Below are 55,730 nucleotides of genomic sequence, written 5' to 3'. Positions count from 1 at the left end.
ATGGTCGCCGTGGTCGGATTCTGCCAGGTGGGCGTGACCACCACCAGGCGCGCGCCGCTGGCGGCCAGTTGCTCGGCCAGGGCCTCGGGAACGATCCCCTCCCCGTCCATCGGACAGGCTATGGCGCGGACGCCGCGCGCGGCCAGGGCCGCCAGCAGGCCCGGATAGGTCAGGGCCTCGACCACCACCGCGTCGCCGGGCGCGGTCTCGACCGCCAGGATCGCCGACAGGGCCGCCTGCGCGCCGGCGCAGACCACGACGCGCTCGGGATCCGCCGCCCCCAGGCCGGGCGCCATCCAGGCCGCGCCCGCCCCGCGCTGGGCCAGGGAGCCGGCCCCCGCGTGATAGGCCATCAGGGTCGCCGGATCGGTGCGGGCCAGCACGTCCGCCGTCGTCTCGCGCAGCAGCGCGCCCAGCGACAGCCCCTGCGGCGGCGGCGGCAGGTTCATGGAGAGGTCGACGAGACCCGCCTCCTCCTCGCCCGCCCGCAGGCGCACGAAGGTTCCGCGCCCCGCCGTTCCCTCGACCAGCCCCTGCTCGCGCGCCAGCGCGTAGGCCCGGGTCACCGTGGTGAAGTCGACGCCCAGCAGGCCCGCCACCGTCCGCTGCGGCGGCAGCTGTTCGCCGGCAGACAGCTCGCCGTCGGCGATCGCGCCGCGCAGGGCCTCGAACAGCCGCCGATAGATCGGCCCCTCGCCCGCGGCGACCCGCCGCAGCCATGTAGCGCCCGCCGGCAGAACAGCGTCTCTTGCGTCGCTCATGATTGATCCATACATTTATACCGTAATGTATGGATCAATTTTCGGATTGTAGGTAGGGGTCATGACGCCCGGACACGAGTTCTTCGATCCGCCCTCGCCCATCGTCAGCGGCTTTCGCCAGCGCTGCCCGCGCTGCGGGGAGGGCAAGCTGTTCAAGGGCTTCCTGGCGCTGGCGCCGTCCTGCGACCAATGCGGCCTGGACTACGGCTTCGCCGAGCCCGCCGACGGGCCGGCCTTCTTCGTGATGAGCGGCGTCGGCATCCTGGTGACCTTCGCCTTCGCCTGGGTCGAGGTGGTCTATCGCCCGCCGATCTGGGTGCATTTCGTGACCGTGTTCCCGGCCCTGATCCTTGGATGCCTGGCCACCCTGCGCCCGGTGAAGGCCTGGCTGGTGGCCTCGCAGTTCGTCAACAAGGCCGAGGAAGGCAAGTTCGAGAGCCTGGGCCGCCACGACCACGATCCGCGACGGCTGTGAGCGACGGGGCCTAGCCGCCGCGCCGTGCAGCCAGGCTGAACAGCACCGCCGCCCCGGCGAACAGGGCGGCGAACACGCCGTTGGCGACCAGGATCTCGGCCAGGGCGCCCGGCGATCCGCCCGGCCCCGTCGACAGGGCGAAGACAGCGATGGCCGCAAGGGTCGCGGCCGCGACCAGCATGGCCTTGGCGAGCCCGGCCGCCCTGAACCGCCATGCGGCGGCCGTCGCCAGGGCCAGCGCCACGACGCCGGGATAGGCCAGATTGATCTGATCGCCTTCGTTTCCGACGATCCCGACCGCCAGACTGGCCCAGATCATCAGGAAAGCCGCGCCGACGGCGAGCACCGCTCCAGCGCGATAAGCCATGTGCCGGCTGCGCATCACCGCCAGTTCCAGCATCAGGCCCGCCCCGCCCAGCATGGCCGCGAACAGGGCGAAGTCCCAAGGGCTCCACGCCACCTCGTCGGTGACCTGCATCGCCAGCCACGGCGCGGCCAGCAGCAGCGCCGCCAGACCCCAGCCGGCGGCCCTCAGGGTTCTTGGTTTCACAGGCAGGTCCATCACCGCGCTCCCGGTATCCAGGACGGGAAGCATGCCTCATCCTGCCACGAAGACCGATGAAGGCGGCGTGGATATTCGGTGCAGGCCGGCGCTTACTTCTTCTCGAGCAGCAGCGTGCCCTGCTTCTTGACCTGGCCGGTGATCTTGCCGGCGATCATGCCCAGCAGGCCCGGCAGCACGACCTCGACGATCACCACGTTGGCGGCGACGTTCAGCTTGCCGGTGATGTTCTGGCCCATGACCAGGGCCGAGAAATCCAGCACGTCGTCGCGCCAGGCCTTGGTGACATTGGCCAGCCCGCCCGGGATCTGGGCGCCCAGCTGTTCGAAGCCGTTCTCGATCCGGCGCTTGGCCTCGGCCACGCCGAGTTCGTGCGGGATGTTGATGGTGACGGGCTTCGACATGGGAACTCCAAAGGCGTGTTGCGCCCCTGACATAAGGATGCGCGAGGCGTTCGGCTATACGTCCCGTTCTGACGCACCCGAGGCGCAGGGTCGAAAGCGTCCACGGAGGAAGCCATGACCGACATCGCCATGACCCAGTTCTTCGACGCTCCAGCTCGTAGCGCCTCCGTCCGCCGGACCCGCCCGGGCCGTCCCGCAGGGCTCTGGGGCTCGATCAGCTACGCCGGCGTGCTGCTGATCTGGGCCGGCCTCTTCGTCATCCGCCCGCGCCTGGCCCTGCGGGTCATGGCCGAGCGCCGCGCCGACTCGCCGATCCCGCGCTTCTCCAGGCGCTGATCCCCTCGCCAAAGCCCTCGAATGGCGCCAAGCCAGGGGACATGAGCCGCCTCGTCGCCGTCCGCCCCGTCAGCCATCCGCTCGCCGCCCCGTTCCGCATCTCGCGCGGGGTCAAGACCGCCGCCGACGTGGTGGTGGTCGAGATCGCGCAGGACGGTCACGTCGGTCGCGGCGAGAGCGTGCCCTACGCCCGCTACGGCGAGACCGTGCAGGGCGTCGAGGCGCAACTGGCGCCCGCCGCGCGCCTGATCGCCATGGGCGGCGACCTTTCCGAAGCCCTGGCCCTGTTGCCGGCCGGCGCGGCGCGCAACGCCCTGGACTGCGCGATCTGGGACCTGCGGGCCAAGACCTCGGGCGTCTCGGTCGCCGCCGCCACGGGTCTCGCCATCCCGAGCGCCCTCGTCACCGCCGTCACCGTCAGCCTCGATACGCCGGACGCCATGGCGCAGGCCGCGGCCAAGGTCGCCGGAGCGCCGCTGATCAAGGTCAAGCTCTCGGCCGAAGACCCCGCCGCCCGCCTGGCCGCCGTCGCGGCCGCCGCGCCGGACGCCGCCCTGATCGTCGACCCCAACGAAGGCTGGACCTTCGACATCCTGCGCAGCCTGGAAAACCAGCTGTCGCGCCTCAACATCGCCCTGGTCGAACAGCCCCTGCCGGCCGGCGAAGACGCCGCCCTGGAGGGCTATGCGCCCCCCTTCCCGATCTGCGCCGACGAGTCCGTGCATACCGCCGCCGACCTGCCGGCCCTGCGGGCGCGCTACCAGGCGGTGAACCTCAAGCTCGACAAGTCCGGCGGCCTGACCGAGGCGCTGGCCATGCTGCGCGCCGCCAAGGACCTGGGCTTCACCCTGATGACCGGCTGCATGGTCGCCTCGTCCCTGGCCATCGCGCCGGCCCTGCACCTGGCCGCCGAATGCGCCTTCGCCGACCTCGACGGACCGTGGTGGCTGAAGGAAGACCACCCCGGCGGCCTGCGCGTGGTCGGCGGCCGGATCACGCCGCCGACGGCGGGGTTCTGGGGCGACGGCGTCGACGCGGAAGGGCTGTGGCTGTGAGCAGCCCTCCCTCTCCCATAGGGAGAGGGCCGGGGTGAGGGGTTACGGCGCTCGACGGAGCGCCGGCACATCGTCCAACCTCGTAACCCCTCACCCTCCCTCTCCCTCTGGGAGAGGGTTCGATAGGCGCAGCCGCCGAGCACCGATCAGCGGAACCTGGCGCAAGACGCTTGACCCACCTCGCATAACGCCGTGCTCTGGCGACATGACCGACGCCCTCGCCCCAAGAACAGCCGACGCGCCGCCCCCGCCCCGCCCCAAGAACCCGCTTCAGCTGTGGTTCGGGATCTCGCTGTGGAAACGGATCCTGGCCGCCCTCGTGGTCGGGGCCGTGGTCGGCTACTTCTGGGGCGAAGGCGCGACCAGCCTGAAGTGGATGGGCGACATCTTCGTGCGGCTGATCCGCATGATGGTGGCCCCGCTGGTCTTCGTGATCATCGCCTCGGGAGTTGCCCAGCTGGGCGACGCCCGGCGGCTGGGCGGCATCGGCGTCAAGACCATCGCCATGTACGTGCTGACCACCCTGATCGCGGTCAGTATCGGCCTGACCATCGCCACCCTGCTGGGTCCCGGCGTCGGCGCCGACCTGCACAACGCCGCCCCCCAGGCCGTGGCCCCGCCCAAGTCGCCGGCCGAGCTGTTCATCGGCATCGTGCCGCTGAACCCAATCAAGGCGCTTGCCGAGGGCGAGACCCTGGCGATCATCTTCTTCGCCGTGCTGGTCGGGGCCGGGGTGATCGTCGCGGGCAAGGACGGCGAGCCGGTCGCCAAACTGCTGGCCAGCGCCAGCGAGGTGATGCTGCGCATCGTCGGCTTCGTGATGGAGGCCGCGCCGTTCGGCGTCTTCGCCCTGATCGCCGTGGTCATGGGCACCAATGGGCCCGAGACCTTCCTGCACGTGGCCAAGCTGGGGGTCTGCGTGATCATCGGCGCGGCGATCCAGACCTTCGTCACCCATGCCGCCGTGGTGCGGCTGGGGGCGTGGCTGCCGCTCTTGCCATTCTATCGCGGCTGCATGGACGCCATCCTGGTGGGCTTCTCCACCTCGTCCAGCTCGGCCACCCTGCCGGTGGCGATCCGGGTGGCGGAAGAGAACCTGGGCGTGAAGCCGTCGATCTCGTCGACCGTCCTGCCGCTGGGGGCCACCATCGGCATGGACGGCACGGCGATGTACGTGGCCATGCTGACCATGTTCGCCGCCCAGGCCTTCGGCGTGCCGCTGACCCTGGCCGACTACGCCCTGGTGGCCATCACCACCACCATCGTCGCCATGGGCGTGGCGCCGGTGCCGTCGGGGTCGCTGTTCGTGCTGGCCGCCGTGCTGGCCACCATCGGCGTCGGCCCCACCCAGACGGCGATCATCGTCGGCTTCATCCTGCCTTTCGACCGCATCCTCGACATGATCCGCACCGTGCCGAACGTCACGTGCGACCTGTCGATCGCCACCGCGGTGGCGCGGTGGGAGAAGGAGATCGACGTCGAGGAATATCTGTCGAAGAAGGATGTGTGACCCTTCTCCCCTTGCGGGAGAAGGTGTCAGCGAAGCTGACGGATGATGAGGGGGCGCACGAACGAAAAACGCCGCGACGGCTGATCGGCTGTCGCGGCGTCTGATTTCTGAGAGACCCCTCACCCGGCCCTTCGGGCCACCCTCTCCCACAAGGGGAGAGGGATCAGGATCTGCCGATCCGCTTGATCTCCCAGTCCAGCTGGACGCCGGTCTTGGCCAGAACGTCGGCGCGGACAGTGTCGCCCAGGCCTTCCAGGTCGGCCGCGGTGGCCTCGCCGGTGTTGATCAGGAAGTTGCTGTGCAGGGGCGAGAACATCGCACCGCCGAACAGCTTGCCGCGCCAGCCGGCCTCGTCGACCAGCTTCCACGACGAGTGGCCCGGCGGGTTCTTGAAGGTCGAGCCGCCAGTCTTTTCGCGGATGGGCTGGGTGGTCTCGCGACGGCTGGTGATCTCGGCCATGCGGGCCTTGATCGCGGCCGGTTCGTCGACGGTTCCCTCGAACACGGCGCTCAGAACAATCAGGTCCGTGCCCTGGATCGCGCTATGCCGGTAGGTGTGCTTCAGGTCGTTGTCTCCCATCAGGAAGACCTTGCCCTTGCGGTCCATCACCGTCGCGGTGGCGATGATGTTGGTGGTCTCCGAACCGTAGCAGCCGGCGTTCATGACCACCGCGCCGCCGACAGTGCCAGGAATGCCGGCGAAGAACTCCAGCCCGGCGATCCCGAACTCGGCCGCTTTACGCGCTACGACCGCGTCGGGCACGGCGGCTCCCGCATGAATGCTGACGTCGTCCAGCTTGCGGACGTCGTTGAAGCCCTTGCCCAGGCGGATGATCACCCCCTCGACGCCGCCGTCGCGGACCAGCAGGTTGGAGCCGACGCCGATGGCCATCACCGGCACGGCCGGATCCAGGGCCTTCAGGAAGTCGGCCAGGTCCTGCTCGTCGGCCGGCAGGAACACCACGTCGGCCGGCCCGCCGACGCGGAACCAGGTGAACGGGGCCAGGGCCTCGTCGATCAGCAGCTTGCCACGAACGGTCGGGAGTTGGGTCTTCCAGGTCATCAGATTTACTTCGCCAGCGCTTCCAGCTGGCCCGGCAGGGCGTAGGCCCAGGACGTGATGTCCCCGGCCCCCAGCAGCACGACGAGGTCGCCGCTCGTGGCTTCGGCCGCGATCAGGGCCGGCAGGGCCGCCGGGCTTTCCAGCGGCAGGGCGCGGCGGTGGCCGAATTTCTTGAGGCCCTCGACCAGGTGGTCGCGGTCGACGCCCTCGATCGGTTGCTCGCCCGCCGTATAGACGTCGGCGACGACCACCGTGTCGGCGTCGTTGAAACAGCTGCTGAACTCGGTCATCAGGTCACGCAGGCGGGTGTAGCGGTGCGGCTGCACCACCGCGATCACCTTGCCGGTGCTGACGGCGCGGGCGGCCTTGAGCACGGCGGCGATCTCGACCGGGTGGTGGCCATAGTCGTCGACCACGCGGACGCCATTGGCCACGCCCGTCGTGGTGAAGCGGCGCTTGACCCCGCCGAAAGCCGCCAGGCCGGCGCGGATCGCTTCGGCGTCGAGGCCCAGCTCGCGGGCCACCGCGACGGCGGCGGTGGCGTTGAGCACGTTGTGGTGCCCGGCCATCGGCATCTTCAGGCCTTCATAGCGGATAACCTCGCCCTCCAGCGGCGAGATGGCGATGTCGAACTTGGCGCCTTCGGGGCCCATCTCGATGTTGGAGACACGGACCTCGGCCTGCGGATTGGTCCCGTAGGTCACCAGACGACGGTTCTCGATCCGCGAAGTCAGGGCCTGCACTTCGGGGTGGTCGGTGCAGACAGCCGCGAAGCCGTAGAACGGAATGTTCTGGATGAAGTCCTGGAAGCCCTTCTTCACCGCGTCGAAGTCGCCCCAGTGGTCCAGGTGTTCGGCGTCGATGTTGGTGACGATGGCCACGGTCGACTTCAGCTTCAGGAACGAGCCGTCGCTCTCGTCGGCCTCGACGACGATCCAGTCGCCCTCGCCGACCTTGGCGTTGGTGCCGTAGGCGTTGATGATGCCGCCATTGACGACCGTGGGGTCCAAGCCGCCGGCGTCGAGCAGGGCCGCGACCATCGAGGTCGTGGTGGTCTTGCCGTGGGTGCCGCCCACGGCGACCGAGAACTGAAGGCGCATCAGCTCGGCCAGCATCTCGGCGCGGCGAACCAACGGCAGGCGCTTGTCGCGGCCGGCGACCATCTCGGGGTTATCGGCCTTCACCGCCGTCGAATAGACGATGGCCGAGGCGCCTTCGACATTGGCCGCGTCGTGGCCCACGAAGATGCGCGCGCCCAGCTTCTCGAGCCGTTCGGTGTTGGCGCTGGCCTTGGCATCGCTGCCCTGCACGGTGTAGCCGATGCGGATCATGATCTCGGCGATGCCGGACATGCCGATGCCGCCGATGCCGATGAAGTGCACGGGGCCGAGTTCGAAGGGGACGGGTCGTCGACGCTGGATCATCGCGTCGGATTAGACGATTTGAGGCCCGCCGTGAACGGGGTCGATGACGCAAACCCGTCACGCCCCCTCGCGAACCGGTGCAAATGTGATAGACGCACGCGCATGAGCTCTACGCCCCTCGACAAGATCCGCAATTTCTCGATCGTGGCCCACATCGACCACGGCAAGTCGACCCTGTCCGACCGCCTGATCCAGACCACCGGCGGCCTGACAGCGCGCGAGATGAGCGCCCAGGTCCTCGACAACATGGACATCGAGAAGGAGCGCGGCATCACCATCAAGGCGCAGACCGTGCGCCTGAACTACAAGGCCGCCGACGGCGAGACCTATGTCCTGAACCTGATGGACACCCCCGGGCACGTCGACTTCGCCTATGAAGTGTCGCGCTCGCTGGCCGCCTGCGAAGGCTCGATTCTGGTCGTCGACGCCTCGCAGGGCGTGGAAGCCCAGACCCTGGCCAATGTCTACCAGGCCATCGACAACAACCACGAGATCGTTCCAGTCCTCAACAAGGTCGACCTGCCGGCCGCCGACGTCGATCGGGTCAAGGCCCAGATCGAGGACGTCATCGGCCTGGACGCGTCGGACGCCGTCGAGTGCTCGGCCAAGACCGGCATCGGCATCCCCGACGTGCTGGAAGCCATCGTCACCCGCCTGCCCGCCCCCAAGGGCGACGTCAATGCGCCGCTGAAGGCCCTGCTGGTCGACGCCTGGTACGACGCCTATCTCGGCGTGGTCGTGCTGGTGCGCATCTTCGACGGCACGCTGAAGGCCGGCCAGCAGGTCCGCATGATGCAGACCGGCGCCACCCACCGCATCGACAAGGTCGGCGTGTTCACGCCCAAGGCCACCGACGTGGCGCTGCTGGGCCCGGGCGAGGTCGGCTTCTTCACCGCCTCGATCAAGGAAGTGGCCGACGCCGCCGTCGGCGACACCATCACCGACGAGAAGAAGCAGACCGCCGAACCGCTGAAAGGCTTCAAGGAAGTCGTGCCGGTGGTGTTCTGCGGCCTGTTCCCGGTCGACGCCGCCGACTTCGAGGACCTGCGCGCCGCCGTCGGCAAGCTGCGCCTGAACGACGCCAGCTTCACCTTCGAAATGGAAAGCTCGGCCGCGCTGGGCTTCGGCTTCCGCTGCGGGTTCCTGGGCCTGCTGCACCTGGAGATCATCCAGGAGCGCCTGAGCCGCGAGTTCGACCTCGACCTGATCGCGACCGCCCCGTCGGTGGTCTACAAGATCAAGATGCGCAACGGCGAAGAGATCGAGCTGCACAACCCGGCCGACCTGCCGGACGTCATGCAGATCGAGGAGATCGCCGAGCCCTGGATCAAGGCGACGATCTTCACCCCGGACGAGTTCCTGGGCGGCGTCATCAAGCTCTGCCAGGACCGTCGCGGCATGCAGCGCGAACTGTCCTACGTCGGCAACCGCGCCATGGTGATCTACGACCTGCCGCTGAACGAGGTGGTGTTCGACTTCTACGATCGTCTCAAGTCGATCTCGAAGGGCTATGCCAGCTTCGACTATCAGCTCGAGGACTATCGCGCCGGCGACCTGGTGAAGATGTCGATCCTGGTCAACAGCGAGCCCGTCGACGCCCTGTCGATGCTGGTCCACCGCAGCCGCGCCGAAAGCCGCGGCCGCGGCATGTGCGAGAAGATGAAGGAGCTCATCCCGCAGCACATGTTCGTCATCCCGATCCAGGCGGCCATCGGCGGCCGGATCATCGCCCGCGAAACCGTACGCGCCCTGCGCAAGGACGTGACCGCCAAGTGCTACGGCGGCGACGCCAGCCGTAAGCGCAAGCTTCTGGACAAGCAGAAGGAAGGCAAGAAGCGGATGCGCCAGTTCGGCAAGGTCGAGATCCCGCAGGAAGCCTTCATCGCCGCCCTCAAGATGGACGAGGATTGATCGGCGGAGGGCTCCGCCCTCCCCCGCCTTGTGCGAAATTTCCTATTCTGAAAGCCGCGGCCATCCATAGGGATGAGCCGCGGTTTTCATTTCGAAGGCCGCCTGATCCAGCACGGAGACGACCATGGCCTTCCCGACCAACGTCAACGACCAGATCACCGACTCCGTCAGCCAGGTGAACACCAAGGTTTTGGGCGACGCGCCCGCCATCGCCATGGGCAACCTGTTCGAGGCCGTAAGCCAGGCACTGTCGAACGCCGCCCACAACGCAACGAACAACCAGCAGCAGTCCAACGTGACGGCACAGGCCTCGACGACGCAGGGCGTCTCGACGCTGCTCTCGGTCGACACCGCCAGCGCTGGCGAAGCGACCCAGACTATCTTCGCCGCCGCCCCGCCTGCACCGCCGAGCGAACCTTCCGAGGCGGCGACGGAACAGGCCATCCAAGCCGCCATGGCGGCGCAGGAAGCGGCGATGCAGGCGGCGCAGGACAATGCCGACCAAGCCATCCAAGCCGCCTTGGCGGCGCAGGAAGCCGCCATTGCGCAAGCCGAAGCCGAGGCCGACGCCGCGATAGCCGCTGCGACGGGGACCGTTCCGAAAGACTAGGATCCGCACCCAGGCTTAGGCAGCGAGAACCGCGGATCCGTGACGAAGGTCTCGTCGGTCAGCGTACCCAGGAACTCGACGAGCTCCGCGATCTGTCGTTCCCCAAGCCGCACCGCCCCTCCCCGTCGCGTCAGGGCTTGCGGGCGACCATGATCGGCAGCTCGGCCTGGGCGTTGGCCGAGATCTGGATCAGGTAGTCGCCGGGCGTCAGGTCGAAGGTCACCATCTTGCGCACGGTCGAGCAGGCCGGACCCCGGCCGTGGGCGGTCGAGCGCTGGACCGCGCCGTCCTTCAGCACGTCGATCCAGGCGCCGGCTCCCAGCGCGATCACATAGGCCCCGGCCGTCTCGACCTTCAGCGAGAACAGGCCGCCCTTGCTGACCGTGCCGCCGGGCTTTTCCGGCTGGACGGCGTAGGTCACGTCCGGCGTAGGCGACAAGGCGGCGACGTAGGCCTGGCCTGGAGCCAGCACGGCCTTGGGCAGGTCTGTGACCGAAGTCGCCGCCGGCAGCGGCGACTTTGCCGCCCAAGCCGCCAGCTCCGGCGGCAAGCCGGCTTCGGCGCCAGGCCCGCAGGCCACGTCCGGCATCGTCTGGGCGAAAACGGCCGGCGCGGCCAGGGCGAGGCCGGCGGCCAGGATCAGGGCAAGACCCATGGCGGGGCTCCTCAGAACTTGACCCGAAGGTCGGCGCGGAAGTTGCGGCCTTCCTCGGGGAAGCCGTCGACCAGCTGGTACTTCTGGTCCAGCAGGTTGCGGGCCCCGACGATGACGTCGATCTTCGGCGTCACCTTCACCTGCGCCGTCAGGTTGGCCAGCACGTAACCGCCGGTCCGGTAGTAGCGGACGGGGCTGACAAGCGAACTGGAGGTCACCGTCCAGCGCTTGGACGCGGCTTCGATGCTGGGCGTCAGCGACAGGCGATCATTCAGCGTCCAGTCGGCGTAGACGAACAGCTTGTGGTCGGGCGTGCCGGTCGGACGGAAGGCGGCGTTGGTCGGGTCGGTCAGCTTGCGATGCAGGTAGGTGTAGTTGCCGCCCAGGGTCAGGTGGTCGCCGGCCTTGAAAGTCGCCGCGCCTTCCAGACCGTAGTACTCGCCGTCGCCGGCGTTCTTGGTCTGGTTGACCGTGCCGTAGGGCGGGCCCAGCGCCACCGGGATCAGGATCAGGGCGTCGCGCACGTCGCTGTAGAACACCGCCCCCTCGATCTTCAGCAGCGGGGTGAAGTCGACCGAACCGCCCAGCTCGTAGTTGATCGCCCGCTCGGCCTTGACGTCCGGATTGGGCACGGCCTGGCCCATGCGGGCGCTGTAGCGCTCGAACAGGGTCGGGAAGCGGGCGCGCGACGAGACGCTGCCGTGCAGCTGCACGTCGGGCAGCGGCCGCCAGACCAGGGCCGCCTGGCCGTTCCAGGCCACGTCGTCGGTCAGCGGATAGAAGACGAAGGCGTTCGAGTTGTAGTCCTGGGCGGTGACCAGGTCGCGGCGATCGCGCGACACGCCGACCACCAGGTCGACCTTGTCGCCAAAGCGCTGGGTGTCCTCCAGGGCGACCGAGGTGGTGTCCTCGATCACCGTCTGGCGCGGCTCGGTCCCCGCCGGGGCGAAGCTCTGCTGCCACTCGACGTGCTCGTCGCGACGATAGAAGGCGGCGGCCTTCAGGGTGTTGCTGGCGGTGACGTCGACGTCCAGCTCCAGGTTCCCGCCATAGGCCACGTCGTCATAGTAGGAGCGGAACGCGCGCCCCAGCGTCTGGCTGTTCTGGCGGGCGTTGTCGAACGAATAGAGGGCGTTCTCGAAGGTGTTGCGATAGACGCGGGCCTTCAGCACCGCGTTGTCGGCGATCTGTGTCCGCGTCAGCAGGGCCAGGCTGTCGATGTTCCAATAGGGCCAGGACCAGTAGCGGGTGCTGGCCGTATCGGTGACGTGATAGGGCGCGTTCTTCTCGCCCTCCTGGCGGGTGTAGGTGATCGAGTATTCGTCGGTGGCGTTGGGCGTGAAGCCGGCCTTGAGGTTGACCCTCCAGTCCTCGCTCTCGGAGTGGTCACGATTGCCGCCCTTCTCGAGCGCGGTAGCCTTGTAGTCGTCGGGCAGCCGCCAGTGGGTGCGCTCGCTGCGCGCGCCGCTGGCCTGGACGTAGAAGCGGTCGGTCTTGCCGCCGATCCGGCCCGACACGGTGTTGCCATTGAGCGAGCCGTCGCCGTCGAGGCCCGCGCCCAGGCGGATCTCGCCTTCGAAGGGTTGCGAGGGCTTGCGGGTGACCAGGTTGATCGCCCCGCCCAGGCCGCCCGGGCCGTCCAGCACCGAGACATAGCCCTTGGAGACCTGCACTTCCGACAGATCCGCCGTCAGGAACCGCGCGAAGTCGATGCGGTTGTCGGCCGGGAGGAACACCCGCACGCCGTCGATCGACAGCGTGGTCTGGAAGCGGTCGAAGCCGCGGATGAACACCAGCCGCTCGTTGCGCGAGCCGCCGCTGTTTCCGGCCGCCGCGCCGGGGATCAGGTCCAGCGCCTGGTCGACGCTGGCCTTGTCGAACTTGCGTAGAGCCTCGCCCTTGACCGTGCTGCCGCCCACGGTTTCGCCGGCGGCGTTGCGGGCGGTCACCTGCACCTCGCCCAGCGCATAGACGTCGCCCTGGGCGTGGGCGGCGCCGGCCAGCAGCGAACCGGCGAGCAGTACGGAGCGAAACAGCATGAAATCCCCTCGTTATGCAATTCGACTACATAACGAGTCGCGGGACGCCTCGCCTTGAAGAATTTCTCCACCGGCGCGTGAAACCGACAATGCTAGAGATCGCAGCATCACTGGAGACCCTCATGCTCAGGATATTGGGCCGCACCTCGTCGCTGAACGTCCGCAAGGTGCTGTGGACCTGTGGCGAGCTCGATCTCGCCTACGAGCGCGAGGACTGGGGAACCGGCTACGCCTCGACCAGCGACCCGGCCTTCCTGGCGCTCAATCCCAACGCCCTGGTGCCGGTGCTGATCGACGAGCACGGACCGCTTTGGGAATCGAACACCATCTGCCGCTACCTCGCCTCGCGCCATGTCGGCGGCGAGTCCCTGCTGCCCACCGAGCCGCGCGGCCGGGCCGCCGTCGAACAGTGGATGGACTGGCAGGCCACCGAGCTGAACACCGCCTGGCGCTACGCCTTCGCCGGCCTGGTGCGGCGGATGCCTGGCTTCGACGACCCGGCCCAGATCGCCGCCAGCATCCGCGCCTGGAACGTCGCCATGACCCTGCTCGACCGCCAGCTCGACCGCACCGGCGCCTTCGCGGCCGGCGAGACCTTCACCCTGGCCGACGTGGTGCTGGGCGTCTCCGTCCACCGCTGGGCCGCCTCCCCCATCGACCGCGACGTCCTGCCGGCGGTCGATGCCTACTACGCCAGGCTCAAGACCCGGCAGGCGTTCCAGCCGTGGGCCCTCGACTCGGTTCCCTAAGCCCGCGCGCCCCTCGCCCACCTCCCCTGCCCGTTTCCTGCGCAGCCCCATCATCCGAACGCTGCGGAACGGTGATCCGCGAACCCATCCGCTCGCCACGCGAACAAAGTGGGCGGCGGGGGCGCCAGGCGCCCTGCTTAGCTCGGTCCAGCACGCCGTCCGGTCGCGGGCGGCGGCGAAGGGGATAGGGCCGAGCACATGCCAGACGGAGTTCGCGTACCAACCAGAAGACAGCTCTTGACCGCCATCGCCCAGGTGGGCGGGACGGCGGCGCTGTACCAGGCCATGACCACCCTCGGCCACGCCGCCGAGACCCAGTTCCACGGCCCGCCGAACCTCGCGGGCGCAAGGCCCGGCGCATCGGTGCTGGTGCTGGGGGCGGGCCTCGCCGGCCTGCTGGCGGCCTATGAGCTGACCCGCGCCGGCTACAAGGTGCGGATCCTGGAATACCAGGGCCGCGCGGGCGGCCGGAACTGGTCCCTCCGCGGCGGCGACACCTATACCGAGCTGGGCGGCGCGACGCAGAAGGTGGGCTTCGCCCCAGGCAACTACTTCAACCCCGGCCCTTGGCGCATCCCGCACCATCACCGCACCCTGCTGCACTACTGCAAGCAGTTCGGCGTGGCGCTGGAGCCGTTCATCCAGTTCAACCACAACACCTGGGTCCACTCGTCGACCGCGTTCGGCGGCAAGCCGGTGCGCTTCAAGGCCGCAGCGGCCGACTTCGAGGGCAATGTCGCCGAGTTGCTGGCGAAATCGATCAACACCAAGGCGCTGGACGACGCGGTCACGCCCGAGGACCGCGAGAAGCTGCTGGAGGCCCTGAAGGGCTGGGGCATGCTCGACGGCGACTATCGCTACGCCAAGGGCCTGCGCAGCTCGGCTCACCGGGGCTATGACCGGCCGCCCGGCGGCGGGATCGACGGCGCGCCGATCCCCTCAGACCTCTACGCCCTGCACGACGTGCTCGATCCGCAGGTCTGGACCTCGATGGCCTTCTTCATGGGCCACGAGATGCAGACCACCATGTTCCAGCCGGTCGGCGGCATGGACATGATCGGCAAGGCCTTCGCCAGGCAGGTCGAGGGCCTGACCACCTTCAACGCCAAGGTCACCAAGATCGCCCAGGACGACAAGGGCGTGGCCGTCACCTTCTCCGACACCGCCACGGGCAAGGTCGAGACCGCCAAGGCGGACTGGTGCGTCTGCACAATTCCGCTTTCCATCCTCGGCCAGATCGACAGCGAGATCAGCGACGACCTGGCCGCGGCCATCAAGGCCGTGCCCTATTCGGGCCAGGTGAAGATCGGCCTGGAGATGAAGCGACGGTTCTGGGAGGAGGAAGACTCCATCTACGGCGGCCACAGCTTCACCGACCAGGAGATCGCCCTGATCTCCTACCCCAACAACAACCTGTTCGGGAACGGACCGGCCGTGCTGCTGGGCGCCTTCGCCCGCGAGATGGGGGCCTATCGCCTGGCCGGCATGACGCCGCAGCAGCGCATCGAGGTCGCCCTGCAACAGGGCTCGGTCCTGCACCCGCAGAGCTATCGCAAGGAGTTCGCCAGCGGCGCCTCGGTGGCCTGGAGCCGCGTGCCCTGGGCGCTGGGCTGCTGCGCCCGCTGGACCGAGGAAACCCGCAAGCAGCACTACCAGACCCTGGTCGCCATGGACCGGCGCATCGTGCTGGCGGGCGAGCACGCCTCATACGTCGGCTGCTGGATGGAGGGCGCCCTTCTCTCGTCCCTCGACGCCATCACCCGCCTGCACAAGCGCGCCCTGGAGGCCTGAGCATGACCCGTCCCGTTCTCGCCGCGGCGTCGGCGCTCACTGCCGCCCTCGCCTGCGCCATCCCCGCCGTCGCCCAGGCCCCGCCCGGCGGCGACACCGGCGGCGGCGTGGTGCGCGTGCAAAAGCCGATCACCGGCCAGCAGGTCTACGAGGCCGTCTGCCAGGCCTGCCACATGGCCGACGCCAAGGGCGGAACCGGCGCAGGCACGATTCCCGCCCTGGCCGGCAATCCGAAACTGGCCGCCGCTCCTTACGTCTCCATGGTGGTCGTGCGCGGCCAGGGCGGCATGCCGCCCTTCGCCGGCACGCTGGACGACGATCAGATCGCGCAGGTCGTCACCTATGTCCGCACCCACTTCGGCAACGCCTACGCCAAGCCGGTGACGGCCGCCGACGTGGCGAAGGTTCCCCATCCGGAAAGGTCCGGCGGGCACTAGGAGCATGGCAGCCGAAAGTGTGCGCGGTTTCGGCGTCCGCCACGCTCCGAGCAGATGATTTAGCGACCGCCCCCGGACCGGTCGCTAAACGGGACGTGGGGCGTCGGGCGTGCTACAGCGCGCCGATGAGCAACGAGACCAACGACGCCCCGCCGAACGAAACCCCGATGCAGCGCGCCCTGCGCCTGAAGAAGGCCGCCCAGGGTCGCCACGGCCACGGGCCCAAGGCCTCCAGCGGCAAGGTCGACAAGGCCGACGCCGTCGCGCCTACCGGCAAGTCACGCCCCTGGATGACCCGCTAGGGTCAGCGGCCGGCCGGAGGACGACCCATGGCCGACAACTTCGTCCTGATCACCGGCTGCTCGGGCGGCGGCAAGTCCAGCCTGCTGGCGCAACTGGCCGCCCGCGGCTACGCCGTCGTCGAGGAGCCGGGCCGCCGCATCGTCCGGCAGGCGCGAGGGGCGGACGACCCCGTCCTGCCCTGGAACGATCCCGCCGCCTTCGCCCGTCGCGCCGTCGAACTGGCCCTGGCCGATCGCGAAGCCGCCCGCGGGCTGCATGGCTGGGTGTTCTTCGATCGCGGCCTGGTCGACGCCGCCAGCGCGCTGGAAACCGCCACCGGCGAGCCCAGCCTGCGGGCTCTCGACCGCGCCCACCGCTATCACCGCCGGGTCTTTCTCGCGCCGCCCTGGCCGCAGATCCACGTCGCCGACGCCGAGCGCCGCCACGGCCTCGACGCGGCGCTGGAGGAATATCACCGCCTGGAAGCCGCCCTGCCCGCCCTCGACTACGAGGTCGTCGTCCTGCCGAAGACCTCGGTCGCCGCCCGCGCCGACTTCGTCCTCGCCACCCTGGAAGCCTGAGCCATGCTGATCCGCCCCGAGCGCCCCGAGGACGTCGCCGCCATCGGCGCGGTGACGTCCGCCGCCTTCCTGGGCCGCCCCTACAGCAGCCAGACCGAGGCCCTGATCGTCGCCGCCCTGCGCGCGGCGGGCGCGCTGTCCCTGTCGCTGGTGGCCGAGGTCGACGGCCAGGTCGCCGGCCACATCGCCTTCTCGCCGGTCGATATCGAGGTCTCGTCGGGCGACTGGTATGGCCTTGGCCCAGTGTCGGTGACCCCCGACCAGCAGGGTACGGGCCTTGGCCAGGCCCTGATCCGCGAGGGTCTTAAGCAGCTGGAAGCGCGCGACGCGGCCGGCTGCGTGCTGCTAGGCTCACCCAAATACTATGAGCGGTTTGGCTTCGTGGCCGACGAGGCCCTGACCTACGGCGGCGAGGCTTCGCCCTACCTGCAACGGCTGGTCTTCAAGGGCCGCCCGCCGCGCGGCGCGGTCACTTATCACACGGCGTTCGGGGCTTAGGCGCCCCTACACCATCCCCACCGTCTTCAGGCGGGCGCGGGGGTGGATCTCGTTCTGGCTCATGACCACGGTCTGGCCGCGGAAGCGCTCGATGATCGAGCGGACGTAGGGACGGATGCCCGGGCTGGTCAGCAGCACCGGCGACTCGCCTTGCAGGGCGGCGCGCTCGAAGGTGTCGCGCACGCCGCGGATGAAGTCCTGCAGGCGCGAGGGGGCCAGGGCCAGCTGCTTGTCCTCGCCCGGCCCGATCAGGGCTTCGGCGAAGGCCTGCTCCCAGTCGGCCGACAGGGTGATGATCGGCAGGGCGCCGTCCTCGCCGCGGTTGGCCCAGCACAGCTGGCGGGCCAGGCGCGCGCGCACCTGCTCGACCAGCTGGGTGACCGAAGCCGTGTGCGGCGCGGCCTCGCCGATGCCCTCCAGGATCTGCGGCAGGTCGCGGATCGAGACGCGCTCCTTGAGCAGGGCCTGAAGCACGCGCTGGATGGTGGCGGCGTTGACGACGCCGGGGATCAGGTCGTCGACGAGCTTCTTCTGGTTTTCCGGCAGCTCCTTCAGGAGCTTCTGCACCTCGGCGTAGGAGAGCAGGTCGGCCATGTTCTCCTTGAGGATCTCGGTCAGGTGCGTGGTCAGCACCGTGGCCGGATCCACGACCGTGTAGCCGCGGAACGTCGCCTCTTCGCGCAGGTCGTCGGCCACCCAGGTGGCCGGCAGGCCGAAGGCGGGCTCGCGCACGTGCTCGCCGGGCAGCTCCACCTGGCCGCCGCGCGGATCCATGGCCATCAGGTGGCCCAGGCGCACTTCGCCGAGGCCCGCCTCCATCTCCTTGATGCGGATGGCGTAGCCCTGGTTGGCCAGGCGCATGTTGTCGAGGATGCGCACGGGCGGCATGACGAAGCCGAACTCGGTGGCCAGGGTCTTGCGCAGGGCGCGGATCTGGTCGGTCAGGCGACGGCCTTCGAGGTCGTTGATCAGGGTCAGCAGGCCGTAGCCCAGCTCGATCTTGACGTCGTCGATCGCCAGGGCGGCGCTGATCGGCTCTTCTTCCGGCTCGGCGGGGGCGGCGGCCGCCGCGGCGGCCGCGGCTTCGGCGGCCTCCTTGGCGGGCGCCAGCTTGGCCTGCTGGGCGCGGCGATAGGCCAGGAAGCCCGCGCCGACGGCCAGGCTCGCGAAGGGCAGCAGCGGCATGCCGGGGATCAGGGCGATGACGCCGGACGAGGCCGAGACCATGCCCAGGGCGACCGGGTTCATGGCCAGCTGGGTGGTCAGGGCCTTGTCGGCGCTGCCCTCGACGCCGGCCTTCGACACCACCAGACCGGCGGCGATCGAGATGACCAGGGCCGGGATCTGGCTGACCAGGCCGTCGCCGATGGTCATCAGGGTGTAGGTCGAGGCGGCCTCGCCGATCGGCACCTTGTGCTGAACAACGCCGATCAGGATGCCGCCGACGATGTTGATGCCGGTGATGATCAGGCCGGCGACGGCGTCGCCCTTCACAAACTTGCTGGCGCCGTCCATGGCGCCGAAGAAGGTGCTTTCCTGCTCCAGCTCCTTGCGGCGGATCTTGGCCTGGTCCTGGTCGATCAGGCCCGTCGACAGGTCGGCGTCGATGGCCATCTGCTTGCCGGGCATGGCGTCCAGGGTGAAGCGCGCCGCCACTTCGGCGATACGGCCCGAACCCTTGGTGACGACCATGAAGTTCACCACCACCAGGATGATGAAGATGATCACGCCGATGACGAAGTTGCCCTGCATCATCAGGTTGCCGAAGGCGGCGATGACGGCGCCGGCCCCGTGGCCGCCCTCGTGCCCGTTGCCCAGGATCAGGCGGGTCGAGGCGATGTTGAGGCCCAGGCGGTAGAGGGTCGCGACCAGCAGGACGGTCGGGAAAGAGGTGAACTCCAGCGGCTTCTTGATCAGCACCGCGGTCATCAGGATCAGCACCGAACCGGTCAGCGACACGGCCAGCAGGATGTCGAGCAGCGCCGGCGGCACCGGCAGGATCAGCAGGACGATGATGCCCACGACGCCGACGGCCAGGCCCATCTCGCCGCGCAGGATCCCCTCCCACAGCGACCTGGCGCTGGGGATCGAGGAAGCGGCCTTGGGGGCGGCGGCGTCAGCCATGGAAAGCCTTGCTGCTGTGTCTAGGGCAGGACCGTCTCGCTTGAAGCGATTTGTGGCGGCCCGCCATCTCCTTAATCGAAATTAGCCATGTTCGGCGCCGGACCGATCGTCGCGGGCGCCGAACAGATTCTACACTTGAGGTTTAGGCGGCCGCGCCCACGCCGCCCTGCGGCGGGGGCACGTTGACGCCGGCGTCGCCGTATTCCTTGAGCTTGTTGCGCAGGGTGCGGATCGAGATGCCCAGGATGTTGGCCGCGTGGGTGCGGTTGCCCAGGCAGTGCTCCAGGGTGTCGATGATCAGCGTCTGCTCCATCTCGGCCACGGTCTGGCCGACGAAGCTGCGGGCGACCGCGGCGCTCGCCACGGCTTCGGCCGCCGCCATCGAGGCGCCGCGGGCCACGGCCGCGTCGGGGGCCGGAGCCAGGGGCTGGCCGTCCGGCAGGCGGATGGCGAACTCCTCGATCTCGACGCCGGTCGACAGCAGCACCGCACGGTGCATGGCGTTTTCCAGCTCGCGCACGTTGCCCGGCCAGCGGTGGGCGATCAGGCGACGCTTGGCCTCGGCCGAGATCGGCTTCAGGTCGATGCCGTTGGCGGCCGAGTACTTCTTCACGAAGTGCTCGCACAGATTGATGATGTCGCCCGGGCGTTCGCGCAGCGGCGGCAGGGCCAGGTTCACGACGTTTAGGCGGTAGAGAAGGTCTTCGCGGAACACGCCTTCCTTGACCGCGTCGGCCAGGTTGCGGTTGCTGGTCGCGAGGATGCGGATGTCGACCTTCACCGGCTTGGTGCCGCCGACCCGGTCGATCTCGCGCTCCTGGATGGCGCGCAGCAGCTTGGCCTGCAGGCGCACGTCCATTTCCGAGATTTCGTCCAGCAGCAGGGTGCCGCCGTTGGCTTCCTCGAACTTGCCGATGCGGCGGGCCAGGGCGCCGGTGAAGGCCCCCTTCTCGTGGCCGAACAGCTCGCTTTCCAGCAGGTTCTCGGGGATGGCGGCGCAGTTGACGCTGATGAACGGCGCCTTGGCCCGACGCGACTTGGCGTGGACGTGGCGAGCCATCACTTCCTTACCCGAACCGCTTTCGCCGGTGATCAGGATCGAGGCGTCCGACGGGGCGACCTGGTCGGCCAGCTTGATCACCTGCTCCATGTTCGGGTCGCGGGCGATCATCGGACGGTTGTCGTCGGTGACGGCGGCCAGGACGGCGGCGATCAGTTCGGCGTCCGGCGGCAGCGGGATGAATTCCTTGGCCCCGGCCTTGATGGCGCCGGCGGCGCGCATCGGGTCGGCGTCAACGCCGCAGGCCACGACCGGCACCCGGATGCGCTCGCTCTCGTTGGCCAGGATCAGGCCGGCGATGTCCAGGCCGTAGTCGACCATCATCAGGTCGGCGCCCTGCCCGGCGCGCAGCGCGTTGGTCGCCTGCTCCGTCGTCTCGACGTGCGAGACCTTGGCCCCGGCGTTCATCGCCATCTTCACGGCGACCGAGAGCTGACCGTTCAGTTTACCAACGACCAAGAGGCGCATTGTCTTGTCTCCGGGCGGCCCTTCCGGACCGATCTTTTACTGCTTCGCCCTCTTTCAGAAGGCGCGGACTGGGGTGGACGAGAAGCCGGGGATCAGCCCGCGGCGTCGCCGTCCTTGATGATTTCCGTCATGGTCACGCCCAGGCGCTCGTCGACGACGACGACCTCGCCCCGGGCGACCAGGCGGTTGTTGACGTAGATGTCGATCGCCTCGCCAACCTTGCGGTCGAGCTCGAGGATCGAGCCGGCCTGCAACTGCAGCAGCTGGGCCACCGACATGTTCGAGCGGCCGAGCACGGCCGAGATGTTGACGGGGACGTCGAACACCGGGGCCAGGTCGGAAGCGATCTTGTCGCTCAGCTCGACCGGGATTTCCGAGGCCAGCATGCCGCCGTTGAAATCGTTGAGGGTCAGGTCGTCGGACATGGCGGTCAGCCTTCGCTAGGAAGCAGGGGTTCGGCGTGAAGGCCCTCGGCCGCGATGGCGGCGTCCAGGGCCTCGGCGACGCGCTGCGCCGCCTCGTCGGGATTGAATTCGGCGCGGCCGTCGCCCCAGTCGAGGACGAAGGCGGCGGGCGGCTGGGCGCCGTCGGCGCGGGCGACGATCGCACCCGGGAAGCCGATGGCCTGGGCGGTCTGCTCCAGGGCGGCCTGGGTGCGCTCGACCAGGTGCGGCGCGACGCGGACGGAAAGCTTGGGCTGGGCCTCGACCTCGCGGGCCAGGGCCAGCAGCGCCGCCGAGGCCGGGGCCTCGGGGAACTGGTCCAGGGCCGCGTCGGCGATCTTGTTGGCGCAGGCCAGGGCCAGGCGGGCGGCGTGCTCGCGATGCTCGTGGGCGACGGCCGCCAGGGTCGACATCGCGCCGTGCACGGCGTGGGCGATGGCGTTCATGGCCTGGGCGGCCTCCTGCTCGGCGCGGGCCACGGCCGAACACTCGCCTTCCGCGAAGGCTTCGGCGCGAGCGGCCTCGACCTCTTCGGGCGTGAAGCTCTTCTTCACCTTGGGGGCCTCGTAGGCCACCCCGCCACGGTCGTCGAAGACCGTGTCGAAGGCGAAGCGCTGATAGGTTCCGTTGCTCATCCCGCGCGCCTCAGTAGATCAGCTCGTCGTCGCTGCCCGAACCGGCCAGCATGATCTCGCCCTTGGCGGCGAGGTCCTTGGCGATCTGGACCATAGCGACCTGGGCCTGGTCGACGTCCTTCAGACGCACCGGGCCCATGCTTTCCATGTCCTCGCGCATGATCTTCGACGCGCGTTCGGACATGTTGGAGAAGAACATCTCGCGCAGCTTGTCCGAGGCGCCCTTCAGGGCCAGGGCCAGCTGTTCCTTGCCGGTGGCGCGCAGCAGGGTCTGCACGCCGCCCGGATCCAGCTTCGACAGGTCCTCGAACACGAACATCAGGGCCCGGATGCGCTCGGCCGCCTCGCGGTTGCGCTCTTCCAGGGCGGCGATGAAGCGGGCCTCGGTCTGGCGGTCGAAGTTGTTGAAGATCTCGGCCATCATCTCGTGGCTGTCGCGCTTGGAGGTACGCGCCAGGTTCGACATGAACTCGATCCGCAGGGTCTGTTCGATCTTGTCGAGGATCTCGCGCTGCACCGGCTCCATGCGCAGCATGCGGGTGACGCATTCCAGCGCGAAGTCTTCCGGCAGGCAGGCCAGAACGCGGGCGGCGTGGTCGCTCTTCACCTTCGACAGCACGACGGCGACGGTCTGGGGGTATTCGTTCTTGAGGTAGTTGGCGAGCACCGCCTCGTTCACGTTGCCCAGCTTGTCCCACATGGTTCGACCCGCCGGACCGCGGATCTCTTCCATCAACTGGTCGACCTTCTCGGGCGCCATGAACGACATCAGCAGGCGCTGGGTCTGCTCGTAGGAGCCCATGATCGCGCCCGTCGAGCTCATGCCCGAGACGAACTCGACCAGCAGCTCTTCGACCACGCTGGCCGAAACCGTGCCCAGGCTGGCCATGGCCTGGGAGACTTCCTTGATCTCCTCGTCGTCCAGCGCTTCCCAGATCTTGGTGTGGTCTTCACCCAGGGCGAGCAGGACGATGGCGGCCTTTTCGGGCCCGGCCAGCTTGGCGATGTCGGTGACGGCGGCCTTCATCCGATCACTCCGACTCGTGCAGCCAGTTGCGCAGGATCGCGACCGACTCTTCGGGGTGCTTCTCGACGAACTCCGACACGCGCTTGATCGACGAGGCCTTCACCTGGCCTTCGATCTTGGCGATGTCGATGCGCTGGTCGATGTCCGACACCGGGCCGGCGATGGCGATCGGCTCGCCCGACTGGTCGACGACGACCTGCTGGGTGGTGCCGTCCGACAGGGTGACCAGGCGGGTGACCGGCTGGTCGCCCTGGCCCAGGGCCAGCTGGATCGGGTGCTGGCCGGCCGGCTGGGTCAGGCTCTTGATGAACGGGCGCACGGCGAACAGCAGGATCAGCAGGGCGACGATGGCCAGGACGCCGATCTCGGCGACGCGCATCAGGTCGTTCTTGTCGAAGCCCGCCATCAGACCGCCTTCGGTCAGGCCTTGGTCCTCGGCGGTCGGGAAGCGGATGTTGGTGACCTTCACCTGGTCGCCGCGGGCGGCGTCGTAGCCGATGGCGGTCTTAACCAGCTCTTCGATCTGGGCGATCTCCTCGGCGCTGCGCGGGGTATAGGCGCCCGGCTTGCCGTCCTTGCCCGGGGCGGCGGTGACGCCATCGACGGCCACGGCCACGGCGACCTTCTTCATCGAACCCGGCTCGACCACCTCGGTGCGGACGGTTTCGGAGTTCTGGTAGTTGGTCGTCGTCTCGTTGGCGCCCGAGGTCGAGCCCAGCGGCTGCATGCCGCCCGGCGCGGCGCCGGGGATGTTCTGGGTGGCGGTGACGCCGCCGGTGTCGTCGTTCTTGGTCTCGGAGGCGTTGTTGGCGCTGGTGCTTTCCGACAGCACGACCTGGCCGTCCGGATCGTAGCGCTTTTCCTGGGTGGTGATGCGGTTCAGGTCGAGGTCGGCGGTGACCGTGACGCGGGCCTTGCCCGGGCCCAGGACGCCGTCGAGCATTTCCTTGACGCTCTTGGAGATGCGGGCCTCGGCCTCGGACTTGCGGTCCTGGGCCAGGCGGCCGGCCAGGCTCTCGTCGCCGCCGGCCGACAGGGTCTTGCCGTGGTCGTCGATGACGTTGACGCGCTCGGGCTTCATGCCCGGGACCGAGCCGGCGACCAGGTTCTGGACGGCGGCGACCATATCCGACGACGGCTCGCGGCCGGCGGTGCCGATGGTGACGGCGGACGACGGCTGCTCGGCGTCTTCCTCGAACAGCTGACGCTTGGGCAGCACCAGATGAACGCGGACGTCGCGCACGCCCTGCCAGCCGCGGATGGTGCGTTCCAGCTCGCCCTGCAGGGCGCGCTGGCGGTTCAGCTGCTGGACGAAGTCGGTCTGGCCGATGGCGTTGCCGGTGTCGAAAATCTCGTAGCCGATCGAGCCCGAGGTCACGAGGCCCTTGCCCGAAACCAGCAGGCGGGCGGAATTGACCTTGTCGCGGGCGACCATGATGGTCGAGCCGTCGCCCTTGGTCTCGTACTTGATGCCGGCCTGGTCCAGCGCCTGGGTGACGGCCGAAGCTTCCTTGAGGTCGAGATTCGAATACAGCAGCTCGCTCGGCTGCTTGCCCAGCATCATCACGACCGCGGCCAGCACGGCGATGGAGCCGACGGCGACGCCCGCCAGGGCGGCCAGTCGACCGACGCCGAACTTCTGAATCGCGCTCAGGAATTTATCCACTGGGCCTGTCCCTCAAACTGCGTCCGAACGGATCGCAAGCGAGACGGATGGAAGTCCGCCGTCGCTAGGCAGGATTTACCCAGTCGATGGTTAACGCCGACTTTAGATTTGAGGCCGGAACCCGGCTCCATAGGCGCCAAATGGTCGCGGCCGCGCCCTGGTGGGCGCGGCCGCTGATCAGACCGTTCGGGCGCTTCACGGAGCATAACCCCTCGCGCCCTTTCAGTTTTCCGCCGTTTAGCGGTACTGCTGAAGCCGGGTGGTCCGCAGACCCGCCAGACCGTGGCGATCGATCGACTGCTGCCAGGCGAGGAATTCCTCGTTGGTCAGCTTGTAACGATCGCACGCCTCGTCGAGCGAGAGGAGACCACCGCGGACGGCGGCCACCACCTCTGCCTTACGCCGGATCACCCAACGCTGGGTTTCCGGGGGCGGAAGATCCGACAGGGTCAGAGGCGCACCGGTCGGACCGATGACGTACTTTTCACCCCGGCTGTTCGTGCGCTGCTGCTGCAACATGGCTTTACGCCTTTCCCACAACCATCACTGTTGACGAGGAATATAGGCGCCGGGGAATAACGACGGCTTAATTCCGGTAGTAAAGAAAGACCTAAACAAGGGACTTCCTCCAGCCATCAGAGTGTATCGATGTGACACACTCTGATTAATACAAGTTAATACCTATGATCAGCGCTTAATGCTCAGAAGTTCTTCCAGCATCTGATCGGCGGTGGTGATGATTTTCGACGAGGCCGAGTACGCGCGTTGCGTAGTGATCAGCCCGGTGAATTCAGTCGACAGGTCGACAGTCGAAGCTTCCAGCGTCGAGGGAGCCAGAGAACCGGCGCCGCCCTGGCCCGGGGTCTTCAGGCTGTAGGTGCCGCTTTCATTGGTGACGCGGTAGGCGTTGCCATTAACGCCCTTCAGGCCGTTGGGATTCGAGAAGGTCGCGATGGCCACCTGGGCGATCCGGCGAGTCACCCCGTTGTCGAAGATGGCCGAGACGTAGCCGTCTTCATCCACCTCGATGTTGGTCAGGTTGCCGAACGCGGTGCCGTTGGTGTTCACCGACTGCACGACCGACTGGCTGTTGTACTGGGTCAGGCCGCCGGCGGCGTTGGCCAGGTCGATCTGGATGTCCTGGGCGTCGATGCCCAGGCCGTCGGCCCAGCGCGGGCCCGTGCCGGTGGCGGTCGGGTCGGAGGCGCCGATGTTGATCGCCGTCGGGGTCACGCCGCCGAACAGGTTGCCGACCGAAGCCAGCTTGCCGTCCGTGGTGAAGGTGATCTTGCCCGAGCTGATCAGGCCGTTGGTATTGTTGTCCAGGTCGCCCGGCTTGGCGCGCAGTTCGGCGAACCACTCGTTCGGGCCGGGGCCCTTGAGCAGCGACAGGGTGACGGTGCGCTGGCCGCCCTTGGAGTCCGAGACCGGGATCTGGATCTCGAAGTCCGGCTTGACGCCGGTGGTCGGATCCTCGGCGTAGTCCGACATCGAACGCGTGGTCGGATCGTAGGCGCCGGCGCTGACGGCCTGGGTCTTGGTCGACAGGCCCAGGTCGGACAGGTTCACGGTCACGCCGCCCGAGGTGATGGTCGTGGTGCTCGGGGTCGTGGAGCCGCTCGGCGTGTAGCCGGTCAGGGCGCCCGTGGTCGGGTCGTAGGTGGCCACGCCCGACTGGAACGCCACGCCGCCGCGCGTGATCGACACGGCGTACTCGTTGCCGTTGCCCGTCGGGCTGTAGGCGACGTTGTAGTTGGCGGTGCCGGCGGGGGTCTCGGGCACGGCGGTCTTGGCGACCGAGGCGTTGGCCGCGGCCGACACGGCCTGTTCCGAGCGCAGGTTGGCGTTGACGCCGACGCGGGTGGTCTTCTCGGCGGTGCCGCCGACGGTGCCGACGTTGATCGACGACAGCTGGGTCAGGTCCGACGGGTCGGGCGTGATCATGCCGGTGACCGGATCGGCCAGCCAGCCTTGCAGATACAGGCCGGCGTCGTTCTTCAGGTAGCCCAGGTTGTCCAGCTGGAACGAACCGGCGCGGGTGAACGAACGGGTGTCGGTGGCGGTCAGGCCTTCCGGCTTCTCGGTGGCGACGAAGAAGCCGGAGCCGGCGATCGACAGGTCCAGGCTCGAGGTCGTCGACTGGGTCAGGCCCTGCTGGCTGATGAACTGGTGCGTCAGAGCCTTCACGCCGCCGGCGCTGTAGGTGTTGTTCTTGCTCTGGGAAGTGACCAGCGTCGAGAAGTTGGCCGACGAGCGCTTGTAGCCGACGGTGTTGACGTTGGCGATGTTGTCCGAGATCGCGGCCAGGGCCGACGAGTTGGCGACCAGACCGGAGACGCCCGAGAGCATGGCGCTGTTGATGGACATGACTGAAATCCTGCTCGTGAGGTTTGTTTGGCGGGGTTCAGCGCAGTTTGCGTTTGGGTCCCGGGTCGGCCGTCTGGCTCGGTGGGGGACCGCGTCGGCGTCATTCTGACGCCCGGTTCATTCCGTGGAGGCCTTAGGCGGCCTCGGCCTGCGTTTCCGGTGTCTTGTCCGGAGCATTGGTGACGCCGATCACCTGGCTGATCGGCACCTTGACGCCGTCGATGGTGACCATGTTCTGGCCGCTCTCGTTGGTCACCGCGGTCACGATGCCTTCGATGCGGCCCTTGGAGGTGGTGGCGATCTTCGTGCCTTCGCCGTCGAGGGCGGTGACGCGCAGGGTGTAGGCGGCGCCGTTGGGCTGCTGGACGCCGCTGGTGCTGTCCTTGCCGTCCCACTCGAAGGTGTGGTCGCCCTTGCTCATGTCGTCGGGCAGCTTGGTGGCGACCACGTTGCCGTACTTGTCGAGCACTTCGATCTTCACCGAGGTGGCGTTGCGGCCGAGGGTGTAGCTCCAGTTGGCCTTGCCGTCCTTGAGCACCGAGGTGTCGGTCTCGGCGGTGGCCTGCTTGCCCATCATGTTGACCGCGTCGGCGATGCCGCCGTCGTTCATGCCGACCAGGGCCGCCAGCAGGTCGTTGGTGACCAGCTGCTGCTCGACTCCCGTCATCTGGACGATCTGGCCGGTGAAGGCGTTGGAATCCATCGGCGACAACGGATCCTGGTTCTTCATCTGCGTGGTCAGCAGCTTGAGGAAGGTTTCTTCGCTGCTCGCCAGCTGGTTCCTCGAGTTGTTGATCTTGTCGATCACCGAGGTGCTGCCCGACGTCGCGGTCGTGGTGGCCATGACGCTTGCTCCTAGATCTTGACGTCGACGCCGTCGGATTCCGCGAGGCGGTAGCCCGGGATCAGCGACGCAGCCGAAAGGGTGGGAATGTCTTCCGCCATGGCGCCCGCGAAGGCGCGGCCGGCGAAGGCGCGACGACCGTGGTCGCCGCCCTGGAAATCAAAGAAGGCGTTCTGCTGCTGGCCCTGGCCGCCGTTGCCGCCCTGGCTCGACACGTCGAACTTCAGGGCGTTGTCGGCGACGTCGAAGCCGGCCTGGCTCAGCGCCTGGCGCAGCTCGCCGGCGCGGTGGCGCAGATCGGCGGCGGCCTGCGGGTTTTCGAAGGCCAGGATCGCGGTCAGCTTGCCCTCGGCGCCGATGCGCACCTGCACGTCGACCTTGCCCAGGCCTTCCGGCGTCAGGACGATGTCGAAGCGGGTGCTCTTGGCCTCGAGCTTCTTGGCGATCTCGGCCGACATGGCCGCGACGGTCTCGGGCGAGCCGCGCACGATGGTCTCGGCGGGCGCCTGGGCGGTCGCGGCGGCCTGGGCCTGGACGGTCGGGGCGAAGGTCGCCTCGGCCTTGGGCGCGGCGGCGTCGACCGGCGCGGCGTCGGTCGCCATCTGGGCGAAGGCGTCGGCGCCGCCCGACTGGGCGCCGCCCTGCGATCCGCTGTCGCTGTTGGTCGCGGCGTCGTGGGCGGCCTGCTCGGCGGCGACGGAGTGGGCGGTGACCACGGCCTCGCCCTTGGCGGCGACCTCGACCTTGCCGGTCTTGGGCGCGAGCGCCTGGGTCTCGGCGGGCTTGGCCGTTTCGACGGTCGCGGCCTGGGCCTCGACCGGCGCGGCGACCTCGGCGGTGTCGACCGGCGTCGCGGCGACCGTGGTCGCGGCGTCGTCGGCCGGAACCTGCACGGCCTTCAGGCTGACGATCTCGTCGCCCAGCGAAGCGGCGGCCGGCTGGGCGGCGGCGGCCTGCGCCTGAGCCTGGGGCTCGGCCTTCGGCGCGGCGGGCGTTTCGGCGGTCGCGGCGGCCTGCGGCTGGGCGGCCAGCTTGCTCAGGTCGATGGCGGGAACGTCGGTGGTCGCGGCGGTCGCGTCGGCGGCGACCGGCAGGACGGCCTCGGCGTCGACCTGCGGCGCGGCCGCGTCGGCCACCAGGTCGGCGGCGGCCTGCACGGTCTCGGCGGCGGCCGCGACCGGAGCGGCGCCGGCCAGCTTGGCGACGTCGGAAACGGTGTCGGCCACGTCGCCGACCAGGTCGGCGGCCTTGGCCAGAAGATCGGCGGAGCCCGCGGCCGGGGCTTCGGCGGCGCCGACGGCGGCGGTCTCGGCGACCTCGCCAGTGGCGACGGGCTGCTGCTGTTGTTGTTGCGCGCTCATGGCCGCGACCACGGCGGCGCCGGCCTGGGCGGCGGCTGCGTCCTGGCCGGCGGTCTGGTCGCCGGCCTTGCTGTCGTCAGCCTTGCGGTCGGCGGCGGCGGGCTTGGCCTGCGCCTTGTTTCCGCTCGCGGGACGGGCGGCCGGCTTTTCCTGCGTCGTCTCTTCGCTCGCGCCCTTGGCGGCCAGCAGCGCGCCGAAGACGTCGCCGGCGCTCGAAGCGTCGGACGCGCCGACGGCGCCCTGGGCGGGCGTCGGAAGCGGAAGAGAGGCGGCGATCGCGGTCATGCGGGTCGGTACGCTCTGGCTGGACGACGGCTCGGATGGAGCACGCCTTGATCCGCCGTCCCCTGAGCAATCGCCGGGCCAACCCGGAAATTTCTTTCAAGTCATTGATATAAAAGACTTTAACTTCCGATTTACCCTTTGATTTCGGCAGGTTGCGGAGGTTTTTGCCGAGCGGAAACGGAAAGAATGACCCGTCCCCTGCCTCGTCCCTTGCCGCGTCGGCGCGTCGCAGCCGGGCTGTTGGCCGGGTTGGCGCCATCCTTGCGCTCCCCTTCTCGTCGTCCGCACGGCGCATGGAACTCAACGCCTTGTATTTCAACGGTTTGCACAACGGAAACGAGACGCTCTCGACGCCGACCCGGCAAGTTTCGCCGGGCAAGGTCGCGTCGCGTGGTTCGTGCTTTGCCGAGCGGACAGGAGATCGCTGATGTCGCTGAACACCATCCTGAACACCGCGACGTCGGGGATGATGGCCGCCCAGACGGGCATGCGCGTCGTTTCCGACAACATCGCCAACGTCAACACGGCCGGCTACGTCCGCAAGACGGTCAGCCAGTCCAATCTCGTGTCGAACGGCATGGGCGTGGGCGTCAACATCGACGCCATCAAGCGCGCCACCGACCGCTTCCTGCAGTCGGCCAGCCTGAACGCCGCCTCGGACGCCGGCCGCGCCTCCGCGCTCTCGAGCGCGCTGGACAACGCCCAGGAGCTGTTCGGCGACCCCAGCGCCAAGACCAACTTCTTCTCGATGCTCGACGACGTGTTCAGCGCCTTCTCGCAGGCCGCGGACGAGCCGTCCTCGTCGCTGCTGCGCGCCCAGGCCCTGACCAAGGTCGAGGACTTCCTGGGTGAGAGCAGCCGCGTCACCGCCGGCCTGTCCAGCCTGGGCAAGGACGCCGACACCAAGATCTCGGCCGACGTCGACCGCGTGAACGTGCTGCTCAAGCAGATCGACGAGCTGAACGCCGACATCACCCGCGCCAAGACCACCGGCGTCGACGCCACCGGCTCGGAGAACATCCAGAGCGGCCTGATCGACGAACTGTCGTCGCTGATGAACGTGCAGGTCAGCCAGCGCGCCAACGGCGGCGTGCTGATCCGCTCGACCGAGGGCATGAGCCTGGCCGGCGAAGGCGCGGCCGTGATCAAGTACGAGCAGTCGCCCACCGCCAACGGCTTCCTGACGGTCACCTCGGCCAACAGCGGCGGCCAGGCCAGCCCGCTCTATATCAGCAGCGGCGAGATCAAGGGCCTGCTGGAACTGCGCAACACCGAGCTGCCGGCCCTGTCGGACCAGCTGGGCGAGTTCGTCACCCGCGCCACCGAGGAGCTAAACCGCGCCTCGAACGCCAACTCCTCGGTCCCCGCCCCGGCCACCATGACCGGCCGCGACACGGGCCTGGACGCCACCACCGCCCTCACCGGCTTCACCGGCAAGACCACCATCGCCCTGACCAACTCGGCCGGCGTCATCCAGCGCCGCATCGAGGTGGACTTCAGCGCCGGCTCGATGACGGTCGACGGCGTCGCCGGCCCGGCCTTCACCCCGGCCAACTTCCTGACCCAGCTGAACAGCGCCCTGGGCGCCGACGGCCAGGCCACCTTCTCGAACGGCACCCTCAGCCTGTCGGCCAACGGCGGACTGGGCGTGGCCATCGCCGACGACCCGACCAATCCGTCGACCAAGGCCGGCAAGGGCTTCAGCCACTTCTTCGGCATGAACGACATCGTCCGCCAGAACGGCTACTCGCCGTACGAGACGGGCATGACCACGGCCTCGCCGCACGGCTTCACGCCGGGCGAGGAGATCACCCTGCGCCTGACCGACATCGAGGGCGGCCGCATCCGCGACGTGAAGGTCACCGTGCCGGCCGGCGGCACCATGCAGGACATGCTGAACGCACTGAACTCGCGCAGCGACGGCGCGGGCCAGTACGGGACCTTCGCCCTCGACTCCAAGGGTGCGCTGAGCTTCGGCTCCAACAGCGCCTCGCCGGTGACCCTGTCGGTGGTCGAGGACGGCACCCAGCGCGGCGCCGGCGGCCCGTCGCTGAGCCAGCTGTTCGGCCTGGGCCCGTCCGAGCGCAGCACGCGGGCTTCGGGCTATACCGTCGACGCGGCCATGAACAGCAACCCGGCCCGCCTGCCCTTCGCCAAGCTCGACCTGACGGCCGCCGCCGGGACCTCGGCCCTGGCCGTCGGCGACGCCCGCGGCGCCCTGGCCCTGGCCAAGGCCGGCGACGGCTCGGTCAGCTTCTCTTCGGCCGGCGGCGTCGGCGCGGCCACCAGCAGCGTGCTGCGCTATGGCGCCGACTTCGCCGGCTCGATCGCCCGCAAGGCGGCCGCCGCCGAATCCAAGAAAGACGCCACCGCTTCGGTGAAGGTCGAGGTAGACACCCAGCGCCAGTCGCACGAGGGCGTCAATCTCGACGAAGAGCTCATCAACCTGACGACGTACCAGCAGGCGTTCAACGCCTCGGCCCGCCTGATCCAGGCGACCAAGGACATGTACGACGTCCTCGTGAACATCATCTGAGGTCCGCCATGACCCGTGTCTCCACCTCCGGCAACTACGGCGTGATGACGTCGAACCTGATGCTGGCGCAGGTGCGCCAGAACCAGATCGGCGAGCAGGTCTCCAGCCAGAAGGTCGCCAGCGACCTGAAGGGCTACTCCAAGAACGCCGAGATGCTGACGGCGATGAAGAGCGCCCAGGCCAAGATCGACGGCTTCCTCGACCAGACCAAGCTCGTCTCCAACCGCCTGGAGATGCAGGACATGGGCATCGAGCGCCTGGCCAACTCGGCCACCAGCGCCCGCGAGGCGATCGCCAACGCCCTGGCGGCCGGCAACGCCACCACCCTGATGCAGCAGTTGCAGAACGCCTTCGGCGACGCCGTGCAGGGCCTCAACACCAAGGCCAACGGCTATTACGTGTTCTCGGGCGCCAAGAACGACACCGCCACCACCACGGCCACGACCATGGCCGACCTGACGGCGGCCCCCAGCACCGCCTCGCTGTTCCAGAACGACCAGTACGTCACGACCAACCGGATCGACGAGTCGACCACGGTCTCGACCGGCGTGCTGGGCGACGCCCTGGGGACCGACCTGTTCGACGCCTTCAAGCAGGTGCAGGCCTATGTCGACGCCAACGGCCCGTTCACCGGCAACCTGACCGACGCCCAGTCGACCTTCCTCAAGGGCCTGCTGCCGTCCTTCGACGCCGCCCACAAGGACCTGGTCACCGCCCAGGGCAAGAACGGCCTGAACCAGAAGCGCTTCGACGACGCTCAGGTCTCGCTTCAGGACCAAACCGACAGCCTAACGGTGATGATCGGCGGCGTCGTCGACGTCGACATGGCCGAGGCCGTGACCCGCCTGCAGGCCGCCCAGCTGGCCGTCCAGGCCTCGGCCCAGGTGTTCGCCTCGCTGCAGAACTCGTCGCTGCTGAACGTGCTGAAGTAGGGCCTTTGGAGCCTGCGGCGCTGCTCCACCTCGCAAAATCGGGGTCGAGGCTCTAAATAGCGCCGATGGACGCCGACCTCGCCCGCTTCGACCCCGCCCACGCCCCCGTTCCCGACGGCGACGCCCTGATCGCGCGCGCCGCCGAGGCCGCCAGGCAGGCCGTCGGCCTGCCCGAGGGAACCCGGATCGTCGCGGCCATGTCCGGCGGGGTGGATTCGACCGTCACCGCCGCCCTGCTGGCCCGCGCCGGCTACGACGTGGTGGGCGTCACCCTTCAGCTCTACGACCACGGCGCGGCGATCTCAAAGAAGGGCGCCTGCTGCGCCGGCCAGGACATCATGGACGCCCGCATGGCGGCCGAGCGCATCGGCATCCCGCACTACGTCCTCGACTACGAAAGCCGCTTCAAGGAGCAGGTCATCGAGGAATTCGCCGACGCCTACCTGCGCGGCGAGACCCCGATCCCGTGCGTGCGCTGCAACCAGACCGTCAAGTTCCGCGACCTGCTGGACGTGGCCCGCGACCTGGGCGCCGAGGCGATGGCGACGGGCCACTACGTCCAGCGCGGCTTCACCGCGGCCAGCAACCGCCCGCAGCTGCGCCGCGCCGCCGACCCGGCCAAGGACCAGTCCTACTTCCTGTTCGCCACCACGCGCGACCAGCTGGACTTCCTGCGCTTCCCGCTGGGCGGCTTCTCCAAGCCCGAGGTGCGCGCCGTGGCGACCGCCCTGGGCCTGTCGGTGGCCGACAAGCCCGACAGCCAGGACATCTGCTTCGTGCCGGAAGGCAAATACACCACGGTCATCGACCGCATCCGTCCGCAGGGCGCCGAAGCGGGCGACATCGTGCACCTGGACGGCAAGGTGCTGGGCCGCCACGAGGGCGTCACCCGCTACACCATCGGCCAGCGGCGCGGCCTCAATGTCGGCGGCGGCACGGGCGAGCCTCTGTTCGTCGTGCGCATCGACGCCGAAAAGCGCCACGTCGTGGTCGGCCCGCGCGAGGCGCTGCTGACCAAGGCGTTGACCCTCAAGGAAGACAACTGGCTGGGCGGCGAGGACGACCTGATCGAGGCCGCCAAGGCCAATGCGCCGGTCCTGGCCCGCGTGCGCTCGACCCGCGAGCCGGTTCCCGGCCGCCTGACGCTGGAAGACGGCGGCGTGCGCCTGGTGTTCGACGTCCTGGAAGAAGGCGTCGCCCCCGGCCAGGCTTGCGTGCTCTACGACCCCGCCGATCCCGAGCGCGTGCTCGGCGGCGGGTTCATCGCCACGACGCAGAGGGCGATGGACTGAGTCGAAAGAAACCTCCCCCTCTGGGGGAGGCGGCCGAAGGCCGGCGGGGGGCCGTTTTCAGCTTCCACTGAATAAAGCCGTTTTCCGCCCCCCTCCGATCGCTACGCGATCGCCTCCCCACAGGGGCAGGTTCCAGAAAACGAAAACGCCGCGAAAGCCGATCAGCTCTCGCGGCGTTTTTGCATTCGGTAGACTGAAATCAGTCCAGCGCGCCGATGTACGGCAGGCCGCGGCTCTTGCCTTCGTCGTCCAGGCCGTAGCCGACGAGGTAGCGGGCCGGGGCTTCCCAGGCCACGAAGTCGGGCTCCATGCCGCGCGAGGTCGGCCAGGGCTTGCGGGCGAAGACGGCGGTCAGCACTTCGCTGGCGCCGGCGTCCTTGACCAGGCGGGCGGCTTCCGACAGCGACAGGCCGGTGTCGAACACGTCGTCGACCACCAGGGCGCGGCGGCCCACCAGCGGGCGCTGCAGGTCGGCGCGCACTTCGCAGCGGCCGGTGCTCTTGCGCTCGTCATGGTACGAGGCCAGCCACAGGGCGTCGAAGCGCACGTTGCGGCCGGCCTTCCACAGGGCGCGGGTCAGGTCGGCGGCGAACCACAGGCCGCCGGTCAGCAGGCAGACGGCGACGGTGTCGTCGTCGATGCGCGGGGCGATCTGGCGGGCCAGGGCTTCCACCCGCTCGGCGATTTCTTGCTCGGAAATGAGCACTTCGGGGCGGTGGAGCTCGGTCATGTCAGAGGATCTTGGTCAATGATGGTCGGCGGCGGCCGGTTCGGCCGCTCCGGTCTCATGACCAGGGGCGCCGTGTCCAGCCCCTTCGGCCGCAGAATCGCCCCCATGGGCCTCTTCGGCGGCATGATCCGTGGCCGTCGTGTCCTGGGCGCCGCGCAGTTCGGGCTCGCCGTGGCCGGCCTTGGCGGGCCCCAGCCCCGTCTTGACGGCGTGGGCGGCGCCCTTCTCGACCGCAAAGCCGACTTCCAGGATCTGGGCGCTGGACGGCGGATCCAGCAGGGTGACCGAGAAGTGGCGGGTCTGGCCGGGCGGAATGATCGGATCGGCGGCGGCGGCCAGCTGGCCGGCCACGCGCTTCTGGCCCTTGTTCAGCAGCGCGATGCGCAGCGGCGGGGCCGAGACCGGCTTTTCGGTGATGTTGCGGATCACGCCGGTGACGGTCAGGGCCGCACGGCCGTCGTGCATCGAGGGCTGGGCGCGGATGCTGCTTTCCTCGACGATCAGGCCCACGGTGTTGATCGGCTTGCCGACCATGGCGTAGGCGCCGGCCGTGCCGGGCATCAGCTTGCCGATGTCGAGGCGGAATACGGCCACGCAGCCCAGCACCAGCACCACGAAGGCGGCCATCGAGGCCCAGACGATGCCGGTGGTCTTGGCTTCCTTGAGGCGACGCTCGGCGTCGGCGCGGGCGCGGAACACCTTGGGCAGTTCCTCGCCCGGCAGGGCGCTGACCGGCGGCTCGGCCTCGGCCTCGTCGTCGAGGGCGTGCAGCGGATCGAGCGTCGCCGAGACGGCGACATCGTTGGCCGCGGCCCCCGTCGCCGGCGGCGCGTCGAACAGGTCTTCGTCGGCGGCGGTTTCGTTACGCGCGGTCCAGCGCGCGCCGCACGAGGCGCAACGCACGACACGACCGGCCGAACCGACCTTGGCGTCGTCGACGAAATAGCGGCTGGCGCACTCCGGACAGGTCAGTATCATGGCCGCGAATCGGTCATCCCCGCTTTACAGCATTGGAGGTCGCCGATTTTAACCCTGATGTCCAGAAACCCCATCGACACACCCTTGCGGACCGGCGCAGATCAAGACCCCGACGCCGTCCCCGTGGTCCGTTTCGAAGGCGTCTCCATGCGCTACGGGCGGGGTCCCGAAACCCTGCGCGACATCGGGTTTTCCCTTGCCCCAGGCTCGTTTCACTTCCTGACCGGCGCCTCGGGCGCGGGCAAGAGCTCCCTGCTCAAGCTGATCTATCTCGCCCATCGTGCGTCACGGGGTCGCGTCGAGCTGTTCGGACGCGACGTGAACCTGGTTCCGGGCGCCGACCTGCCGTTCCTGCGCCGCCGCATCGGCGTGGTGTTCCAGGAATTCCGCCTGCTGGAGCACCTTTCGGTGTTCGACAACGCCGGCCTGCCGCTGCGCATCGCCGGCCGCAAGCCGAACACCTATCGCGACGACGTCGCCGAGCTCCTCCACTGGGTGGGCCTGGGCGAGCGCATGCACGCCCTGCCCGCCACCCTGTCGGGCGGCGAGAAGCAACGCCTGGCCATCGCCCGCGCCGTCGTCGACCGGCCCGACATCCTGCTGGCCGACGAACCCACCGGCAATGTCGACCCGGCCATGTCGCTGCGCCTGCTGCGCCTGTTCGTCGAGCTCAACCGCCTGGGCACCACGGTGCTGATCGCCACCCACGACGAGGAACTGGTGGCCCGCGCCGGTCGCCCGGTGCTGCATCTCGAGCATGGCCGCCTGGTCGACACGGGCGAAGCGCGATGAGCGGCCCGTTCGACATCAACCGCTGGAAGCCCGGCCCGCTGCTGCCGCCCCGCGACGCCCGAGACGGGGCGCTGGTCTTCGTCGTCGCCGTGCTGTGCTTCCTGGCCTGCCTCACCGCCCTGGCCGCCCTGGCCGCCAACCGCGCCGCCGAGGGCTGGACCTCGCAGCTGACCGGCTCGGCCACCGTCGTCGTCCGCGCCAAGGCCGGCGAGACGCCCGACAGCGCCGCCGCCCGCGCCGCCGAGACCCTGGCCGGGGTCAAGGGCGTGGTGCAGGCCCAGGCGCTGACCAAGGACAAGGCCGAGGCCCTGCTGGAGCCTTGGATCGGCCGCGACGCCCTGGTCGCCGACCTGCCGACCCCGCGCCTGGTCACCCTCGATCTCGACCCCAAGGCCCCGGCCAGCGCCGAGGCCCTGACCAAGGCCCTGCACGAGGCGGCGGTCGACGCCGTGGTCGACGACCACAGCCGCTGGATCGCCGACATAGAGCGCGGCGCGGGCCTGGCCCGCTGGGCGGCGCTGGGCGTGTTCGGCCTGATCGCCGCGGCCACGGCCGCCGTCATCACCTTCGCCACCCGCGCGGGCCTGGCCGCCCGCCACGAGGTGATCGAGGTGCTGCACCATTCGGGCGCAGAGGCCGGGTTCATCGCCAAGCTGTTCCAGAACCGGTTCGCGGCCATGGCCGCCAGCGCAGGCTTGCTCGGCGGCGCGGCGGCGGTCATCGTCGGCGTCGCGGCGCGGCTGGCGGGGGGCGGCTCGGGCCTGACCCCGGTCCTGCCCCTGGCCTGGGTCGACCTTCTGGCGCCCCTGCCCTGCCCGCTGATCGCCGCCCTGGTCGCGGGGATGGCCGCGCGCGCCGCGGCCCTCCGCCTGCTGAAGGACATGCCGTGAAGAGCATCGCCGCCTTCCTGATCGTGGTGATGATCTGGGTGCTGGGCCTCTTGGCCTTCACCTCGCGGGTGGAGCGCTCGACCCCGGCCGCCGACCCGCCCGTCGCCGACGGCGTGGTGGTGCTGACCGGCGCCTCGAACCTTCGCCTTGAGGCGGCCACCAAGCTGCTCGAGGCCGGCAAGGGCAAGCGCCTGCTGATCTCCGGCGTCAACCGCGAGGCCACCCGCGCCGACGTCCTGGACGTCACCAAGGCGGTCAAGCCGATCTATGACTGCTGCGTCGACTTGGGGTTCGCCGCCGCCGACACCGTCGGCAACGCCCGCGAGACCGCCGAATGGGCCAAGGCCCGCGGCTACAAGAGCCTGATCGTCGTCACCGCCGACTACCACATGCCGCGCTCGATGCTCGAGCTGCGCGCCACCATGCCGGACGTCGAACTCTCCGCCTATCCGGTGGCCACGGAGAGCCTGAACGCCCGCCGCTGGTGGAAGCGCTCGCACACGGCCCGGCGGATGATCGTGGAATACTGCAAGTACCTGGCGATCCTGGGGCGCGAGGCGTTCCTGAACCTGGGTCCGAAAGACAAGCCCGCCGAGACGTCGGCAACGGGGAAAGACTCTTGATCTATCTGCGCTCGTTCCTGTTCCAGCTGTTCTTCTGGCTGTGGTCGGCGACCATGGCCATCCTGATGCTGGTGACTCTGCCCCTGCCGCGTCCAGTCAACCGGGCCGCCATGCGGCTATGGTCGCAAGGCGTGATCCAGGGCCTTCGCTGGCTGGCGGGCGTACGGGTCGAGGTGCGCGGCCAGGTTCCCACCGGCCCGGCCCTGGTGGCCGCCAAGCACCAGTCGATGTTCGACGTCTTCAGCCAGTTCGCCATCCTGCCCGACGCCTGCTTCGTGATGAAGAAGGAGCTTCTGATGGTGCCGCTGTTCGGGTGGCACGGCCTGAAGGCCCGGATGATCGTCGTCGACCGCGACGGCCACTCGGCGGCCCTGAAGAAGCTGGTGCGCGACAGCGTCGACCGCATGAAGGAGACGCGCCAGGTGGTGATCTTCCCCGAAGGCACCCGCGGCAAGGTCGGCGAGCCCGGCGACTACAAGCCCGGCATCGCCGCGCTCTATCGCGAACTGGAGCTGCCGGTCACCCCGCTGGCCCTGAACTGCGGCCAGCACTGGCTGCACAAGAGCCTGCTGATCCAGCCCGGCGTCATCGTCTTCGAATACCTGCCGCCCATCCCCGCCGGCCTCAAGCGCGGCGAGTTCATGCGCGAACTGCAGACGCGCATCGACGGCGCGACCAAGGCGCTGGAGGATGAGGGGGTTTAAGATCCCCCTCAGTCGCTCCGCGACAGCTCCCCCAGAGGGGGAGCATATTTCTTGCCAGATCCTCCCCCTCTGGGGGAGGTGGCCCAGAGGGCCGGAGGGGGCCGCCCGTCAGGGCGGCTCAAGCCTCCCGCGCCTCCACCATCTTCAGCAGCGCCTCCATGGCGTGGTCGCGGACCCCGTCCTCGCGCAGGTGGCCGACCAGGTCGCGCAGGTAGTCGATGTTCGGCCCCGACAGGCCCCTGGCGCCGGCGATCAGCTCAGCCTGCTGCTCCAGGGTCAGCGCGCCGGCCCATTGGCCATGCTTGCGGTCCGACAGGAACACCAGGGCCGGGACCTCGCCGTCGCCGTCGACGCGCAGCTTGGCCCAGGCCTCGAAATAGGTCTCGGTCGGCTGCTCGCGTTCGCGCAGGTAGGCATAGACCTCGGGCCAGGCGCTTTCCGCCACCCGATAGGCCACGCCGCGCACCGCTCCGCCGGGCGCCAGCCCCAGCACCAGCCCCGGCCGGTCATAGGTGCCGCGGTGATGCACCGAATAGATGCAGAAGGCGCGCCTGCGCCCATGGAGAACCGCGGTTCTTCGGTCTATGAACGGGAACCCGGGCCGCCACATCAGCGATCCGTAACCGAACACCCAACGATCGCCGCCCTGCGGCTGCTCGCTCGCCACGCCCAAAACCCTCACCGACCGGAACAGCCCCTTCGCCCATGACCCATAGCGACCCGACGCCGTCCCGCAAGCCCCGCCGTCGCGGCCTCGTCTTGCCTTTCGTGCTCGCGGCCCTGGTCTGCATCGTCTGGAGCGTCGGGTGGTTCTATCTGCGTAACGAGATGATCAAGCGCATGGACGCCACCTCGGCCCACCTGAAGGCCGAGGGCTACGACCTGTCGTGGACGAAGCGCGAGGTCACCGGCTTCCCCTTCCGCCTGGACGTCCAGCTGGAGAACGCCCGGGTCGCCGAGCCCACCGGCTGGGCCGTGCGCGCGCCGCAGCTGAAGGGCGAGGCGATGATCTACGGCATAGGCCACTGGATCATCGTCGCGCCGGCCGGCGTCGTCCTGACCCGTCCCGAGAAGGGCGACGTGACCATCACGGGCGAGGCCCTGCGCGCCAGCCTGGCAGGCTTCGACCAGTATCCGCCGCGCATCTCGGTCGAGGGCGCGAAACTGCTCTTCACCACCGCCGCCGACGTCGAGCCCTTCCCGATCAGCTCCACCGAAGCGCTGCAACTGCATCTGCGCCCGGGCCCCGACCAGCAGGGCGCGATCCTGTTCAAGGCCGACGGCGCCAAGGTGGCCTTCACGGGGCTGCTCGGCCGCATCGCCCAGGACCGCACCGCCTCGCTCTACTGGGACTCGCGGCTGTCTAAGGCACCGGCCCTGCGCGGCGACAACTGGACCGACGCGGTGCGCGACTGGACCGCCGCCGGCGGCGCCATCACCGTCGAGAGCGGCAAGCTGACCGCCGGCGACGCCCTGATCGAAGCCAGGTCCGGCGCCCTGACCGTCGACGACCGCGGCCGCCTGCAAGGCGCCCTCGACGTCACCGTGCGCGAGAAGCCGACCACGGCCGAGGCCATCACCGACGCCCGCTCGGCCGTGGCGGCGGTCGCCGCCGCGGCCGGCAAGGACCCCACGCTCAGCGCCACCCTGGAATTCCAGAACGGCCGCACGCGCCTGGGCCCGTTCGACACCGGTCCGTCGCCGCAGGTCTACGTGCCGCGCTGACCAAACCCTCTCTCTTTGAGAGAGGGAGGGGCCCGCCGCGAAGCGGTGGGAGGGTGAGAGGTTTCACCCTTGCAGGCAAACCTCCACACGCAGCTTGCCGAGCTGAAGCAAAGCGACCCCAGAGCATCGCTTTCCGTCGCCCTTGACGGCCTCACCGCGCCATTTTCGGAGAGGTCGTAACCTCTCACCCTCCCCCGCCTTCGGCGCGGGCCCCTCCCTCTCTCTCAGAGAGAGGGATCATAAAACGACGCAATTTCCTTCCCCAGCCATGCGGCTATTGCACCCTTCGCGGCAAGGACTATGTTCCGCCCCTCATTTTCGGGGATAGACATGGGTCGCGACGCGGACGAGACGCCGCCCTCGCTGGACGAGGTCCGATGGCGCATCGACGCCATCGATAACCAACTGCTTGCGCTGATCGACGAGCGGGCAGGCCTGTCGCGCGCCGTGGCCGCGGCCAAGCAGGCCGCCGGCGACACCGGTTTTGGCCTGCGCCCCGGCCGCGAGGCCCTAATCGTCCGCAAGCTGCTGTCGGCCCAGCGCAAGGACGCCCCCGACGCCCTCGTCATCCGCATCTGGCGCGAGCTGATGGCCGACAGCCTGTCGCGCCAGGGCCCGTTCCACCTGACGGTCTGGGGCGACGGCCGCACGGTCGAACTGGCCCGCCTGCGCTTCGGCGCCGCCCCGCCGATGGCCGTGGTCGCCGCCGACAAGGACGCCCTGGCCGCCGCCAAGACGCCGTGGGGCGTCTCGGTGCTGGGCCTGCAACCGGGCAGCGCCTGGTGGGCGCGCCTGCTGGCCGAGCCGACGCTGAGCATCTTCGCCGCCCTGCCCTGCCTCACCCGCTGGGGTCCGCAGGCCGCGTTCGCGGTCGCCCAGGTCGAGGTCGAGCCCACAGGCGGCGACCAGACCTTCTGGGTGACCGATAGCCAGAAGAGCGCCGGCGCCATCGTCGAGGCCCTGGGCGCCGACGGCGTGGCGGCCGAGCCGCTGGCCGAGGCCGGCGGCCTGAAGCTCTTTTCGCTGTCGGGCTTCTACCAGCGCAACGACGAGCGCCTGGCCCGCGCGCCGGGCCAGCTGACCGGCGTCATCGGGGCTGCGCCGGTTCCCTTCGACGTGTAAGAAGGCCCCGTTTTTTCGAGAAGGCCGCCTTGGCCCCTTTGAGACCCGTGATGACCGCTTCCGACCGTTCCGCCTCGCCTCGTCCGCTGCCCAAGCCGGGCATCCTCGACATCGCCGCCTATGTGGGCGGCAAGTCGAAGATCGAGGGGATCGCCCATCCGGTGAAGCTGTCGAGCAACGAGAACGTCCTGGGCTGCAGCGAGCAGGCCAAGGCCGCCTATCGCGACGCGATCGACCGCCTGCACGTCTATCCGGACGGCAAGTCGAACGCCCTGCGCGCCGCCGTGGCCGATCGCTATGGCCTGGAGCCCGAGCGCCTGACCTTCGGCGACGGCAGCGACGAGATCTTCGCCCTGCTGTGCCAGGTCTATCTCGAGCCGGGCGACAACATCGTCCAGGGCGAGCACGGCTTCGCCGCCTATGCGATCGGCGCCCGCGCCTGCCAGGCGCAGGTCCGCTTCGCCAAGGAGCCGAACCGCCGCATCGACCTGGAAGAGACCATCAAGCAAGTCGACGAGCGCACGCGCCTGGTGTTCATCGCCAACCCGGCCAACCCGACCGGCACCTGGCTGACCGGCGAGGAAATCCGCGCCATCCACGCGGCGCTGCCGCCGTCGGTGATCCTGGTTCTGGACGGCGCCTATGCCGAGTTCTGCACCGACCCGCGCTTCGAGGACGGCCTGGCCCTGGCCCGCGAGACGCAGAACGTCATCGTCACCCGCACCTTCTCGAAGATCCACGGCCTGGCCGCCCTGCGCGTGGGCTGGGGCTATGCCGACTTCGGCATCATCGATCCGATCGAGCGCATCCGCCCGCCGTTCAACACCTCGATCCCCGGCCAGGACGCCGCCATCGCCGCCCTCGCCGACCGCGCGTTCGAAGCCGCCTCGGTGGCCCTGGTCGAGCAGTGGCGTCCGTGGCTGGCCCAGCAGCTGGGCGGCCTTGGCCTGACGGTCACCCCGTCGGCGGCCAATTTCGTGCTGGTCGACTTCCCGACCACGCCGGGCAAGACCGCGCTCGACGCCGAGGCCTTCCTGGCGAGCAATGGCTATCTCGTCCGGGCCGTGGCCAATTACGGCCTGCCGGAGTCGATCCGCATCACCATCGGCCGCGAGGAGCACAACCGCGCCGTCGTGGACCTGCTGGCCGAGTTCGTAAACCGATGAGCCCCACCGGCCTGCTCTATCCCAAGATGACCGTCGTCGGCGCCGGCCTGATCGGCGGCTCGGTGATCCTGGCGGCCCGCGCCCACGGCGTGGTCGGCGAGGTCACCATCGCCGACGCCAGCGAGGCCCACCGCGCCCGCGCGCTGGAGATCGGCCTGGCCGACCACGTCACCGGCGACCTGGCCGAGGCGGTCAAGGACGCGGATCTCGTCGTCATCGCCACCCCGGTGCTGTCGATCGGCGAGGTCGCCGCCGCCGTCGCGCCTCACCTCAAGCCCGGCGCCACCCTGACCGACGTCGGCTCGACCAAGGCCACGATCGCCGAAGCCTTCCGCTCGCCCGCCCTGGCCAAGGTGTTCCCGATCCCCGGCCACCCCATCGCCGGCACCGAGCAGTCGGGTCCCGACGCCGGCTTCGCCGAGCTGTTCGAAGGCCGCTGGACCATCCTGACCCCGCTGGCCGACCGCGAGGACGAGGCCTACGCCGCCGCCGTCGCCAAGCTGTCGACCTTCTGGCGCTCGTTCGGCGCCCAGGTCGAGCTGATGGAGGAGAAGCACCACGATCTGGTGCTGGCCGTCGTCTCCCACCTGCCCCACCTGATCGCCTACACCATCGTCGGCAGCGCGGCCGACCTGGAGAACGTCACCGAGAACGAGGTCATCAAGTATTCGGCCTCGGGCTTCCGCGACTTCACCCGCATCGCCGCCAGCGATCCCACCATGTGGCGCGACATCTTCGTGGCCAACAAGGACGCGGTGCTGGAGATGCTGGGCCGCTTCACCGAAGACCTTCAGGCCATGAGCCGCGCCATCCGCTGGGGCGACGCCGACACCCTGCACGCCCACTTCACCCGCACGCGGGCTATCCGGCGCGGCATCGTCGCCGCCGGCCAGGAAAGCGCGGAGCCGAACTTCGGGCGCGATCGCGGCAAGCACTGAGCCTGGCGAAACCTCGCCCTTCGACACGCGCTGGACTATTTTACACCCGTATAGCAACCTCCTCACCAGACGCTTCTGGGGGAGATGCGAGCATGACCCAAACCCGTGACGCCGTGATCATCGGCGGAGGCCACAACGGCCTTGTCTGCGCCTTCTACCTGGCCAGGGCCGGGATGAAGGTCACCGTCTGCGAGGCGCGCGGCGTGGTCGGCGGGGCGGCCGTGACCGAGGAGTTCCATCCCGGTTTCCGCAACTCCGTGGCCAGCTACACGGTCAGCCTGCTCAATCCGCGCGTCATCGCCGACATGGACCTGCACGGGTTCGGCCTGACCTTCCTGGAGCGGCCGATCTCCAACTTCCTGCCGATCAGCGACGACAAATATCTGAAGCTGGGCGGCGGCCTCGAGCGCACCCAAGCCGAGTTCCGCAAGTTCAGCCGCCGCGACGCCGAGATCCTGCCGGCCTACTACGCCATGCTCGACGAGATCGGCGACGTGCTGCGCGATCTCGCCCAGGAGACCCCGCCCAACCTCGGCGACGGCCTGCCGGGCGTCCTGCGGGCCCTGCGCCAGGGCGGCCGCCTGGCCATGCTCTCCCGTGAGAGAAAGCGCGACCTGCTCGACCTATTCACCAAGAGCGCGCGGGATTTCCTCAATGGCTGGTTCGAGAGCGAGCCGGTCAAGGCCGCCTTCGGCTTCGACGCCGTGGTCGGCAACTACGCCAGCCCCGACACGCCCGGCTCGGCCTATGTGCTGCTGCACCACACCTTCGGCGAGGTGAATGGCAAGAAGGGCGCCTGGGGCCACGCGGTCGGCGGCATGGGGGCGATCACCCAGGCCATGGCGAAAGCCTGCGAGAAGGCCGGGGTCGAGATCCTGCTCAACGCGCCCGTCGAGGGCGTCCACGTCGAAAACGCCCCTGGGGGCGGGAAAGCCGTGGGCGTGCAGTTGGTCGACGGCCGCCAGATCATGGCCCCGATCGTCAGCGCCAACGTCAATCCGGCCCTGCTCTACAAGAAACTCGTGCCGCCCTCGGGCCTGCCGGCCGATTTCCGCAAGGCGATCGACGGCTACAAGAACGGCTCGGGCACCTTCCGCATGAACGTGGCCCTGTCGGAGCTGCCGGACTTCACGTCCCTGCCCGGCAAGGCCGTGGCCGAGCATCACCAGAGCGGCGTCGTCATCGCCCCCAGCCTCGACTACATGGACGCCGCCTATCGCGACGCCAAGGCCGGCGGCATGAGCCGCGCCCCGATCGTCGAGATGCTGATCCCCTCGACGCTGGACACCAGCCTGGCCCCGCCCGGCCAGCACGTGGCCAGCCTGTTCTGCCAGCAGTTCGCCCCCACCCTGCCGGACGGCCGGGGCTGGGACGACGAGCGCGAGGCCGCCGCCGACCTGATCATCGACACGGTCGACAAATGGGCCCCCAACTTCAAGGCCTCGGTGCTGGGCCGCGTGATCCTGTCGCCGCTGGATCTGGAGCGGAAGTTCGGCCTGATCGGCGGCGACATCATGCACGGCCACATGAGCCTGGATCAGCTGTGGGCCACCCGGCCGCTGCTGGGCCACGCCAGCCACCGGGCGCCGATCAAGGGGCTCTACATGTGCGGCGCGGGCACGCATCCCGGCGGCGGGGTGTCGGGCAATCCCGGCCGCAACGCCGCCCGCGAGATCCTGCGCGACAAGGACTTCGCCACGGCGGTGAAGCTGTCGGTGACGGGGCGGTGATGAAGACGCGCGCGCGCCCTTCCCCCTTGATGGGGGAAGGGTCGGGGATGGGGGTGACCGCGGCGTTGGACGTCACGCAGGTCGCGCCCCCTCCGGACCCGCTGTCACCCCCACCCCTGCCCCTCCCCCATCAAAGGGGGAGGGATCGCGCCTTGGCCGGAGAGATCCTGCGATGAACATGATCTCCAACCATGATCCTCAATCCGACTGGGGCCTGCCCGGCTGGATCTACGGCTCCGAGCGCTTCTTTCGCGAGGAGCAGGACAAGGTCTTCCGGCCGTCCTGGCAGATCGTCTGCCACCTCAACGACATCCCGAAAGCCGGCGACTTCCACACCTTCGACTTCGTGGGCGAAAGCCTGGTCGTGGTGCGCGGCAAGGACGGCGGGGCGCGGGCCTTCGCCAATGTCTGCCGCCATCGCGGCGCGCGGCTGCTGGACGGCCCCACCGGACGCTGCGGCCGGATCGTCTGCCCCTACCACGCCTGGACCTACGACCTGGAAGGACGGCTGATCGGTGTGCCGATGCGCGACGACTATCCGGCGCTCGACATGGCTAAGGAGGGCCTGGCCAAGCTCGACACCGAGATCTGGCGCGGCTTCGTCTTCGTGCGGCTGGAGGGCGACGGCCCGTCGGTGGCGGACATGATGGCTCCGTACGAGCACGAGGTCGCCCACTACCGGTTCGAGGACCTGCAACCCTTCGGCCGCGTCACCCTGCGGCCGCGTGACGTCAACTGGAAGAACATCAGCGACAACTACTCCGACGGCCTGCACATCCCCGTCGCCCATCCGGGCCTGACCCGCCTGTTCGGCAAGGGCTATGGCGTCGAAGCCGAAACCTTCGTCGACAAGATGTGGGGCCAGCTGATCGACGAGCCGTCGAACAACCCGTCCGAACGCCTCTACCAGCATGTCCTGCCCGACGTTCCGCACCTGCCGGAAGACCGCAAGCGGCTGTGGACCTACTTCAAGCTCTGGCCGAACTTCGCCTTCGACATCTATCCCGACCAGGTGGACTTCATGCAGTTCATTCCGGTCTCGGCCGGCAGGACCATGATCCGCGAAATCGCCTACGCCCTGCCCGACGAGCGGCGCGAGATGAGGGCGGCGCGATACCTGAACTGGCGCATCAACCGCCAGGTCAACGCCGAGGACACCGAACTCGTCGCCCGCGTCCAGCAGGGCATGGCCTCGCGAACCTTCACGGCCGGCCCGCTGGCGACCAGCGAGGTGTCGTTGCGCAGCTTCGGCCGCAAGCTGCGGGCGCTGATCCCCGAGAGCCGCCAGCCGCGGCCGCCGGAGGGGTGGTGAGCTCCCCCTCCGGCCCTCCGGGCCACCTCCCCCAGAGGGGGAGGATCTGGGTTCGCGCCCTCCAGATGCTCCCCCTCTGGGGGAGCTGTCGCGGAGCGACTGAGGGCGTCCTCCCCTGACCCGCGCCCCCTTCACCCGCGAAGCGCCCGACGTCCGCCGCCAGGCCCTGGTCGCGGCGGCCGAGGCCGTGCTGGCCCGTGAAGGCGTGGCTGGAACCTCGGTGCGGACGATCTGCGCCGAGGCCGGTGTCTCGGCCGGGCTGCTGCGGCACTATTTCGAGGGGGTCGACGACCTGGTCGCCGCCGCCTACGAGGCGGTGGACCAACGGATCGACGCGGCGCTGGAAGCCGCCGTGGCGAGCGCCGGAAACGATCCCCGCGCGCGCCTCTCGGCCTATCTCGCCGCCAGCTTCGCGTCGCCGGTGCTGGATCCCGACCTGCTGGCCGCCTGGATCGGCTTCTGGGGCCTCGTAAAGACCAAGCCGCGCATCGCCGCCATCCACGCGACGTCCTACGCCGCCTATCGCGCCCGGCTGGAGACCCTCCTGGCCGACTGCGGCGTCAAGGACCGCCGTCTGGCGGCGATCGCCCTGACGGCCATGGTCGACGGGCTGTGGCTGGAGCTGTGCCTGGACCCCAGCACGTTCGGCGCGGCCGAAGCGGTGCGGGCGCTGGAGACGGCGGCCGGCGCCTGGCTGGGCTGAGGAACCTGGCTCCTCCCCCGTGAAACGGGGGAGGTAGCGCGGCGCCATCGGCGCCGTGACGGAGGGGGCGACGGCTCGCACAGCGCCCAGTCTCGGTCCTCCTCCCCCGCAGGCGGGGGAGGTGCCAAGGCAAGAAAAAAGCCGCCCCGACGGATCGGAGCGGCTTCAAGTCGGCCTAGATTCGAATAGAAGGATCAGGCCGCGACGGCGGCGGCGCCGGCCAAGCCCTTGCGGCCCCAGGTCGGGCGGCGGGCTTCGGGCTCGGCCACGTGCACTTCGGCGTAGCGACCCTGGCTGGTCATGTGGCGGGCCAGCAGCTGGGCCAGGGCGACGGCTTCATGCTGGCTGGGGCACGAGCTGATCAGGTCGGGCGAGTCGTTCCAGGTCACGTGCCAGACGCCGGCGACGGGACGGACGTAGTAGTGGTTCGAGTCGGCCATGGGGAGGCTCCTGCATCGAGACTGACGCCAGCTTTCCCCCACGGACCGCTTCGCGACAGCTGTTTCAATGCTGCACAGCAACATTGAGTTGCGGCGCACAATGCGCGACCCGCGCCACCGGCGAAACGGTTAATTCTGCGGCGCCATCTCGCCCTTGTGGACGACGCCGCCCTTCATCACCTTGGCCACCTCGGCCAGCACCCCGACATCGGCCAGCGGATCGCCCTTCACCGCGATCAGGTCGGCGTAGCAGCCGGCCTGGGCGCAGCCGACGTCCTTGTCCTTGCCCATCAGGGCCGCAGCGCTGGTGGTGGCCGACTGGATCGCCTGCATCGGCGTCATGCCGTACCTGACCATGTAGGGCAGCTGTCGCGCGTTCAGGCCATGCGGATAGACGCCCGCATCGGTGCCGTAGGCGATGCGCACCCCGGCCTTCACCGCCTTGCGGAAGCCTTCGCGCTGGGCGTCCGTCGTCTCGCGGTTCTTGCGCAGGGTCTCGGCGGGCCAGCCGTTCTTCGTGCCGATCTCGTCGATGTAGTCGCCGTTGTAGATATCGGCGACCAGCCAGGCGCCGCGGGCCTTCATCAGGGCGATCCCCTCGTCGTCGATCAGCGAGCCGTGTTCGATCGAGCGCACCCCGGCCCGAACGGCGACCTTGATGCCCTCGGCGCCGTGCGCGTGAGCGGTGGCGTAGGTTCCGCGCTTGGCGGCCTCTTCGACGGCGGCCTCGATCTCTTCCTTGGAAAGCTCCAGCTGGCCCGGCTCGGTGCCGACGGTCAGCACCGCGCCGGTGGCGATCAGCTTCAGGAAATCGGCGCCGTGCACCAGGATGTCCCGCGTCTTGCGATGGGTGTCGGCCACGTCCTCGACCACGCCCCGGCGCATATCGGGCGGAATGCCGACGTCGGCGGCGATGCCCGTCACCTCCCCGCCCCCGCCGGGCGTCGTCACATAGGCCCCGGCCACCGACATGCGCGGCCCGGGAACCAGGCCCTTGTCGATGGCGTCCCTCAGCGCCACGTCGCCGAACGCCCGCCAGGTCCCGACGTCGCGCACGCTGGTGAAGCCGGCCATCAGGGTCGCGCGGGCATGGGCCGCGCCGATATAGGCCTGCTCGGCGGCGGTGGTCAGCAGCGGCTCGGCGATGTTCTCGGTCTGCTCCTGGTCGACGATGTGGGTGTGCATGTCGATCAGGCCGGGCAGCACGGTCAGGTCCGACCAGTCGCGCACCGGCCCGTCGGCCGGCGCGCCGGTCCAGGCGCTCACCGCCGTGATCCGCTCGCCCTCGATGCGGATCAGCCGGTCGGTCAGAACCTTGCCGGCGACCGGATCGACCAGTCGGCCGGCCCGCACGTATGAGACCTGCGCGACGGCGGCGCCCGCCGCCAGCAGGGCCAGGGCGGCGACGCCCACCGTCAGGGTCGAGCGCAGGATCATGGAAAGGCCCTCAAGTGCGCGCCGTCCGGCGCATCAGCAGGTGAACGGGGAAGCCGGCGGCCAGCAGCACGACGCCCCACATGACGGCCTCCCTGCCCGCCCCGAACAGGGTGAAGACCGCATAGAGCCCGGCCAGGATCGCCACCACGGTCAGCAGCCGCGAGCCGGGAACCAGCCCGTCCCTTTGCAGCTTCAGCGCCGCCAGCGCGCAGGCCAGATAGGTGAACAGCGAGGCCGTAGTCGCCAGCAGGGCGATGAAGGTGAAGAGGTCGGCCATCGACTTGGCGTAGTTGATCCCGACCAGCACGGTCAGGAACAGGCCCGAGACCAGGTGGGCCCGCACCGGCGTTCCGCGGCTGGACGACTTGGCCAGCACGGCCGGAAACACCCCGCCCCTGGCCATGGCGTAGGGCATCTCGCCTTGCAGCAGCACCCAGCCGTTCAGGGCCCCGAAGGCGCTGATGGCGGCGAAGGCGGCCACGGCCATGGCCGCGCCCGAGCCCCAGAACCGGCCAATGAACTCGGCCATCGGGGCGTTGGAAGCCTTCAGGGCGTCCGGGGGCGAAAGCAGCACCACCGCCGAGCACACCAAGAGGTAGACGACGCCGGTGAAGGCCGCCCCGAACAGCGTCGCGCGCGGGATGGTGCGGGCCGGGTCCTTGACCTTGTCGGCCGGCACGGTGGCCGACTCCAGGCCCAGCAACGCCCACAGCGTCAGGGCCGAGGCGGCGACCAGGCCGGGGCCGCCCAGTTGCGCCGTATCCAGCGGGGCGGAGATCGCGGCGGCGCCGTCGCGGCCCAGCAGCCAGGCCGACAGGCCCAGCACCGCCGCCAGCGGCAGGAGCTTGAGCACCGTGGTCACCACCTGCACCTCGCCGGCCAGGCGCGCGCCCAGGCAGTTGACGCCGATCAGGCCCCAGATCAGGGCCAGGGTGACCAGGGCGTGCAGGCCGGGCGTCTTGGCGATGGCCGGGACCAGCACCGACAGGTAGCTGACCGCGCCGGTGGCGATGGCCGCGTTGCCCACCCACAGCGAGATCCAGTAGGCCCAGGCCACGACGAACCCCGCCGTCCGCCCGAACGCTTCCTGGGTGTAGGCGTAAGGCCCGCCTTCGCGCGGCAGGGCCGCCGACAGCCGGGCGAAGACGAAGGCCAGGCAAAGGCCGCCGGCGATGGTGACGATCCAGCCCAGCACCCCGTTCCAGCCGTAGGGGGCGAGCGACGCGGGCAGCATGAACACGCCCGAGCCGATCATGTTGCCCACGACCAGGGCGCTGCACATCCAGAAGCCCAGGGCCTTGGGGGACGAACTACTCATATGGCCATGCTTTCACCCCCGCCCAGAACGCGCAACCGCCCCCGCCGCGAGGCGGAGGCGGCGCGCCATCCATCGACGATCAGAACTTCTGGCCGAACCGCAGGCCGAAGGTCCGGGGCTGGTTGGGGATCACATAGACCTTGTCGGCGCAGACCGCCTCGGCGCACTGCACGAAGCGGCTGGTGCTGGCCCGCTCGTCCGTCAGGTTGGTGATGAAGGCCGCCAGCGACCAGCTGTCGCGCGCCAGGCCCGTCGACACGTCGAAGGTGATGTAGCTCTGCTGCTTGCCCAGGATCGCCGCCTCGACCGTGCGCAGGTCGGAATAGGACGAGGTCTGCCCCACCGCCGAGGCCTGCACGAAGCTGTCGAAGTCCTTCCAGTCGAACTCGTAGCGGGCGGTCAGGTTGGCCTTGAACTTCGGCGTGATCGGCAGCCGCGTACCCTTGGGGGCCTGCGGACCGTCGGGGAAGCCGGCTGAACCGACCGGACAGTCGGTGATCGGCACGCCGGCGCTGTCGGTCTCGCCGCAGTAGTTGGCCGTCAGCTTGGCGTCGGTGTAGGCGGCCGCGGCGTTGACGGTGAAGCCCTCGGCGACCGCGATGGTCAGGTCGGTTTCCGCGCCCTTGATCTCGGCCTCGTTGGCGTTCTTGATCTCGGTCAGGCCGTTGGCCCCCAGGATCGAGAACTGGAACTTGTTCCACTTCTCCAGATAGACCGCGCCGTTCCAGCGGAAGCGGTTCTGTGCCCAGCTCGTCTTCCAGCCCAGCTCGTAGTTCTTCAGGTAGTCCGACAGGTAGGGCGGCAGGGTGCCGCGACGATTGATGCCGCCTGGCCGGTAGCCCTCCGAATAGGTCGCATAGACCAGCTTGGCCGGGTCGATCTTGTAGGTGAGGGTCAGCTTGGGCGTGTTGCCCGTCTCCTTCACCCGCTTGTCGAGGTTGGTGCAGGGCGAGCCGGAGATCACCGGCCCCTTGAAGCAGGCCCGCTCGCCCGTCGAGCCGTAGCCCGCGCCGTAGCCGTAGAAGCCGACCAGCGAGTTGTCGGCCTCGAAGAAGCGGATGCCCGCCGTCGCCGTCAGGCTCGGCAAGATGTCGAACGAGACCTCGCCGAAGGCGGCCCTGTCGCGGTCGACGCGCTTCTGCTCGGTCAGCCAGATCGTGCCCGGATGGCCCGACGGCGACAGCGACTCGCCCAGGGCGTCGATCTTGTAGTCCTGGTGGATGCCGTGCGCCTGGCGTTGGTAGAACAGGCCTGCGACGAACCGCAGGCGCTTTTCCTGCGGCGAGCTGATCCGCAGTTCATGGCTGATCTTGTTGTAGCGGTCCTTGCCCTGGATGTACTGCGACGGATCCACCGGATTGCCGGCGTCGTCGGTCCAGTAGGCGCCGTAGCCGTACAGCGTGTCGTAGAAGAACGAGTAGTCGGTGTAGTCCTGCTCGGTGTCGGTCGTGCGTTGCAGGTACGAACCGGCATAGACGATGTCGAGATTGCTGATCTTGCCCTCGACGGTCATCGCCGCCTGCCACCAGCGGTCGTCCGAGCTTTCCGGATAATAGTGGCTGACCTTCAGGTCGCCGATGTCGGGGTCGAAGCCGAAGAAGCCGCCCGACTTCTGCACCTGGCCCATGACCTGGGGCGTGATCGTCCAGTTCTCGCCCAGTTCGACCTTCACCGCCGCGCGGGCGCCGTGGGTCTCGACCTCGTTGTAGTTCTTCCTGGTGACGCCGTCGTTGTCGATGGTCACGCCCGAGGTCGGATAGGTCCGCGTCGAGGGCACGTTGTCGATGTAGCCGGCGTCGCGCTTGCTCCAGCCGACCATGCGCACGGCCACCGTGTCCGACAGCGGCTGGTTGACGAAGCCCTCGGCCACGTAGCCCGTGCCGCCCGCCTCGACCTTGTTGAGCTCGATGTTGTAGCCGGCCTTGAAGCCCGCGGTGCTGGGCTTGTTGGTGATGATGCGGATGGTGCCGGCCTGGGAGCTTGCGCCATACAGCGTGCCCTGCGGCCCGGCCAGAGCCTCGACCCGCTCGATGTCGTAGACGTGGACGTCGAGCGCGCCCTGGATCGTGGTGATCGGCTGCTCGTCCAGATAGATGCCCACGCTGGGCAGCGAGCCGGAGTGGTTGCCGTCGCCGCCGCTGGCCACGCCGCGCATGTAGACCTGGTTGAAGCCCGGCCCCGAGCCCTGGAAGGACACGCTGGGCAGGAACTTCACGTAGTCGGCGAAGTCGGCGACCTCCAGCTGCTCCAGCTTGGCCTGGCCCAGCGCCTGGATGCTGACCGGCACGTCCTGCAGGTTCTCCGAGCGCTTCTGGGCGGTGACCACCACCTCTTCCAGAGCCACCCCGCCTTCCTGCGCCAGCGCGGTCCCACAAAGCGCGCTGCTCGACATCAGGGCCGTGACCAGCAGGCCCGACCGCATTGTTTTTGAACGCCTAATCGACACGTGTTCACTCCTTGGCCCCAGAGAGAACGACGTTCTTTCAATGTCGTGAGTCCGACAATCCGGCAAAGCTTGGCGATCGCGCAATTCACCGGACTGTTGCAAAAACGGCAGCGCCGTCTTCCGGTGGTCAAATAACAGGCGGGTCCGGATAGGCCGCCAGGACGGGCCCCAGCGCCGCCTTCAGCGGATCGAGCCACGGCTCATAGTTGCGCCACTGGTCGACCCCGTCCTTGAAAATCGGCTGGCGCACCTGCTCGGAGCTGGCGGTGCGTACGGCGCGGTCGTTCTGGTGGAAATCCAGGCATGTCGCCTCGAACGGCAGGCCGCAATGATCCAGCAACCGGCGGATCTCGCCTTCCGGGTCCTCGACCATCGCCTCGTAGATCACCCGGTGCACGCGCCCCGGCAGCACGGCGTCGACGTGCGCCATCAGGTCCACGTAGTCGGCATAGTAGCGGCCGATGTCCTCCAGGCCGTAGCTGAAGGTCTGGCCCCGCGCGAAATGCTGCTTGAAGCCCGAGAAGCAGCAGCCCAGCGGATGGCGCCGCGCATCGATGATCCTGGCGTTGGGCAGCATCAGGTGGATCAGCCCGGCGTGGGCGAAGTTGTTGGGCATCTTGTCGACGAAGAACGGCCGGTCCGTCTTGCGCTGCACCCGCGTGCGCTCGAGGTACTCCTCGCCCAGCGCCCTCAGCGCGTCGGCGTCCAGCGTCGCCAGCGCCTCGGGATACAGCCCCTCGCCTCGCCGGCCGCCCAGCCGCTTGGCGATGGCGATGACGTCGGGCAGCTCCATCGTGCCCTCGACCTGCGAGTGGCTGGCCAGGATCTGCTCGATCAGCGTCGAGCCCGAGCGCGGCAGGCCGACGACGAAGATCGGATCAGGCGCGGCGGCGCCCCAGCCTCTCCGTTCGGCGAAGAAGCCCGCCGTGAACAGCGCCTTGCTGCGCGCCGCATGGGCCGTGGTCTCGTCGGCGTCGTAGCGGATCTGGACGCGGCGAAGCTGCGCGCCCTTGGCGTAGTGGCCGAAGCTCTGCTCGTACCTACCGGCGTCCTCCAGCGCCTTGCCCAGGGCGTAGTGCAGGTGGAAGCGGTCCTCGTCGGCCAGGTCGGCGCTGGCCAGCTGGCCTTCCATGACCGCCAGGTCAGCGTCGGAGAACCGCAGGGTCTTGAGGTTGGCCAGGCTCCACCAGGCCTCGCCCAGCATCGGCGCCTGCTCGACGGCCTTGCGATAGGCCGCCTCGCATTCGGCCCGGCGGCCCAGGGTCTTCAGCGCGTGGCCATAGCTCATCCACCCCTTGGGCTGATGCGGGTGGCGCGCCAGCACCTCGCGATAGATCGCCGTCGCCGCCTCGTACTCGCCGATCCGCACCAGGGCCGCGGCGCGCAGGTTGGCGTAGGCCGGATGGCGCGGGTCGGCGGCCTGCAACAGGTCGAGCTGGGCCAGCGCCTCCAGCGTCTTGTTCTGGCGATAGAGCAAGGTCGCCAGGTTGTGCCGCGCGGCCGTGAAGCCGGGCGCGAAGGCCAGGGTCTGGGTCAGGATCCGTTCGGCGTCCTCGTAGCGGCCCAGGCGCGCGGCCACCTCGGCCAGCATCCGCAGCGCCGCCGGCTCGTCGGGTCGCGCCGCCAGATAGGCCCTCAGGCCGTGCTCGGCCTCCGACAACCTGCCCTCGACCAGCGCCGAAGCCGCCGCGATCAGCGCCGGCTCGCGCACCGAGGCCTGCACCTGCCGGTCGCCCGCCGCCTGGGCGCCGACCAGGTCGCCCAGCACCGTCAGCCCCACCGACAGCGCCCGCCAGGCCTCGCCAAACTTGGGATCAAGCGCCGTCGCCCGCCGCAACGCCGCCACGGCCTCCTGCGTGCGGCCCAGGTCCAGCAGCACGAGGCCATGCTCCAGCTGCGCGTCAGGCGCATTGGGCAGGGCCCGTGACAAGGGATCGATCACCGGCAGGGCGGAGGCCGCGTCGCCCGACAGCCGCAGGGCCGCGGCCAGGATCAGGGTCGCACCGGGATGACCGGGAACGGCTTCCAGAATCGCCATGGCCTGCTCGCGCGCCAGCTGCGGATCACGCGACAGCAGGCGCATGGCGTGGCCCAGCGCATCGGCCAGACTGCCCGTCGGCTCCGAAACCTGCCCCTGCATGCAACCCCGCGACGCTTCGTACCGCCGGTATCGGAGGGCGGTGCAAGGCGGGTGTCAATCGGGCGAGGGCGGATCGGCGTTGAGATGCTCGACCTGCCGCCGAAGCGGCCGTCGCCGCTCCCCCTCCCTCATCAACCCTCGTCATCCCGGAAAGCCCGCAGGGCTTATCCGGGACCCAGGGGACTGGGCATGGCCGCCAGTTCAAGCGCCCCAGCGGATCCCGACGCATTGCGGCGGCCCCTGGGTCCCTGTGTATTGCGATGTAGGTCGGGCGGTCGCCTGATGGCTGGCGGGCGCAGCTCGTTGGGTCCCAGGCGTCACAGGCCGTGATCCGGCAAGGGCGCGTCCGCCAG

The 55,730-nt window shown here is 69.1% G+C and carries 51 protein-coding genes (1 of these 51 running past the window's edge); 26 read left to right on the top strand and 25 right to left on the bottom strand.

The genetic code is table 11. From position 1 onward, the window contains the following. Positions 1-761 carry the 5' portion of an aminotransferase-like domain-containing protein gene (locus tag SGCZBJ_RS11010; protein ID WP_101718098.1) on the bottom strand. It extends 571 nt beyond the left edge of the window, so the window shows 761 of its 1,332 coding nt (coding positions 1-761); the start codon lies at positions 759-761; its stop codon lies beyond the left edge, outside the window. 61 nt (positions 762-822) lie between these two features. On the opposite strand from SGCZBJ_RS11010, the gene SGCZBJ_RS11005 reads away from it, so the two are divergent. Further along, positions 823-1,236 (top strand): DUF983 domain-containing protein, encoded by a 414-nt coding sequence (locus SGCZBJ_RS11005; protein ID WP_101718050.1) that lies wholly within the window; start codon positions 823-825, stop codon positions 1,234-1,236. A 10-nt stretch (positions 1,237-1,246) separates the two neighbouring features. Here the strand turns inward: SGCZBJ_RS11005 and SGCZBJ_RS11000 are convergent, their stop codons facing one another. After that, the gene (locus SGCZBJ_RS11000) at positions 1,247-1,831 is read right to left on the bottom strand and encodes a hypothetical protein (protein ID WP_133149230.1); all 585 of its coding nucleotides are present in this window, start codon (positions 1,829-1,831) and stop codon (positions 1,247-1,249) included. A 59-nt stretch (positions 1,832-1,890) separates the two neighbouring features. After that, a complete protein-coding gene (locus SGCZBJ_RS10995; protein WP_058346591.1) occupies positions 1,891-2,202 on the bottom strand; it encodes a polyhydroxyalkanoic acid system family protein in 312 nt (103 codons plus the stop codon). Positions 2,203-2,316: 114 nt separating this feature from the next. Between SGCZBJ_RS10995 and didA the strand changes: the two genes are divergently transcribed. The 3 genes from didA to SGCZBJ_RS10980 all read left to right on the top strand — a co-directional run bounded on the left by didA (position 2,317) and on the right by SGCZBJ_RS10980 (position 5,103). Further along, positions 2,317-2,538, top strand: a complete 222-nt coding sequence (gene didA, locus SGCZBJ_RS10990; protein ID WP_101718048.1) for a DNA damage-induced SOS-independent cell division inhibitor A — start codon at positions 2,317-2,319, stop codon at positions 2,536-2,538. Between the two features lie 41 nt (positions 2,539-2,579). Beyond that, positions 2,580-3,593, top strand: coding sequence for an N-acetyl-D-Glu racemase DgcA (dgcA, locus tag SGCZBJ_RS10985; protein WP_101718047.1), 1,014 nt, complete (start codon positions 2,580-2,582; stop codon positions 3,591-3,593). A 205-nt stretch (positions 3,594-3,798) separates the two neighbouring features. Beyond that, positions 3,799-5,103 (top strand): dicarboxylate/amino acid:cation symporter, encoded by a 1,305-nt coding sequence (locus SGCZBJ_RS10980; protein WP_101718046.1) that lies wholly within the window; start codon positions 3,799-3,801, stop codon positions 5,101-5,103. Between the two features lie 163 nt (positions 5,104-5,266). Here SGCZBJ_RS10980 and murB read toward each other — a convergent pair whose 3' ends face one another. Both murB and murC read right to left on the bottom strand, forming a co-directional pair. Then, a complete protein-coding gene (gene murB / locus SGCZBJ_RS10975) occupies positions 5,267-6,166 on the bottom strand; it encodes a UDP-N-acetylmuramate dehydrogenase (protein WP_101718045.1) in 900 nt (299 codons plus the stop codon). A gap of 5 nt (positions 6,167-6,171) precedes the next feature. Next, positions 6,172-7,590 carry a UDP-N-acetylmuramate--L-alanine ligase gene (gene murC / locus SGCZBJ_RS10970; RefSeq protein ID WP_101718044.1) on the bottom strand — a complete coding sequence of 473 codons (1,419 nt, stop codon included), beginning with the start codon at positions 7,588-7,590 and terminating at the stop codon, positions 6,172-6,174. A 102-nt stretch (positions 7,591-7,692) separates the two neighbouring features. Between murC and lepA the strand changes: the two genes are divergently transcribed. After that, positions 7,693-9,501 carry a translation elongation factor 4 gene (gene lepA, locus SGCZBJ_RS10965; RefSeq protein WP_101718043.1) on the top strand — a complete coding sequence of 603 codons (1,809 nt, stop codon included), beginning with the start codon at positions 7,693-7,695 and terminating at the stop codon, positions 9,499-9,501. Between the two features lie 124 nt (positions 9,502-9,625). Further along, positions 9,626-10,111 carry a RebB family R body protein gene (locus SGCZBJ_RS25855; protein WP_205685368.1) on the top strand — a complete coding sequence of 162 codons (486 nt, stop codon included), beginning with the start codon at positions 9,626-9,628 and terminating at the stop codon, positions 10,109-10,111. A 130-nt stretch (positions 10,112-10,241) separates the two neighbouring features. Here the strand turns inward: SGCZBJ_RS25855 and SGCZBJ_RS10955 are convergent, their stop codons facing one another. Together SGCZBJ_RS10955 and SGCZBJ_RS10950 are read right to left on the bottom strand one after the other, a co-directional pair. Continuing rightward, positions 10,242-10,766 carry a homogentisate 1,2-dioxygenase gene (locus SGCZBJ_RS10955; RefSeq protein ID WP_240621478.1) on the bottom strand — a complete coding sequence of 175 codons (525 nt, stop codon included), beginning with the start codon at positions 10,764-10,766 and terminating at the stop codon, positions 10,242-10,244. Between the two features lie 11 nt (positions 10,767-10,777). Next, positions 10,778-12,805 (bottom strand): TonB-dependent receptor plug domain-containing protein, encoded by a 2,028-nt coding sequence (locus SGCZBJ_RS10950; protein ID WP_101718041.1) that lies wholly within the window; start codon positions 12,803-12,805, stop codon positions 10,778-10,780. A 122-nt stretch (positions 12,806-12,927) separates the two neighbouring features. Between SGCZBJ_RS10950 and SGCZBJ_RS10945 the strand changes: the two genes are divergently transcribed. From SGCZBJ_RS10945 to SGCZBJ_RS10920, 6 genes are all read left to right on the top strand, one after another. Beyond that, positions 12,928-13,554, top strand: a complete 627-nt coding sequence (locus SGCZBJ_RS10945) for a glutathione S-transferase family protein (protein ID WP_101718040.1) — start codon at positions 12,928-12,930, stop codon at positions 13,552-13,554. A 198-nt stretch (positions 13,555-13,752) separates the two neighbouring features. Beyond that, positions 13,753-15,345, top strand: coding sequence for a flavin monoamine oxidase family protein (locus SGCZBJ_RS10940; RefSeq protein WP_101718039.1), 1,593 nt, complete (start codon positions 13,753-13,755; stop codon positions 15,343-15,345). 2 nt (positions 15,346-15,347) lie between these two features. Further along, complete coding sequence (locus SGCZBJ_RS10935; RefSeq protein ID WP_101718038.1) at positions 15,348-15,782, top strand: c-type cytochrome; 435 nt, start codon at positions 15,348-15,350, stop codon at positions 15,780-15,782. A gap of 125 nt (positions 15,783-15,907) precedes the next feature. Then, complete coding sequence (locus tag SGCZBJ_RS10930; RefSeq protein WP_101718037.1) at positions 15,908-16,084, top strand: hypothetical protein; 177 nt, start codon at positions 15,908-15,910, stop codon at positions 16,082-16,084. 27 nt (positions 16,085-16,111) lie between these two features. Then, positions 16,112-16,645, top strand: a complete 534-nt coding sequence (locus SGCZBJ_RS10925) for an AAA family ATPase (RefSeq protein ID WP_101718036.1) — start codon at positions 16,112-16,114, stop codon at positions 16,643-16,645. Positions 16,646-16,648: 3 nt separating this feature from the next. After that, positions 16,649-17,143: a GNAT family N-acetyltransferase gene (locus tag SGCZBJ_RS10920; RefSeq protein WP_101718035.1), complete on the top strand. Its 495-nt coding sequence runs from the start codon at positions 16,649-16,651 to the stop codon at positions 17,141-17,143. 6 nt (positions 17,144-17,149) lie between these two features. Here the strand turns inward: SGCZBJ_RS10920 and flhA are convergent, their stop codons facing one another. The 10 genes from flhA to SGCZBJ_RS26075 all read right to left on the bottom strand — a co-directional run bounded on the left by flhA (position 17,150) and on the right by SGCZBJ_RS26075 (position 29,423). Then, a complete protein-coding gene (flhA, locus tag SGCZBJ_RS10915; RefSeq protein WP_101718034.1) occupies positions 17,150-19,267 on the bottom strand; it encodes a flagellar biosynthesis protein FlhA in 2,118 nt (705 codons plus the stop codon). Positions 19,268-19,409: 142 nt separating this feature from the next. Then, entirely contained in the window at positions 19,410-20,795 is a 1,386-nt protein-coding gene (gene flbD / locus SGCZBJ_RS10910; RefSeq protein WP_101718033.1) for a sigma-54-dependent transcriptional regulator FlbD, read from the bottom strand. A 92-nt stretch (positions 20,796-20,887) separates the two neighbouring features. After that, positions 20,888-21,220, bottom strand: coding sequence for a flagellar motor switch protein FliN (gene fliN / locus SGCZBJ_RS10905; RefSeq protein WP_058346608.1), 333 nt, complete (start codon positions 21,218-21,220; stop codon positions 20,888-20,890). Positions 21,221-21,225: 5 nt separating this feature from the next. Continuing rightward, positions 21,226-21,873 (bottom strand): FliH/SctL family protein, encoded by a 648-nt coding sequence (locus SGCZBJ_RS10900; RefSeq protein ID WP_101718032.1) that lies wholly within the window; start codon positions 21,871-21,873, stop codon positions 21,226-21,228. A gap of 10 nt (positions 21,874-21,883) precedes the next feature. Continuing rightward, complete coding sequence (gene fliG, locus SGCZBJ_RS10895) at positions 21,884-22,900, bottom strand: flagellar motor switch protein FliG (protein ID WP_058346610.1); 1,017 nt, start codon at positions 22,898-22,900, stop codon at positions 21,884-21,886. A 4-nt stretch (positions 22,901-22,904) separates the two neighbouring features. Beyond that, entirely contained in the window at positions 22,905-24,566 is a 1,662-nt protein-coding gene (fliF, locus tag SGCZBJ_RS10890) for a flagellar basal-body MS-ring/collar protein FliF (protein WP_101718031.1), read from the bottom strand. Positions 24,567-24,803: 237 nt separating this feature from the next. Next, on the bottom strand, positions 24,804-25,085 hold the full coding sequence (gene sciP / locus SGCZBJ_RS10885; RefSeq protein WP_007675208.1) for a CtrA inhibitor SciP: 282 nt from the start codon (positions 25,083-25,085) through the stop codon (positions 24,804-24,806). Between the two features lie 168 nt (positions 25,086-25,253). Continuing rightward, positions 25,254-26,933, bottom strand: a complete 1,680-nt coding sequence (gene flgE, locus SGCZBJ_RS10880) for a flagellar hook protein FlgE (protein ID WP_101718030.1) — start codon at positions 26,931-26,933, stop codon at positions 25,254-25,256. Between the two features lie 133 nt (positions 26,934-27,066). Beyond that, positions 27,067-27,777 (bottom strand): flagellar hook assembly protein FlgD, encoded by a 711-nt coding sequence (locus SGCZBJ_RS10875; RefSeq protein WP_101718029.1) that lies wholly within the window; start codon positions 27,775-27,777, stop codon positions 27,067-27,069. 11 nt (positions 27,778-27,788) lie between these two features. After that, positions 27,789-29,423: a flagellar hook-length control protein FliK gene (locus tag SGCZBJ_RS26075; RefSeq protein ID WP_240621477.1), complete on the bottom strand. Its 1,635-nt coding sequence runs from the start codon at positions 29,421-29,423 to the stop codon at positions 27,789-27,791. Positions 29,424-29,850: 427 nt separating this feature from the next. On the opposite strand from SGCZBJ_RS26075, the gene flgK reads away from it, so the two are divergent. The 3 genes from flgK (at position 29,851) to mnmA (ending at position 34,183) form a co-directional block, all read left to right on the top strand. Next, positions 29,851-31,959 carry a flagellar hook-associated protein FlgK gene (flgK, locus tag SGCZBJ_RS10865; RefSeq protein WP_101718028.1) on the top strand — a complete coding sequence of 703 codons (2,109 nt, stop codon included), beginning with the start codon at positions 29,851-29,853 and terminating at the stop codon, positions 31,957-31,959. A gap of 8 nt (positions 31,960-31,967) precedes the next feature. Next, positions 31,968-32,891, top strand: coding sequence for a flagellin (locus SGCZBJ_RS10860; protein WP_101718027.1), 924 nt, complete (start codon positions 31,968-31,970; stop codon positions 32,889-32,891). 65 nt (positions 32,892-32,956) lie between these two features. Continuing rightward, complete coding sequence (gene mnmA, locus SGCZBJ_RS10855) at positions 32,957-34,183, top strand: tRNA 2-thiouridine(34) synthase MnmA (protein ID WP_101718026.1); 1,227 nt, start codon at positions 32,957-32,959, stop codon at positions 34,181-34,183. 199 nt (positions 34,184-34,382) lie between these two features. Here mnmA and SGCZBJ_RS10850 read toward each other — a convergent pair whose 3' ends face one another. Both SGCZBJ_RS10850 and SGCZBJ_RS10845 read right to left on the bottom strand, forming a co-directional pair. Beyond that, the gene (locus SGCZBJ_RS10850; RefSeq protein ID WP_101718025.1) at positions 34,383-34,913 is read right to left on the bottom strand and encodes a phosphoribosyltransferase; all 531 of its coding nucleotides are present in this window, start codon (positions 34,911-34,913) and stop codon (positions 34,383-34,385) included. A 15-nt stretch (positions 34,914-34,928) separates the two neighbouring features. Then, positions 34,929-35,891: an MJ0042-type zinc finger domain-containing protein gene (locus SGCZBJ_RS10845; protein WP_101718024.1), complete on the bottom strand. Its 963-nt coding sequence runs from the start codon at positions 35,889-35,891 to the stop codon at positions 34,929-34,931. Positions 35,892-35,948: 57 nt separating this feature from the next. Here SGCZBJ_RS10845 and ftsE point away from each other — a divergent pair, with 57 nt between their 5' ends. From ftsE to SGCZBJ_RS10825, 4 genes are read left to right on the top strand one after another with little or no spacing between them, the layout of a single operon-like run. Further along, positions 35,949-36,683 (top strand): cell division ATP-binding protein FtsE, encoded by a 735-nt coding sequence (ftsE, locus tag SGCZBJ_RS10840; RefSeq protein WP_165799300.1) that lies wholly within the window; start codon positions 35,949-35,951, stop codon positions 36,681-36,683. Then, on the top strand, positions 36,680-37,573 hold the full coding sequence (locus SGCZBJ_RS10835) for a cell division protein FtsX (RefSeq protein ID WP_101718022.1): 894 nt from the start codon (positions 36,680-36,682) through the stop codon (positions 37,571-37,573). Before ftsE ends, SGCZBJ_RS10835 begins: the two co-directional genes overlap by 4 nt. Further along, positions 37,570-38,196 carry a YdcF family protein gene (locus tag SGCZBJ_RS10830; protein ID WP_101718021.1) on the top strand — a complete coding sequence of 209 codons (627 nt, stop codon included), beginning with the start codon at positions 37,570-37,572 and terminating at the stop codon, positions 38,194-38,196. The genes SGCZBJ_RS10835 and SGCZBJ_RS10830 overlap by 4 nt, the downstream gene beginning before the upstream one ends. After that, positions 38,193-38,900 carry a lysophospholipid acyltransferase family protein gene (locus SGCZBJ_RS10825; protein ID WP_101718020.1) on the top strand — a complete coding sequence of 236 codons (708 nt, stop codon included), beginning with the start codon at positions 38,193-38,195 and terminating at the stop codon, positions 38,898-38,900. The genes SGCZBJ_RS10830 and SGCZBJ_RS10825 overlap by 4 nt, the downstream gene beginning before the upstream one ends. A gap of 118 nt (positions 38,901-39,018) precedes the next feature. On the opposite strand, the gene SGCZBJ_RS10820 is transcribed toward SGCZBJ_RS10825, so the two are convergent. Next, positions 39,019-39,567, bottom strand: coding sequence for a gamma-glutamylcyclotransferase (locus SGCZBJ_RS10820; protein WP_101718096.1), 549 nt, complete (start codon positions 39,565-39,567; stop codon positions 39,019-39,021). A gap of 38 nt (positions 39,568-39,605) precedes the next feature. Between SGCZBJ_RS10820 and SGCZBJ_RS10815 the strand changes: the two genes are divergently transcribed. From SGCZBJ_RS10815 to SGCZBJ_RS10785, 7 genes are all read left to right on the top strand, one after another. Further along, positions 39,606-40,625, top strand: a complete 1,020-nt coding sequence (locus tag SGCZBJ_RS10815) for a DUF2125 domain-containing protein (RefSeq protein WP_101718019.1) — start codon at positions 39,606-39,608, stop codon at positions 40,623-40,625. Between the two features lie 330 nt (positions 40,626-40,955). Next, positions 40,956-41,747: a chorismate mutase gene (locus SGCZBJ_RS10810; protein WP_101718018.1), complete on the top strand. Its 792-nt coding sequence runs from the start codon at positions 40,956-40,958 to the stop codon at positions 41,745-41,747. Between the two features lie 50 nt (positions 41,748-41,797). Next, positions 41,798-42,913: a histidinol-phosphate transaminase gene (gene hisC / locus SGCZBJ_RS10805; RefSeq protein ID WP_101718017.1), complete on the top strand. Its 1,116-nt coding sequence runs from the start codon at positions 41,798-41,800 to the stop codon at positions 42,911-42,913. Further along, a complete protein-coding gene (locus tag SGCZBJ_RS10800) occupies positions 42,910-43,851 on the top strand; it encodes a prephenate/arogenate dehydrogenase family protein (protein ID WP_101718016.1) in 942 nt (313 codons plus the stop codon). The genes hisC and SGCZBJ_RS10800 overlap by 4 nt, the downstream gene beginning before the upstream one ends. A gap of 92 nt (positions 43,852-43,943) precedes the next feature. Further along, entirely contained in the window at positions 43,944-45,581 is a 1,638-nt protein-coding gene (locus SGCZBJ_RS10795; protein ID WP_101718015.1) for a phytoene desaturase family protein, read from the top strand. A 172-nt stretch (positions 45,582-45,753) separates the two neighbouring features. Next, positions 45,754-46,893 (top strand): aromatic ring-hydroxylating oxygenase subunit alpha, encoded by a 1,140-nt coding sequence (locus SGCZBJ_RS10790; protein WP_101718014.1) that lies wholly within the window; start codon positions 45,754-45,756, stop codon positions 46,891-46,893. Between the two features lie 115 nt (positions 46,894-47,008). Beyond that, positions 47,009-47,596 (top strand): TetR/AcrR family transcriptional regulator, encoded by a 588-nt coding sequence (locus SGCZBJ_RS10785; RefSeq protein WP_101718013.1) that lies wholly within the window; start codon positions 47,009-47,011, stop codon positions 47,594-47,596. A 194-nt stretch (positions 47,597-47,790) separates the two neighbouring features. On the opposite strand, the gene SGCZBJ_RS10780 is transcribed toward SGCZBJ_RS10785, so the two are convergent. The 5 genes from SGCZBJ_RS10780 to SGCZBJ_RS10760 form a co-directional block, all read right to left on the bottom strand. Further along, entirely contained in the window at positions 47,791-48,036 is a 246-nt protein-coding gene (locus SGCZBJ_RS10780) for a hypothetical protein (protein WP_101718012.1), read from the bottom strand. Positions 48,037-48,165: 129 nt separating this feature from the next. Then, positions 48,166-49,473: a Xaa-Pro dipeptidase gene (locus tag SGCZBJ_RS10775; RefSeq protein ID WP_101718011.1), complete on the bottom strand. Its 1,308-nt coding sequence runs from the start codon at positions 49,471-49,473 to the stop codon at positions 48,166-48,168. Positions 49,474-49,483: 10 nt separating this feature from the next. Further along, a complete protein-coding gene (locus SGCZBJ_RS10770) occupies positions 49,484-50,791 on the bottom strand; it encodes an APC family permease (protein WP_101718010.1) in 1,308 nt (435 codons plus the stop codon). A 79-nt stretch (positions 50,792-50,870) separates the two neighbouring features. Further along, positions 50,871-53,213, bottom strand: coding sequence for a TonB-dependent receptor (locus tag SGCZBJ_RS10765; RefSeq protein WP_101718009.1), 2,343 nt, complete (start codon positions 53,211-53,213; stop codon positions 50,871-50,873). Between the two features lie 151 nt (positions 53,214-53,364). Further along, positions 53,365-55,377, bottom strand: a complete 2,013-nt coding sequence (locus SGCZBJ_RS10760) for a tetratricopeptide repeat-containing sulfotransferase family protein (RefSeq protein WP_101718008.1) — start codon at positions 55,375-55,377, stop codon at positions 53,365-53,367. Positions 55,378-55,730: the final 353 nt, after the last annotated feature.

The organism is Caulobacter zeae, assembly GCF_002858925.1.
Lineage (GTDB): Bacteria > Pseudomonadota > Alphaproteobacteria > Caulobacterales > Caulobacteraceae > Caulobacter > Caulobacter zeae.
The sequence above is the reverse complement of the archived record's forward strand: the minus strand, read 5'-3'. Positions and strand labels throughout refer to the sequence as shown.

Coding starts and splice junctions, on each gene's coding strand:
- SGCZBJ_RS10955 (WP_240621478.1), bottom strand. CDS start 10,766: ATGGGTCTTGCCCTGATCCTGGCCGCCGGCCTCGCCCTGGCCGCGCCG.
- SGCZBJ_RS11000 (WP_133149230.1), bottom strand. CDS start 1,831: ATGCTTCCCGTCCTGGATACCGGGAGCGCGGTGATGGACCTGCCTGTG.
- fliG (WP_058346610.1), bottom strand. CDS start 22,900: ATGAAGGCCGCCGTCACCGACATCGCCAAGCTGGCCGGGCCCGAAAAG.
- flgE (WP_101718030.1), bottom strand. CDS start 26,933: ATGTCCATCAACAGCGCCATGCTCTCGGGCGTCTCCGGTCTGGTCGCC.
- SGCZBJ_RS10900 (WP_101718032.1), bottom strand. CDS start 21,873: ATGAGCAACGGAACCTATCAGCGCTTCGCCTTCGACACGGTCTTCGAC.
- fliN (WP_058346608.1), bottom strand. CDS start 21,220: ATGTCCGACGACCTGACCCTCAACGATTTCAACGGCGGCATGCTGGCC.
- SGCZBJ_RS10790 (WP_101718014.1), top strand. CDS start 45,754: ATGAACATGATCTCCAACCATGATCCTCAATCCGACTGGGGCCTGCCC.
- SGCZBJ_RS10775 (WP_101718011.1), bottom strand. CDS start 49,473: ATGATCCTGCGCTCGACCCTGACGGTGGGCGTCGCCGCCCTGGCCCTG.
- SGCZBJ_RS10860 (WP_101718027.1), top strand. CDS start 31,968: ATGACCCGTGTCTCCACCTCCGGCAACTACGGCGTGATGACGTCGAAC.
- SGCZBJ_RS10930 (WP_101718037.1), top strand. CDS start 15,908: ATGAGCAACGAGACCAACGACGCCCCGCCGAACGAAACCCCGATGCAG.
- SGCZBJ_RS11005 (WP_101718050.1), top strand. CDS start 823: ATGACGCCCGGACACGAGTTCTTCGATCCGCCCTCGCCCATCGTCAGC.
- hisC (WP_101718017.1), top strand. CDS start 41,798: ATGACCGCTTCCGACCGTTCCGCCTCGCCTCGTCCGCTGCCCAAGCCG.
- SGCZBJ_RS10845 (WP_101718024.1), bottom strand. CDS start 35,891: ATGATACTGACCTGTCCGGAGTGCGCCAGCCGCTATTTCGTCGACGAC.
- SGCZBJ_RS10760 (WP_101718008.1), bottom strand. CDS start 55,377: ATGCAGGGGCAGGTTTCGGAGCCGACGGGCAGTCTGGCCGATGCGCTG.
- SGCZBJ_RS25855 (WP_205685368.1), top strand. CDS start 9,626: ATGGCCTTCCCGACCAACGTCAACGACCAGATCACCGACTCCGTCAGC.
- SGCZBJ_RS10995 (WP_058346591.1), bottom strand. CDS start 2,202: ATGTCGAAGCCCGTCACCATCAACATCCCGCACGAACTCGGCGTGGCC.
- SGCZBJ_RS10780 (WP_101718012.1), bottom strand. CDS start 48,036: ATGGCCGACTCGAACCACTACTACGTCCGTCCCGTCGCCGGCGTCTGG.
- SGCZBJ_RS10945 (WP_101718040.1), top strand. CDS start 12,928: ATGCTCAGGATATTGGGCCGCACCTCGTCGCTGAACGTCCGCAAGGTG.
- flgK (WP_101718028.1), top strand. CDS start 29,851: ATGTCGCTGAACACCATCCTGAACACCGCGACGTCGGGGATGATGGCC.
- SGCZBJ_RS26075 (WP_240621477.1), bottom strand. CDS start 29,423: ATGACCGCGATCGCCGCCTCTCTTCCGCTTCCGACGCCCGCCCAGGGC.
- SGCZBJ_RS10980 (WP_101718046.1), top strand. CDS start 3,799: ATGACCGACGCCCTCGCCCCAAGAACAGCCGACGCGCCGCCCCCGCCC.
- SGCZBJ_RS10800 (WP_101718016.1), top strand. CDS start 42,910: ATGAGCCCCACCGGCCTGCTCTATCCCAAGATGACCGTCGTCGGCGCC.
- SGCZBJ_RS10950 (WP_101718041.1), bottom strand. CDS start 12,805: ATGCTGTTTCGCTCCGTACTGCTCGCCGGTTCGCTGCTGGCCGGCGCC.
- mnmA (WP_101718026.1), top strand. CDS start 32,957: ATGGACGCCGACCTCGCCCGCTTCGACCCCGCCCACGCCCCCGTTCCC.
- SGCZBJ_RS10920 (WP_101718035.1), top strand. CDS start 16,649: ATGCTGATCCGCCCCGAGCGCCCCGAGGACGTCGCCGCCATCGGCGCG.
- dgcA (WP_101718047.1), top strand. CDS start 2,580: ATGAGCCGCCTCGTCGCCGTCCGCCCCGTCAGCCATCCGCTCGCCGCC.
- lepA (WP_101718043.1), top strand. CDS start 7,693: ATGAGCTCTACGCCCCTCGACAAGATCCGCAATTTCTCGATCGTGGCC.
- SGCZBJ_RS10835 (WP_101718022.1), top strand. CDS start 36,680: ATGAGCGGCCCGTTCGACATCAACCGCTGGAAGCCCGGCCCGCTGCTG.
- flbD (WP_101718033.1), bottom strand. CDS start 20,795: ATGCGCCTCTTGGTCGTTGGTAAACTGAACGGTCAGCTCTCGGTCGCC.
- flhA (WP_101718034.1), bottom strand. CDS start 19,267: ATGGCTGACGCCGCCGCCCCCAAGGCCGCTTCCTCGATCCCCAGCGCC.
- ftsE (WP_165799300.1), top strand. CDS start 35,949: ATGTCCAGAAACCCCATCGACACACCCTTGCGGACCGGCGCAGATCAA.
- SGCZBJ_RS10765 (WP_101718009.1), bottom strand. CDS start 53,213: ATGCGGTCGGGCCTGCTGGTCACGGCCCTGATGTCGAGCAGCGCGCTT.
- SGCZBJ_RS10875 (WP_101718029.1), bottom strand. CDS start 27,777: ATGGCCACCACGACCGCGACGTCGGGCAGCACCTCGGTGATCGACAAG.
- SGCZBJ_RS10850 (WP_101718025.1), bottom strand. CDS start 34,913: ATGACCGAGCTCCACCGCCCCGAAGTGCTCATTTCCGAGCAAGAAATC.
- SGCZBJ_RS10810 (WP_101718018.1), top strand. CDS start 40,956: ATGGGTCGCGACGCGGACGAGACGCCGCCCTCGCTGGACGAGGTCCGA.
- SGCZBJ_RS10770 (WP_101718010.1), bottom strand. CDS start 50,791: ATGAGTAGTTCGTCCCCCAAGGCCCTGGGCTTCTGGATGTGCAGCGCC.
- SGCZBJ_RS10940 (WP_101718039.1), top strand. CDS start 13,753: ATGCCAGACGGAGTTCGCGTACCAACCAGAAGACAGCTCTTGACCGCC.
- SGCZBJ_RS10815 (WP_101718019.1), top strand. CDS start 39,606: ATGACCCATAGCGACCCGACGCCGTCCCGCAAGCCCCGCCGTCGCGGC.
- SGCZBJ_RS10935 (WP_101718038.1), top strand. CDS start 15,348: ATGACCCGTCCCGTTCTCGCCGCGGCGTCGGCGCTCACTGCCGCCCTC.
- sciP (WP_007675208.1), bottom strand. CDS start 25,085: ATGTTGCAGCAGCAGCGCACGAACAGCCGGGGTGAAAAGTACGTCATC.
- murC (WP_101718044.1), bottom strand. CDS start 7,590: ATGATCCAGCGTCGACGACCCGTCCCCTTCGAACTCGGCCCCGTGCAC.
- murB (WP_101718045.1), bottom strand. CDS start 6,166: ATGACCTGGAAGACCCAACTCCCGACCGTTCGTGGCAAGCTGCTGATC.
- SGCZBJ_RS10925 (WP_101718036.1), top strand. CDS start 16,112: ATGGCCGACAACTTCGTCCTGATCACCGGCTGCTCGGGCGGCGGCAAG.
- didA (WP_101718048.1), top strand. CDS start 2,317: ATGACCGACATCGCCATGACCCAGTTCTTCGACGCTCCAGCTCGTAGC.
- SGCZBJ_RS10795 (WP_101718015.1), top strand. CDS start 43,944: ATGACCCAAACCCGTGACGCCGTGATCATCGGCGGAGGCCACAACGGC.